Source organism: Mycobacterium sp. (assembly GCF_035640695.1).
In the GTDB taxonomy this organism is placed as follows: domain Bacteria; phylum Actinomycetota; class Actinomycetes; order Mycobacteriales; family Mycobacteriaceae; genus Mycobacterium.
Window position 1 is genome coordinate 1 of the sequence record NZ_DASQVQ010000143.1, and the last position, 55459, is coordinate 55459.

General features: G+C 67.1%; 61 protein-coding genes and 1 pseudogene (1 of these 62 cut by a window edge). 38 read left to right on the forward strand and 24 right to left on the reverse strand.

Features of this window, described 5'->3' with window-relative positions; all coding sequences use genetic code 11:
- The coding region (locus tag VE759_RS16765; protein WP_414687941.1) for an alpha/beta fold hydrolase at positions 1 to 1065 on the forward strand (1065 nt) is incomplete at its 5' end.
- Positions 1062 to 1922, forward strand: coding sequence for a patatin-like phospholipase family protein (locus VE759_RS16770; protein ID WP_324934452.1), 861 nt, complete (start codon positions 1062 to 1064; stop codon positions 1920 to 1922). The genes VE759_RS16765 and VE759_RS16770, both read left to right, overlap by 4 nt.
- A 46-nt stretch (positions 1923 to 1968) precedes the next feature.
- Here the strand turns inward: VE759_RS16770 and VE759_RS16775 are convergent, their stop codons facing one another.
- Positions 1969 to 2982 carry a patatin-like phospholipase family protein gene (locus VE759_RS16775; RefSeq protein ID WP_324934454.1) on the reverse strand — a complete coding sequence of 338 codons (1014 nt, stop codon included), beginning with the start codon at positions 2980 to 2982 and terminating at the stop codon, positions 1969 to 1971.
- A 32-nt stretch (positions 2983 to 3014) separates the two neighbouring features.
- Positions 3015 to 3443 carry a lipoprotein LpqV gene (locus VE759_RS16780; RefSeq protein WP_324934456.1) on the reverse strand — a complete coding sequence of 143 codons (429 nt, stop codon included), beginning with the start codon at positions 3441 to 3443 and terminating at the stop codon, positions 3015 to 3017.
- A 115-nt stretch (positions 3444 to 3558) separates the two neighbouring features.
- Here VE759_RS16780 and VE759_RS16785 point away from each other — a divergent pair, with 115 nt between their 5' ends.
- Both VE759_RS16785 and VE759_RS16790 read left to right on the forward strand, forming a co-directional pair.
- Complete coding sequence (locus tag VE759_RS16785; protein ID WP_324934458.1) at positions 3559 to 4107, forward strand: cysteine dioxygenase family protein; 549 nt, start codon at positions 3559 to 3561, stop codon at positions 4105 to 4107.
- Positions 4104 to 4514 carry a rhodanese-like domain-containing protein gene (locus VE759_RS16790; protein WP_324934460.1) on the forward strand — a complete coding sequence of 137 codons (411 nt, stop codon included), beginning with the start codon at positions 4104 to 4106 and terminating at the stop codon, positions 4512 to 4514. The genes VE759_RS16785 and VE759_RS16790 overlap by 4 nt, the downstream gene beginning before the upstream one ends.
- On the opposite strand, the gene VE759_RS16795 is transcribed toward VE759_RS16790, so the two are convergent.
- Genes VE759_RS16795 through VE759_RS16805 form a run of 3 tightly spaced genes read right to left on the reverse strand, consistent with a single transcriptional unit; the run spans position 4485 to position 8020 of the window.
- Positions 4485 to 6188, reverse strand: a complete 1704-nt coding sequence (locus tag VE759_RS16795) for an alpha/beta hydrolase (RefSeq protein ID WP_324934462.1) — start codon at positions 6186 to 6188, stop codon at positions 4485 to 4487. The two genes, VE759_RS16790 and VE759_RS16795, sit on opposite strands and share 30 nt — an antisense overlap.
- Before the next feature lie 10 nt (positions 6189 to 6198).
- Positions 6199 to 6972 carry an enoyl-CoA hydratase gene (locus VE759_RS16800; protein ID WP_324934464.1) on the reverse strand — a complete coding sequence of 258 codons (774 nt, stop codon included), beginning with the start codon at positions 6970 to 6972 and terminating at the stop codon, positions 6199 to 6201.
- A gap of 10 nt (positions 6973 to 6982) precedes the next feature.
- Positions 6983 to 8020, reverse strand: a complete 1038-nt coding sequence (locus VE759_RS16805) for an enoyl-CoA hydratase/isomerase family protein (protein ID WP_324934466.1) — start codon at positions 8018 to 8020, stop codon at positions 6983 to 6985.
- A gap of 159 nt (positions 8021 to 8179) precedes the next feature.
- On the opposite strand from VE759_RS16805, the gene VE759_RS16810 reads away from it, so the two are divergent.
- The gene (locus tag VE759_RS16810; protein ID WP_324934468.1) at positions 8180 to 9043 is read left to right on the forward strand and encodes a Bax inhibitor-1/YccA family protein; all 864 of its coding nucleotides are present in this window, start codon (positions 8180 to 8182) and stop codon (positions 9041 to 9043) included.
- A gap of 51 nt (positions 9044 to 9094) precedes the next feature.
- Here the strand turns inward: VE759_RS16810 and VE759_RS16815 are convergent, their stop codons facing one another.
- Positions 9095 to 10312, reverse strand: a complete 1218-nt coding sequence (locus VE759_RS16815) for an acetyl-CoA C-acetyltransferase (protein ID WP_324934470.1) — start codon at positions 10310 to 10312, stop codon at positions 9095 to 9097.
- A gap of 42 nt (positions 10313 to 10354) precedes the next feature.
- On the reverse strand, positions 10355 to 11323 hold the full coding sequence (locus VE759_RS16820) for an SGNH/GDSL hydrolase family protein (protein WP_324934472.1): 969 nt from the start codon (positions 11321 to 11323) through the stop codon (positions 10355 to 10357).
- 190 nt (positions 11324 to 11513) lie between these two features.
- Here VE759_RS16820 and VE759_RS16825 point away from each other — a divergent pair, with 190 nt between their 5' ends.
- From VE759_RS16825 to VE759_RS16840, 4 genes and pseudogenes are all read left to right on the forward strand, one after another.
- The gene (locus tag VE759_RS16825; protein WP_324934474.1) at positions 11514 to 12566 is read left to right on the forward strand and encodes an alpha/beta hydrolase; all 1053 of its coding nucleotides are present in this window, start codon (positions 11514 to 11516) and stop codon (positions 12564 to 12566) included.
- 29 nt (positions 12567 to 12595) lie between these two features.
- Entirely contained in the window at positions 12596 to 13987 is a 1392-nt protein-coding gene (locus VE759_RS16830; RefSeq protein ID WP_324934476.1) for a cystathionine beta-synthase, read from the forward strand.
- A gap of 26 nt (positions 13988 to 14013) precedes the next feature.
- Positions 14014 to 14184, forward strand: a pseudogene (locus VE759_RS16835) (RDD family protein); the annotation flags it as partial.
- 137 nt (positions 14185 to 14321) lie between these two features.
- Entirely contained in the window at positions 14322 to 15113 is a 792-nt protein-coding gene (locus VE759_RS16840) for an RDD family protein (protein ID WP_324934478.1), read from the forward strand.
- 6 nt (positions 15114 to 15119) lie between these two features.
- On the opposite strand, the gene VE759_RS16845 is transcribed toward VE759_RS16840, so the two are convergent.
- Complete coding sequence (locus tag VE759_RS16845) at positions 15120 to 16292, reverse strand: acyl-CoA dehydrogenase family protein (RefSeq protein ID WP_324934480.1); 1173 nt, start codon at positions 16290 to 16292, stop codon at positions 15120 to 15122.
- Positions 16293 to 16325: 33 nt separating this feature from the next.
- Between VE759_RS16845 and VE759_RS16850 the strand changes: the two genes are divergently transcribed.
- Positions 16326 to 17480, forward strand: coding sequence for a cystathionine gamma-synthase (locus tag VE759_RS16850; protein ID WP_324934482.1), 1155 nt, complete (start codon positions 16326 to 16328; stop codon positions 17478 to 17480).
- Here VE759_RS16850 and VE759_RS16855 read toward each other — a convergent pair.
- From VE759_RS16855 to VE759_RS16865, 3 genes are all read right to left on the reverse strand, one after another.
- The gene (locus tag VE759_RS16855) at positions 17472 to 18134 is read right to left on the reverse strand and encodes a GOLPH3/VPS74 family protein (RefSeq protein ID WP_324934484.1); all 663 of its coding nucleotides are present in this window, start codon (positions 18132 to 18134) and stop codon (positions 17472 to 17474) included. The genes VE759_RS16850 and VE759_RS16855 overlap by 9 nt on opposite strands.
- Positions 18135 to 18169: 35 nt before the next feature.
- Positions 18170 to 18664 carry a transcription elongation factor GreA gene (gene greA, locus VE759_RS16860; protein WP_324934486.1) on the reverse strand — a complete coding sequence of 165 codons (495 nt, stop codon included), beginning with the start codon at positions 18662 to 18664 and terminating at the stop codon, positions 18170 to 18172.
- A 307-nt stretch (positions 18665 to 18971) separates the two neighbouring features.
- A complete protein-coding gene (locus VE759_RS16865; RefSeq protein WP_324934488.1) occupies positions 18972 to 19391 on the reverse strand; it encodes a DUF4307 domain-containing protein in 420 nt (139 codons plus the stop codon).
- A 74-nt stretch (positions 19392 to 19465) separates the two neighbouring features.
- On the opposite strand from VE759_RS16865, the gene mca reads away from it, so the two are divergent.
- The 4 genes from mca to VE759_RS16885 are packed head-to-tail and all read left to right on the forward strand — an operon-like array spanning position 19466 to position 22992.
- Positions 19466 to 20338, forward strand: coding sequence for a mycothiol conjugate amidase Mca (mca, locus tag VE759_RS16870; RefSeq protein WP_324934491.1), 873 nt, complete (start codon positions 19466 to 19468; stop codon positions 20336 to 20338).
- A complete protein-coding gene (locus VE759_RS16875) occupies positions 20335 to 20631 on the forward strand; it encodes a hypothetical protein (protein WP_324934493.1) in 297 nt (98 codons plus the stop codon). Before mca ends, VE759_RS16875 begins: the two co-directional genes overlap by 4 nt.
- Positions 20615 to 22618 (forward strand): thioredoxin domain-containing protein, encoded by a 2004-nt coding sequence (locus VE759_RS16880; RefSeq protein WP_324934495.1) that lies wholly within the window; start codon positions 20615 to 20617, stop codon positions 22616 to 22618. Before VE759_RS16875 ends, VE759_RS16880 begins: the two co-directional genes overlap by 17 nt.
- An 11-nt stretch (positions 22619 to 22629) precedes the next feature.
- Positions 22630 to 22992 carry a nuclear transport factor 2 family protein gene (locus VE759_RS16885; protein WP_324934497.1) on the forward strand — a complete coding sequence of 121 codons (363 nt, stop codon included), beginning with the start codon at positions 22630 to 22632 and terminating at the stop codon, positions 22990 to 22992.
- Between the two features lie 12 nt (positions 22993 to 23004).
- Here VE759_RS16885 and trhA read toward each other — a convergent pair whose 3' ends face one another.
- A complete protein-coding gene (gene trhA / locus VE759_RS16890) occupies positions 23005 to 23745 on the reverse strand; it encodes a PAQR family membrane homeostasis protein TrhA (protein ID WP_324934499.1) in 741 nt (246 codons plus the stop codon).
- Between the two features lie 58 nt (positions 23746 to 23803).
- On the opposite strand from trhA, the gene VE759_RS16895 reads away from it, so the two are divergent.
- From VE759_RS16895 to VE759_RS16905, 3 genes are all read left to right on the forward strand, one after another.
- Positions 23804 to 24595: a (2Z,6E)-farnesyl diphosphate synthase gene (locus VE759_RS16895; RefSeq protein WP_324934501.1), complete on the forward strand. Its 792-nt coding sequence runs from the start codon at positions 23804 to 23806 to the stop codon at positions 24593 to 24595.
- A gap of 55 nt (positions 24596 to 24650) precedes the next feature.
- On the forward strand, positions 24651 to 26009 hold the full coding sequence (locus tag VE759_RS16900; protein ID WP_324934502.1) for a hypothetical protein: 1359 nt from the start codon (positions 24651 to 24653) through the stop codon (positions 26007 to 26009).
- Positions 26010 to 26145: 136 nt separating this feature from the next.
- Entirely contained in the window at positions 26146 to 26556 is a 411-nt protein-coding gene (locus VE759_RS16905; protein ID WP_324934505.1) for a hypothetical protein, read from the forward strand.
- A gap of 123 nt (positions 26557 to 26679) precedes the next feature.
- Here VE759_RS16905 and coaA read toward each other — a convergent pair whose 3' ends face one another.
- Positions 26680 to 27615 (reverse strand): type I pantothenate kinase, encoded by a 936-nt coding sequence (coaA, locus tag VE759_RS16910; RefSeq protein ID WP_324934506.1) that lies wholly within the window; start codon positions 27613 to 27615, stop codon positions 26680 to 26682.
- A 37-nt stretch (positions 27616 to 27652) separates the two neighbouring features.
- Here coaA and VE759_RS16915 point away from each other — a divergent pair, with 37 nt between their 5' ends.
- From VE759_RS16915 to VE759_RS16935, 5 genes are all read left to right on the forward strand, one after another.
- On the forward strand, positions 27653 to 28870 hold the full coding sequence (locus VE759_RS16915; RefSeq protein ID WP_324934508.1) for a DUF885 domain-containing protein: 1218 nt from the start codon (positions 27653 to 27655) through the stop codon (positions 28868 to 28870).
- A 5-nt stretch (positions 28871 to 28875) separates the two neighbouring features.
- Positions 28876 to 30336, forward strand: a complete 1461-nt coding sequence (locus tag VE759_RS16920; RefSeq protein ID WP_324934510.1) for a glycine hydroxymethyltransferase — start codon at positions 28876 to 28878, stop codon at positions 30334 to 30336.
- Positions 30337 to 30431: 95 nt separating this feature from the next.
- Positions 30432 to 31259 carry an acyl-ACP desaturase gene (locus tag VE759_RS16925; RefSeq protein WP_324934512.1) on the forward strand — a complete coding sequence of 276 codons (828 nt, stop codon included), beginning with the start codon at positions 30432 to 30434 and terminating at the stop codon, positions 31257 to 31259.
- A gap of 218 nt (positions 31260 to 31477) precedes the next feature.
- Complete coding sequence (locus VE759_RS16930; protein ID WP_324934515.1) at positions 31478 to 32791, forward strand: PhoH family protein; 1314 nt, start codon at positions 31478 to 31480, stop codon at positions 32789 to 32791.
- A gap of 35 nt (positions 32792 to 32826) precedes the next feature.
- Entirely contained in the window at positions 32827 to 33708 is an 882-nt protein-coding gene (locus VE759_RS16935) for a polysaccharide deacetylase family protein (protein WP_324934518.1), read from the forward strand.
- 4 nt (positions 33709 to 33712) lie between these two features.
- Here VE759_RS16935 and VE759_RS16940 read toward each other — a convergent pair whose 3' ends face one another.
- Together VE759_RS16940 and glpX are read right to left on the reverse strand one after the other, a co-directional pair.
- Positions 33713 to 35146: a class II fumarate hydratase gene (locus tag VE759_RS16940; RefSeq protein ID WP_324934520.1), complete on the reverse strand. Its 1434-nt coding sequence runs from the start codon at positions 35144 to 35146 to the stop codon at positions 33713 to 33715.
- Positions 35147 to 35170: 24 nt separating this feature from the next.
- Entirely contained in the window at positions 35171 to 36199 is a 1029-nt protein-coding gene (gene glpX / locus VE759_RS16945; RefSeq protein ID WP_324934523.1) for a class II fructose-bisphosphatase, read from the reverse strand.
- A gap of 54 nt (positions 36200 to 36253) precedes the next feature.
- Here glpX and VE759_RS16950 point away from each other — a divergent pair, with 54 nt between their 5' ends.
- From VE759_RS16950 to VE759_RS16965, 4 genes are all read left to right on the forward strand, one after another.
- Positions 36254 to 36940 (forward strand): DUF4245 domain-containing protein, encoded by a 687-nt coding sequence (locus tag VE759_RS16950; protein ID WP_414687942.1) that lies wholly within the window; start codon positions 36254 to 36256, stop codon positions 36938 to 36940.
- 13 nt (positions 36941 to 36953) lie between these two features.
- A complete protein-coding gene (locus VE759_RS16955) occupies positions 36954 to 37757 on the forward strand; it encodes a dienelactone hydrolase family protein (RefSeq protein WP_324934525.1) in 804 nt (267 codons plus the stop codon).
- A 97-nt stretch (positions 37758 to 37854) separates the two neighbouring features.
- Positions 37855 to 38445: a TetR/AcrR family transcriptional regulator gene (locus VE759_RS16960; RefSeq protein WP_324934526.1), complete on the forward strand. Its 591-nt coding sequence runs from the start codon at positions 37855 to 37857 to the stop codon at positions 38443 to 38445.
- A 105-nt stretch (positions 38446 to 38550) separates the two neighbouring features.
- Positions 38551 to 39315 (forward strand): SDR family NAD(P)-dependent oxidoreductase, encoded by a 765-nt coding sequence (locus tag VE759_RS16965; RefSeq protein ID WP_324934528.1) that lies wholly within the window; start codon positions 38551 to 38553, stop codon positions 39313 to 39315.
- Here VE759_RS16965 and VE759_RS16970 read toward each other — a convergent pair.
- The 4 genes from VE759_RS16970 to VE759_RS16985 all read right to left on the reverse strand — a co-directional run bounded on the left by VE759_RS16970 (position 39312) and on the right by VE759_RS16985 (position 42528).
- Complete coding sequence (locus tag VE759_RS16970; protein WP_324934530.1) at positions 39312 to 40397, reverse strand: 3-beta-hydroxysteroid dehydrogenase; 1086 nt, start codon at positions 40395 to 40397, stop codon at positions 39312 to 39314. The two genes, VE759_RS16965 and VE759_RS16970, sit on opposite strands and share 4 nt — an antisense overlap.
- 63 nt (positions 40398 to 40460) lie before the next feature.
- Entirely contained in the window at positions 40461 to 40673 is a 213-nt protein-coding gene (locus VE759_RS16975) for an exodeoxyribonuclease VII small subunit (RefSeq protein ID WP_324934532.1), read from the reverse strand.
- Complete coding sequence (gene xseA, locus VE759_RS16980; RefSeq protein WP_324934534.1) at positions 40670 to 41905, reverse strand: exodeoxyribonuclease VII large subunit; 1236 nt, start codon at positions 41903 to 41905, stop codon at positions 40670 to 40672. The genes VE759_RS16975 and xseA overlap by 4 nt, the downstream gene beginning before the upstream one ends.
- The gene (locus VE759_RS16985) at positions 41902 to 42528 is read right to left on the reverse strand and encodes a lipid droplet-associated protein (protein ID WP_324934536.1); all 627 of its coding nucleotides are present in this window, start codon (positions 42526 to 42528) and stop codon (positions 41902 to 41904) included. Before VE759_RS16985 ends, xseA begins: the two co-directional genes overlap by 4 nt.
- A 98-nt stretch (positions 42529 to 42626) precedes the next feature.
- On the opposite strand from VE759_RS16985, the gene VE759_RS16990 reads away from it, so the two are divergent.
- Positions 42627 to 43628 (forward strand): 4-hydroxy-3-methylbut-2-enyl diphosphate reductase, encoded by a 1002-nt coding sequence (locus tag VE759_RS16990; protein WP_324934538.1) that lies wholly within the window; start codon positions 42627 to 42629, stop codon positions 43626 to 43628.
- A gap of 4 nt (positions 43629 to 43632) precedes the next feature.
- On the opposite strand, the gene VE759_RS16995 is transcribed toward VE759_RS16990, so the two are convergent.
- Positions 43633 to 44787 (reverse strand): DUF6542 domain-containing protein, encoded by a 1155-nt coding sequence (locus VE759_RS16995; protein ID WP_324934540.1) that lies wholly within the window; start codon positions 44785 to 44787, stop codon positions 43633 to 43635.
- A gap of 83 nt (positions 44788 to 44870) precedes the next feature.
- On the opposite strand from VE759_RS16995, the gene ychF reads away from it, so the two are divergent.
- The 4 genes from ychF (at position 44871) to VE759_RS17015 (ending at position 47504) form a co-directional block, all read left to right on the forward strand.
- Positions 44871 to 45950: a redox-regulated ATPase YchF gene (ychF, locus tag VE759_RS17000; RefSeq protein ID WP_324934542.1), complete on the forward strand. Its 1080-nt coding sequence runs from the start codon at positions 44871 to 44873 to the stop codon at positions 45948 to 45950.
- 267 nt (positions 45951 to 46217) lie between these two features.
- Positions 46218 to 46715 carry a hypothetical protein gene (locus tag VE759_RS17005; RefSeq protein ID WP_324934544.1) on the forward strand — a complete coding sequence of 166 codons (498 nt, stop codon included), beginning with the start codon at positions 46218 to 46220 and terminating at the stop codon, positions 46713 to 46715.
- A gap of 135 nt (positions 46716 to 46850) precedes the next feature.
- Complete coding sequence (locus tag VE759_RS17010) at positions 46851 to 47039, forward strand: hypothetical protein (protein WP_324934546.1); 189 nt, start codon at positions 46851 to 46853, stop codon at positions 47037 to 47039.
- 12 nt (positions 47040 to 47051) lie between these two features.
- The gene (locus VE759_RS17015; protein ID WP_324934548.1) at positions 47052 to 47504 is read left to right on the forward strand and encodes a DUF1931 family protein; all 453 of its coding nucleotides are present in this window, start codon (positions 47052 to 47054) and stop codon (positions 47502 to 47504) included.
- Positions 47505 to 47553: 49 nt separating this feature from the next.
- Here VE759_RS17015 and VE759_RS17020 read toward each other — a convergent pair whose 3' ends face one another.
- On the reverse strand, positions 47554 to 48072 hold the full coding sequence (locus VE759_RS17020) for a DUF5313 family protein (protein ID WP_324934550.1): 519 nt from the start codon (positions 48070 to 48072) through the stop codon (positions 47554 to 47556).
- On the opposite strand from VE759_RS17020, the gene VE759_RS17025 reads away from it, so the two are divergent.
- Positions 48062 to 48385 (forward strand): putative quinol monooxygenase, encoded by a 324-nt coding sequence (locus VE759_RS17025; RefSeq protein ID WP_324934552.1) that lies wholly within the window; start codon positions 48062 to 48064, stop codon positions 48383 to 48385. The genes VE759_RS17020 and VE759_RS17025 overlap by 11 nt on opposite strands.
- Positions 48386 to 48390: 5 nt before the next feature.
- Here VE759_RS17025 and VE759_RS17030 read toward each other — a convergent pair whose 3' ends face one another.
- Positions 48391 to 49071, reverse strand: a complete 681-nt coding sequence (locus tag VE759_RS17030; protein WP_414687943.1) for a guanylate cyclase — start codon at positions 49069 to 49071, stop codon at positions 48391 to 48393.
- Positions 49072 to 49109: 38 nt separating this feature from the next.
- On the opposite strand from VE759_RS17030, the gene VE759_RS17035 reads away from it, so the two are divergent.
- Together VE759_RS17035 and VE759_RS17040 are read left to right on the forward strand one after the other, a co-directional pair.
- Positions 49110 to 49301: a hypothetical protein gene (locus VE759_RS17035; protein ID WP_324934555.1), complete on the forward strand. Its 192-nt coding sequence runs from the start codon at positions 49110 to 49112 to the stop codon at positions 49299 to 49301.
- Positions 49298 to 50245 carry a hypothetical protein gene (locus VE759_RS17040; RefSeq protein ID WP_324934557.1) on the forward strand — a complete coding sequence of 316 codons (948 nt, stop codon included), beginning with the start codon at positions 49298 to 49300 and terminating at the stop codon, positions 50243 to 50245. Before VE759_RS17035 ends, VE759_RS17040 begins: the two co-directional genes overlap by 4 nt.
- A 281-nt stretch (positions 50246 to 50526) precedes the next feature.
- Here the strand turns inward: VE759_RS17040 and VE759_RS17045 are convergent, their stop codons facing one another.
- Entirely contained in the window at positions 50527 to 51420 is an 894-nt protein-coding gene (locus VE759_RS17045; RefSeq protein WP_324934559.1) for an alpha/beta hydrolase, read from the reverse strand.
- Positions 51421 to 51507: 87 nt separating this feature from the next.
- Between VE759_RS17045 and VE759_RS17050 the strand changes: the two genes are divergently transcribed.
- Together VE759_RS17050 and VE759_RS17055 are read left to right on the forward strand one after the other, a co-directional pair.
- Positions 51508 to 52113: a TetR/AcrR family transcriptional regulator gene (locus VE759_RS17050; protein WP_324934561.1), complete on the forward strand. Its 606-nt coding sequence runs from the start codon at positions 51508 to 51510 to the stop codon at positions 52111 to 52113.
- A 61-nt stretch (positions 52114 to 52174) separates the two neighbouring features.
- On the forward strand, positions 52175 to 52648 hold the full coding sequence (locus VE759_RS17055) for a VOC family protein (protein WP_324934563.1): 474 nt from the start codon (positions 52175 to 52177) through the stop codon (positions 52646 to 52648).
- A 3-nt stretch (positions 52649 to 52651) separates the two neighbouring features.
- Here the strand turns inward: VE759_RS17055 and VE759_RS17060 are convergent, their stop codons facing one another.
- Positions 52652 to 53155: a helix-turn-helix domain-containing protein gene (locus tag VE759_RS17060; protein ID WP_324934564.1), complete on the reverse strand. Its 504-nt coding sequence runs from the start codon at positions 53153 to 53155 to the stop codon at positions 52652 to 52654.
- A gap of 139 nt (positions 53156 to 53294) precedes the next feature.
- On the opposite strand from VE759_RS17060, the gene VE759_RS17065 reads away from it, so the two are divergent.
- Both VE759_RS17065 and VE759_RS17070 read left to right on the forward strand, forming a co-directional pair.
- Positions 53295 to 54215 (forward strand): alpha/beta hydrolase, encoded by a 921-nt coding sequence (locus VE759_RS17065; protein WP_324934566.1) that lies wholly within the window; start codon positions 53295 to 53297, stop codon positions 54213 to 54215.
- Between the two features lie 5 nt (positions 54216 to 54220).
- Positions 54221 to 55459, forward strand: partial view of a DUF1298 domain-containing protein gene (locus tag VE759_RS17070; RefSeq protein ID WP_324934568.1) — the 5' portion only. Its footprint extends 6 nt past the window's final position; 1239 of the gene's 1245 nt are visible here — the first part of the coding sequence; it begins with the start codon at positions 54221 to 54223; the stop codon falls past the right edge of the window.

The following is a 55459-nucleotide window of genomic DNA, read 5'->3' on the forward strand; positions in this document are numbered from 1 at the left end:
GGCCACGAGGTGGGCGTATCGGTCGGTGGCCGCGGCGTGCCGCTGGTGTTCATGCACGGCCTGGCGCTGAGCCGGCGGGCGTATCTGCGCATGTTGAGCCGGATCGCCGGACTGGGCTTTCTGGTGATCGCGCTCGACGCCGCCGGCCATGGCGACACCCACAATCTTCCTGGTGACGCCGGCGAGCTCGCCGACCGGGTCGACCTGACCCTGCGCACGCTCGACGCTCTTGGCGTCGCGCAGGCGGTGTTCGCGGGGCACTCGATGGGCGGTCGCATGGCGATCCAGCTGGCCGCGGCGGCACCCGGTCGGGTGCTGGCCGCGGTGCTGTTCGACGCCGCGGCCGGCGCATCGTTCGACGAGGCGGTTCCGTCCGCGCTGGGGTCTCCGCGGCGGGCGGCGCGGACATTGCTCGGAATGGTGCTTGACACCCATCGGGATCCGTCCCGCTTGGGCGGCGTCGAACGCAGCCGCTATCTGCGGATGCTGGCCTCGGTGGCCGTCGGAAACGCCCGGCGCCCAGGCGGTTTGACGGGTGCGGCCCGAGCGATCATGCAGTCGGGCGATTACACCCCGCTGCTGCACACGATGCGTGACCACAAGATCCCGACCATGGTGTTGCACGGCGAAAAGGATCTGATCGTGCCGTTCGACAGCGCCCGCGACATCGCCGACGACGCCGACGCGACGCTTTACAAGGTGCCCGGCGCCTACCACTCGTGGATGATCGTGAATCCGCGGCACGGGGCCGACGCGCTGCGCCAACTGCTCGACGGTGAACTCGGCGAGGCGCTGCGAAATGCTGCGCGCACCTTTGGAATCAGGGACTGGCGCGACGCCGCCGAGTGGGATGTCGCGCTCGTCGCGCAGGACGCGTGGATCCGGGAGCTGAACGGCGAGATCATCGAAGAGCTCGGCGTCGAGGAGGCCGACCATGTCGAAATGGAGCTCGTGCGCCGCGCCTCGAGACCGGAACCCGCGCGCCGAATGCCGTGGATGCGACGGACATACCGACGTCGTTTCGCTCGGCGGCCCAAAAGCCGGCCGGATACCAGCGTAGCGTGACGAGCGCGCGGCTGGCTCTCGTCCTCGCGGGTGGCGGGGTGGCGGGAATTGCCTGGGAGACAGGCTTTCTGCTGGGAGTCAGCGACGAATCGCCTGCGGCGGCAAACGTGTTGCTGAACGCGGACGTGATGGTCGGCACCTCGGCGGGCGCGACGGTCACCGCACAGATCAGCAGCGGGGTGGGGCTGGCCGAGCTGTTCGACCACCAACTGGCGGAAGCCACGCACGAGCTGACCCCCCGCGCCGGAATCGACGAACTGATGGGGCTTTTCGAGAACGCCGCCCGTCGACGCGATGCCGACACGGCCGAAAAGTTGCGTCTGATCGGCAAGCACGCGTTGTCGGCGGCGACGGTGCCAGAGCACGTGCGCCGGGCGGTGATCGCCAAGCGGTTGCCGTCCCACGACTGGCCCGATCGACCGTTGCTGATAACCGCGATCGACGTCGACACGGGCGAACTCGTGGTGTTTGAGCGCAACAGCGGCGTCGGATTGGTCGACGCCGTCGCCGCCAGTTGTGCGGTGCCGGGTGTTTGGCCGCCGGTCACGATCGGACAGCGGCGCTACATGGACGGCGGCGTCGGCAGCAGCGCGAACCTGGATGTCGTGGCCGGCGCCGAGACCGTGGTGATGCTGGTGCCGTCCGCATCGCCGGGTTTGGCGCCGTTCGGCCGCACGTTGGCGGACGAGGCGGCCGCGCACCACGGCCGCGTCTGCACGGTCTTTGCTGATGACGAGTCGTTGAAGGCATTCGGCGCGAACCCGTTGGACCCGGCGTGTCGAGCGCCGTCGGCGGAAGCCGGGCGCGAGCAGGGCCGGCGCCGCGCGGTCGAGCTCGCGGCGTTCTTTGGCGTCTGAATTTGCTCATTGCGATCCGCATCCGCTGTTGTCGGCGCAACGACGATCACGCAGGCGATGGGTCCGTGTCCGTCGTCGGATCCGACCTGACGTCACGCTCGTAGTCGTCGAGGGCACGAGCGGCCAGCGCACGACCGACGTCGATGATGTCCGCGGCGCGATGAAAATCCAAGGTGCGGCTGGCCGTTCGGGGCACCTCGATCAGAATGTCCGGCGGATACGTCGCAAGGTGATGACGGGCCAGCGCCGCCTGCATGATGTCGATGGTGCGGTTCATCACCTCGAGGCTGCCGAGCTTGGGCACCATCGCCGACGCGGTGGCTCCGTCGTCTCCCGCCTCGGCAAGTTCCGCGGCCACTTCGGACTGGGGGGTGTCGGCGACCGGGCCGAACATGCCCCGAACCGACCGCGCGGCGTTGGTCTCCAGCAGCGCCGACGTGCCGCGCAGGACGCGGTTCAGCCATTCCGTGCCGGCGCGAGGTTCGGCGGGCAGTCCGTCGCGCGCGTCGTCGTCGCCGCTGAGACTGACCGCCACCGTCAGCTCGGCATTGGCACCGGCCAGCGGCGCCACCGGCAACGGGTCCAAGATGCCGCCGTCGGCCAGCACCCGCCCGTCGAGGTTGTGCGGCAGGATCATGCCCGGTATCGCGATGGACGCTCGGATCGCCGCGTCGAGCGGTCCACGCTGCAGCCAAACCGATTTGCCGGCAAGCAAGTCCGTCGCCACCGCGGTGTACGGGATCGGCAAGGCTTCGATGTCGGCCTCCCCCAGCAGGTCACGCACGACATCGAGAAGCTTCTCCGCGCGGAAAATGCCGGCCCCGGTCCACGCCGGGTCCAGCAGTCGCAGCACTGCACGCTGGCTCAGGGATTTCGCGTAATCGGCGAACTCGTCCAGGGCGCCGGCTGCGTGCAAGCCGCCGATCAGCGCGCCCATCGACGAACCGGCGATACCGACAATCTCATGGCCGCGGTCGCGCAGCTCGTTGATCACCCCGATATGGGCGTAGCCGCGCGCGCCGCCGCTGCCGAGTGCCACGGCGACGCGCTTGGTGTCCACGCCCATATTTTGCGCTCCGTCGGGTCTCGCCCTCACTCGCAGCCGGCGTCCGCGGCGCTGTTGACCGCTACGATGACCGCCGCCTGCCGCTCCTGCGGGAGCTTCGCCCAGGGCGTATTCCAGCTGCCGGGCTCACCCTTCTGCGACTTCTGAATCATTGCCAGATACGGCTCGATCTGGGCGTGCCGGTCGCCGCCTTTGTCCTTCATCCACAGCGTGGCCGCGTGACAGGCCTGGTAGTACTCGTCCTCGGTGGAGCTGGCCGGCGCGGAAAGCGACGTTGTCACGCCGCCAGGTGAGATACCGATCTTCACCGGCGCCGTAGACGGCGCACCCGCGGCCGTCGGCACCGACGATGTCGACGGTGCTCCTTGCTTTTGCGACGAACAGCCGACCAGCATCACAACTGATGTCGCGGTGAGCAGCCACGCCGTCGTCGCGCCGCCTCGGTATCTGCGCACAACGCCAATCTATGCAAAAATGGCGGCCGTGATGGAGCGCATCGGAACTCGGGAGTGTTGTCGGGCCTAATCGCCCCACCCCATCCCGTCCATTTGTGCTGAGAGCTTCATCCAAATGCCTTCTGCAAACCCTGCCGTGCTGCGTCCGTCCGCGATTCCGGTGGTTTCCGGCCCGACCCGGCTGCGCCTGCCCGATCTGCTGCTCATCACCGACCAGGGCGCCGACGATGTGCTGAGCGGCCGCTGCGATCACCTGCTGCCTGCGGGCGGCATCCCCAGCGACGATCGTTGGTTCACCCGGCTGCACAGCGACGACGAGTTGGACGTCTGGCTGATCGGCTGGGTGCCAGACCATGCCACCCAACTTCACGACCACGGCGGATCGCTGGGCGCGCTCACCCTAATCAGCGGCGCGTTGAGCGAATTCCGTTGGGACGGCGGCCAATTACGCCGTCGTCGGCTGACCGCCGGTGATCAGGCGGCGTTTCCGTTGGGCTGGGTACACGATGTCAGCTGGGCGCCCGGCGATCACGCGCGTGCGCCGGCGCTGAGTGTCCATGCTTACTCGCCACCGCTGACGGCGATGTCGTACTACGAGGTCACCGAGCGCAATAGGCTGCGCCGGACACGCTCCGAGCTGACCGACACCCCGGAGGGGCAGTGAGCCGGATCGACGACATGCTCGGCGACGCCCGGGCGCGCCTGCGGCGCCTGGAGGCACACGAGTTGCGCGACGCGGTGCGCCGCGGCGCGGTGCTGGTCGACATCCGCCCGCAGGCCCAGCGTGACATCGAGGGCGGCGTGCCCGGGGCGGTGGTGATCGAGCGCAACGTGCTGGAGTGGCGCTGCGACCCGACCAGCGACGCGCGGTTGCCCCAAGCCGTCGACGACGACGTCGAATGGGTGGTGGTGTGCTCTGAGGGGTACACGTCGAGCCTGGCGGCTGCGTCGCTGCGCGACCTGGGCCTGCACCGGGCGACCGACGTCGTCGGGGGCTACCGCTCGCTACGTGAAACGGGCGCGCTGGCGCAGCTGGGCGACCTACTCCGGGGCCTCGACGAGCCCGCGTAGCCGCTCTGTCTTCTCGGGCGTCCACCCGGGCGGCTGCAGCACGGCCGCCCATCCGTTGACGACGTCCTTGACGTAGCGGTGGCCGTGTCCGTCGGGAACGTCAATCGCGACGGCCATGTCGGCGGACACCTGCAGGAACGTCACGGCCGGGATCCACTCCATGTCCGACGGAACGTCGTAGCCGCGTTTCTCGCGCAGCCAGTCCGGCCGTTGGAACAGCAGATCCGGATTCCACCAGGCGATCGGGTCGGATGCATGCTGCAGATAGAGGATTCGGGGATTGCCCCACGGGTCGTTGGGGCGGCCGAGGTTGTCCGGACGCGCGACGAACCGGATGTTCTGGCCCTGCTGGTAGATCGGCAGCCACTCCGGCGAGCCTACGTCGCGATTGCGGGTGATGTCTTCCCACATCGTGTTGTTGAATGTCGGACCGCTGAACAACGCGCCGTTGGTACGGGCCTCAATGTTGTTGGCGGACAGGAAAGGTGCCTCGCCGCCGAACGAGCCGAGGCTTTCGCCGAACACCACCAGCTTGGGCCGATTTCCTTCGGGCAGCGCGCGGATCCGTTTATCCACCGCCTCGAACAGGAATTGGCCGGCCTGTCGGGCGTTCTCCTTGTCCACCAGGAAGGACAGCCAGCTCGGAAGGAACGAGTACTGCATGCTCGCGATCGCGGTGTCGCCGTTGAACATGTACTCGATGGCATCGGCCTCGGCCTCGTTGATCCACCCCGTCCCGGTGGTGGTGGCGACCGCGACGACCTTGCGGTTCAGCCCGCCGGTTCGTTCCAATTCCGCGGCGGCCAACTCGGCTGCGGCCTTCTTGTCACTCGCTGATTCCAGGCCGGCGTAAACCCGAATGGGCTCCATGGCCGCCGTGCCGTTGAACGCCGAGACCCGCTGGGCGGTCGGGCCGCCTCCGACGAAGATGCGACCCTGGTGCCCGAGCGACGCCCAAGAAACCAGCGACCCCGGACCGCCCGAACGCAGTGGCGAAGTGGGCGCCGGGTTGCTCGGGCTCTGCTCGTTGTTTACCGCATCGAACGTGTTGTTCAGCGATCGCATCGCGAACCGCACCACCACGCCGTTGAGCAGGGCGATGGCCAACCCGATCAGCAGCACCACCACGACGACGGCGGAAACACGCGGCGGCGCAACGCGATTGAGCTGACGAATCAGGAAGCGGATCAGCTTGCCGATCAGCTGGCCGATCTCGACCAGCACGAACAGCACTACGATCGCCAGCACAGCGGCGAGCGGGTAATCATGCCATTTGAGCCGCGGGACGCCCATCAAATCACGCACGTGGTCCTGCCAGACGTGAAACCAGATGATCATCAGGATCTGGCCGATCACGCCGACGACGACGAGCGCGATCCACCCGATCCGCGGGGCCGGCGGGCTGGTGTCCTTCGAGCGCAGGTAGCGGACCAGCCACACCGCGAATACTCCGAGCGCATAACCGATGGCTCCGGCGGCCCCGCTCACCAGCCCCTGAAACAGGGGACCGCGAGGCAGCAGCGACGGCGTCATCGAGAACCAGAGGAAAACCAGGCCGACGGCCGTGCCGGTGAAGGTGTAGCGCCGCTGCCACCAGTCCGGTTTTGGCGCCGACTCGGTCGACTGCTCGTCGGGCTTCTCGTCAGGTTCGGTGGCCGTCGTGGCTTCGCTCACACCGGCATCTTTAACGATGCGTGAAGTTTGGGGGGCGTTTCTCGATAAACGCTGCCATGCCTTCGGTTTGGTCTTCGGTCGCGAACGCTGAGTGGAACAACCGCCGCTCGTGTAGCAGGCCTTCGGCGAGGGTGGTTTCGAAGGCCCGGTTGACGGCTTCCTTGGCCATCCGTGACGCCGAGCGCGACATCTGCGCGATGATCCCGGCGACGCCCTTGGCCTCGGTGAGCAGGTCGCCGGCGGGCACCACGCGGGAGACGAGGCCGGCGCGTTCGGCTTCGGCGGCGTCAATGTTGCGCCCGGTCAGGATCAGGTCCATGGCCTTGGCCTTGCCGATCGCGCGCGTGAGCCGCTGTGAGCCGCCCATGCCGGGCAGCACACCGAGCTTGATCTCGGGCTGACCGAATTTGGCGGTGTCGGCGGCGATGATCAGGTCGCACATCATGGCAAGTTCGCATCCGCCGCCGAGGGCGTAGCCGGCCACCGCGGCGATGGTTGGTGTGCGCACCGCCGCGAACTTCGACCAGGCGCCAAAGAAGTCGGCGTCGTACACGTCGGAGAAGGACAGGGCGGACATTTCCTTGATGTCGGCGCCTGCGGCGAAGGCCTTATCGGAGCCGGTAAGGATAATCGCGCCGATATTCGCATTGGCATCGAGTTCGGCTGCCGCGGTGGTGACTTCGTTCATCACCTGACTGTTGAGCGCGTTGAGCGCCGATGGCCGGTTGAGCGAGATGATGCCGACCCGGTCTTCCTGCTCGACCAGGATCGTTTCGTAGCCCATGGTTGTTCTCCTAGAGGGTGAGTTCGCGGTCGGCGGGAGCGAAGAACGCGTCGACGTCGGCTTGGCTGACCGCTGCCAGCGAGGCTGGTTGCCATTTGGGATTGCGGTCCTTGTCGATGACCTGCGCGCGGATGCCTTCGACCAAATCATGGCTGCGCAGCGTCGCGTACGACACCCGATACTCCTGGCGCAGAGCGTCTTCCAATGTGTCGAGCTTGGCCGCCCGGCGGACCGCCTGCAACGCCACGGCCAGCGCGGTCGGGGAGCGGCTGGCAATCAGGTTGGCCGCGTCGTTGGCGGGTCCGGCGTCGTGCCCGCGCAATGCGGCGACGATGTCGGCGACGGTGTCGCCGGCGTAGCACTCGTCGATCCATTCGCGTTGCGCCACAAGCTCGCTCGGCGGCGGTTCGGTTGCGTGCCGGGCCAGCGCGGCGTCGACGCCGTCGGCGATCACCGCATCGCGGAAATCCTGGAGCTGCTCATGGGCAACGTAGTGGTCGGCGAATCCCATCGCGATCGCGTCGGCGCCGTCGAACGGCGCGCCGGTCAGCGCGGCATGCAAGCCGAGCAGACCCGGCGCCCGCGACAGCAGGTAGGTGCCGCCGACGTCGGGTACCAATCCGATCCCGACTTCGGGCATCGCCATTTTGGTGGTGTCGGTGACGACGCGGGTGCTGGCGTGTGCGCCGACCCCGACGCCGCCGCCCATCGTGATGCCGTCCATCAGCGCGACGTACGGCTTGGGGTAGCGGCCGATGTAGCCGTCCAGCAAGTACTCGTCGTACCAGAATTGGCGGGCCTCCACCCCGTCGGTGCGGGCGCTGTGATAGATCGCGACCACGTCACCGCCCGCGCACAGCCCGCGCTCGCCGGCGCCAGACAACAGCACAGCGCGGACGGCGTCGTCGTCGGCCCACTCGCGGAGCACGGTGAGCATGGTGTTGACCATGCAGTGGGTGAGGGAGTTGATCGCCTTCGGCCGGTTGAGGACCAGCAGGCCCACTCCGCTGGCGACGCTTACTAGGACATCCTCGTTTTCGGGGGCCACGCTTGAGCAATCTAGATCGTTCTTCCGGCCAGCGCGCCGCCGGGTAAGGTTTGGTCCGGAATCGCCTGCATACGGGAACTCGGTGCGGGTGTCCGATCGTTAGACGTGTGTTCTCGGAGCATCAGGCCCGGGCCACACAGCACAGGAGAGGATCCGACGGTGCGGGAGACCAGCAACCCGGTATTTCGTTCCCTGCCCAAGTCGCAGGGCGGATATGCGACATTTGGCACCGGCGCTGCCGGCGCCGGGGCCCAGACGTATCGCCAAACCCAGACCGACCCATACGTCGGGCAGTACCCCGATCAGCGGCAGGCCGGTGTCGCCCGTCCGCTGACCATCGATGACGTCGTCAGCCGGACCGGCATCACGCTGGCCGTGTTGTCGGCGGTCGCCGTCGTTTCGTACTTCCTGGTGGCAGCCAACCACGCGCTGGCGGCGCCGTTCACGCTGATCGGCGGGATCGGCGGACTGGTCCTGGTGCTGGTCGCGACGTTTGGGCGTAGGCAGGACAACGCGGCGATCGTGTTGAGCTACGCGGCGCTGGAGGGCCTGTTCCTCGGCGCGGTGTCCTTCCTGCTCGCCAACTTCGGGGTGTCCAACACCAATGCCGGCGTGCTGATCGCGCAGGCGGTGCTCGGAACGATCGGCGTGTTCGCAGGCATGCTCGTGGTTTACAAGACCGGCGCCATCCGGGTCACACCGAAGTTCACCCGAATGATCGTGGCCGGCCTGTTCGGCGTGCTCGTGCTGATGCTCGGCAACTTCGTGCTGGCGATGTTCAACGTCGGCGGCGGCGCGGGGCTGGGCCTGCGGAGCGGGGGCCCGCTGGCAATCATCTTCTCGCTGATCTGCATTGGACTGGCGGCGTTCAGTTTCCTGATCGACTTCGATGCGGCCGACCAGATGATTCGCGCAGGCGCGCCGGAGAAGGCGGCGTGGGGCATTGCTCTTGGCCTGACCGTCACCTTGGTGTGGCTGTACATCGAAATCCTGCGCCTGCTCAGTTACTTCCAAAGCGACTAGCGCACTGAGGAAGGCCCGGCCGTAGCGGCCGGGCCTTCCGTTTGCGCCGGGCTACGACAGGCGTTCGACGATCATCGCCATGCCCTGGCCGCCGCCGACGCACATCGTTTCGAGGCCGAACGTCTTGTCGTAGGTGGTCAGGTTGTTCAGCAGCGTGGCGGTGATCCGCGCGCCGGTCATCCCGAAAGGGTGACCCAGCGCGATCGCGCCGCCTGACACGTTGAGCTTGTCCTCATCGATGCCGAGCTCGCGCGCAGAGCCGAGCACCTGCACGGCGAAGGCCTCGTTGATCTCGAACAGGTCGATGTCGTTGATCGACATGCCGCAGTTGGCCAGTGCCCGCCGCGTCGCCTCGATCGGGCCGAGGCCCATGATCTCCGGTGAGAGCCCCGTCACACCTGTCGCGACGATGCGGGCCAACGGCGTGAGCCCCAGCTCTTTGGCCTTGGCGTCGCTCATGATCACCACCGCCGCGGCACCGTCGTTCAACGGGCAGGCGTTTCCCGCGGTCACCGTGCCGTTCGGCCGGAACACGGGTTTGAGCTGGCTGACCTTCTCGTAGGTGGTGCCCGGCCGCGGCCCGTCGTCGGTGCTGACCGTCGACCCGTCGGGCAGCGTGACGGGCACGATCTCGCGCTCGAAGAAGCCGTTCTTGATGGCCTCCTCCGCGCGGTTTTGGCTGCGCACGCCCCAGTGGTCCTGCTCCTCGCGGCTGATCCCGGTGAGCAGGGCGACGTTTTCGGCCGTCTGGCCCATTGCGATGTAAACGTCGGGCGGCTTGCGGTCCTCGCGCGGGTCGTGCCATTCGTCGGCGCCCGCGGCGGCCTGGGCCGTGCGCTGTTCCGCTTCGGCGAACAACTCGTTGTGGGTGTCGGGCCAGCCGTCCGACGTCCCCTTGGGGAACCGCGACACCGTCTCGACGCCGGCGGAGACGAACGCGTTGCCCTCACCGGCCCGGATGGCGTGGAACGCCATCCGTGTGGTCTGCAACGACGACGAACAGTACCGATTGACGGTGGTGCCGGGCAGAAAGTCGTAACCCAGCTCGACGGCGACCGCGCGGCCGATGTTGAAGCCCGCCTCGCCGCCGGGCTGGCCACAGCCCATCATCAGGTCGTCGATGTCGTGCGGGTCCAGCGCCGGGACCTTGTCCAGCGCCGCGCGCACCATCTGCGCGGCAAGGTCGTCGGGCCGGATATTGACAAGTGACCCCTTGGCCGCGCGGCCGATCGGCGAGCGGGCGGTGGAGACGATGACGGCTTCAGGCATGACGCCCTCCTCAGACGGGTGTGTACAGCCGAACCTAGCGGGTCAGCGCGCGGGCACCACGACCGGTGCCGGCACTCCTACGGTTCGTCGCCGCAGCCTACGGCTCAGACGACGCAGTTGCGCCCGCAAGGTACGGGCCTCGGCCGCGCTCGACACCCACGGCTGCTCCGGCACCGGGCCGCCGGTCCACTCGCCGAGCGCATTACACAGCGCCGGCAGTAACTGCTTGGCCGCCAACGCGTATCCGGCCGCGGAGGGGTGGTAATTGTCCTCGGAGAACAGCAGCTCCGGCGAGTGCAGAAACTCCGGCGCGAGCAGATCGGCCAGCGGCACCGGAACGCCGCCCGCGGCGCGCACTGCGCCGGCCTGGGCGCGCGCCAGGCGCAACCCGCGGCTGCGGACAACCCACCGCAGCGGCTGCGGAATCGCCGTAATCACACCGAAATCCGGGCAGGTGCCCACGACGACGACGGCGTCACTGGCCCGCAGCCGCCGCACGGCGGCGCCGAGCCGCCGCGCCGAGGGGCCGACACCGTTGAGTGTGGTGATGTCGTTGGCGCCGATCATGATCACCGCCGCATCGGGTGGCGGGCCCGCGACGAACATCGCATCCACTTGACCGGAAAGACCTTTCGATGTTGCGCCAACAATTGCCTTGGTGCTCAAGCGGATCCGCTTTCCGGTCTCCTCGGCCAGCCCGCGGGCGATCAGCACGCCAGGTACCTCGTCCGCGGTACGGCAACCGAATCCGGTCGCCGTCGAGTCGCCGAAGATCATCAGGTGCAGATCGAAAGGAACTCCGCGATACCACCGCTCCACCGGGCCGCCGCCGCGGGTGTAGACGCCGTCAGCGCGCGGCGGCGCGTCGCGAATCTTCGGGATGACACCGCGGGCCTGGTTTGCCTGAATCGACAACAGGTTGCGCGCGCCCACAACGGCGCTGCCGGTCGACGCCAGCGCTCCCAACGCCGCCAACGCTATGGTCAACCGCCGCGGCGCGCGTATGCCCACGCTCGCATTTTACGTGCGCTTTCGGCGAAAACCGTGCAGCGATCACGGTGCCGCATCAAGTACAGATCAACTCGGGCATCAAAACACTGTGTTTGATTGTTGAACTTGATATGGCTGTCAAGCTAAGTTACCGGGAACTGTCCAAATGCGAGGCGGGGTCCCGGCACTACAGCGGCGTAGGAGTGTTGACATGACCGCACCCAGTAAGGTATCCGACTCGCCCCGCACTCGTATAAGACCTGGTAGCGGTTTCAAGACACGTCGTTTTTCGATTAGCGACGGGGCGCCCGTCGAGGTCATTGAGGACGGTCCTGGCATCGCCGGTCGGCTGGTCGCGCTGGGCGCCAGGCTGACGATCCGGCCGACGCTGGCCATCGGCAGCTATCTGCCGTTCGTGCCATGGCCGTGGGGCTTGGTCGACCTCGTTTCCCGCGCGGTGTCCCCGATACCGGGCACGATCCGCGCCACCATCCGGCTGCCGCACTGCACCGCCCAGTTGGTCCGCGCCGACGGCGTTCTGCCGGCTGACGGCACCCGCCGGGTCATTCTCTACATGCACGGCGGGGCGTTCTTGACGTGCGGTCCGCACACGCACGGCCGGTTGGCGACGATGCTGTCGAAGTTCGCTGACGCGCCGGTGCTGGTGGTCAACTACCGGTTGATGCCGAAGCACTCGGTCGGTGAGGCGATCGACGATTGTCAGGACGGTTGGCGCTGGCTGCGCGAGCTGGGTTATGAACCTGATCAAATCGTGCTCGCCGGTGACTCGGCGGGCGGTTATCTGGGTCTGACGCTGGCCGAGCGGCTGCTCGACGAGAACGAGGAGCCTGCGGCGCTGGTGTCGATGTCGCCGCTGATGGAGCTGGCCAAGGAGGCCAAGCAGGCGCACCCGAACATCCACAGCGATGCGATGTTTACCGCCAAGGTGTTTGACGCATTCGTCGAACTCATCGCCAGGGCGGCCGCACGTCGCGTCGTCGACGGCAAGGCCGAAGAGGTCTACGAACCGCTCGAACACCTCGACCCGGGGTTGCCGCGCACGCTGATCCACGTCTCGGGTGCGGAGGTGCTGTTGTACGACGCCCGGTTGGCGGCCCGCAAGCTCGCCGCCTCCGGTGTGCCCGCCGAGCTGCACATCTGGCCCGGCCAAATGCACGTGTTCCAGATCGCCGCCCCGCTGGTGCCGGAAGCCACCCGCTCGCTACGCCAGATCGGCGCCTACATCCGTGAGGCGACCGAATAGAGCTGAACGGCGCCTGAGAACATGTAGGCATGCGGATCGCCCGGCATGTCAGTGAGCTCATCGGCGACACCCCTCTGGTCCGGCTAAATTCGGTGGTGCCGGGGGGCGCAGGCATGGTCGCGGCGAAAATCGAGTACGTCAACCCCGGCGGCAGCGTAAAGGACCGCATCGCCGCCAAAATGATCGATGCCGCCGAGGCCAGCGGGGAACTGCGAAGCGGTGGCACGATCGTCGAGCCGACATCGGGCAATACCGGCGTCGGCCTGGCGATGGTGGCCCAGCAGCGCGGCTACAAATGCGTCTTCGTGTGTCCCGACAAGGTCAGCGAGGACAAGCAGAACGTGTTGCGCGCCTACGGCGCCGAGGTCGTGGTCTGCCCGACAGCGGTACCGCCGGATCATCCGGACAGCTACTACAGCGTGTCCAATCGGCTGGCGACCGAGATCGACGGCGGCTGGAAACCGGATCAGTACTCCAACCCGAATAACCCTGTAAGCCATTACGAATCGACCGGACCGGAGGTCTGGGCGGACACGGACGGCAAGGTGACGCACTTCGTCGCGGGTGTAGGGACAGGTGGCACGATCACCGGCGCGGGCCGCTACCTCAAAGAGGTGTCCGGGGGTGCGGTGCGCATCATCGGCGCCGACCCGGAGGGCTCGGTCTATTCGGGTGGCAGCGGCCGGCCGTATCTGGTGGAAGGCGTCGGCGAGGACTTCTGGCCGTCGACTTATGACCCCGGCTTGCCCGACGAGATCATCGCGGTTTCGGATGCCGATTCGTTCGAGATGACACGACGACTCGCCCGCGAAGAGGCTCTGCTGGTTGGTGGTTCGTGCGGAATGGCGGTGGTGGCCGCGATCAAGGCCGCCGAACAGGCCGGCCCGGACTCACTCGTCGTCGTGCTGCTGCCCGACGGAGGTCGCGGTTACCTGTCCAAGGTTTTCAATGACGCGTGGATGTCGTCGTACGGGTTCTTGCGCAGCCGCCTGGACGGGTCGATCGAGCAGCCCACGATCGGAGATGTGTTGCGCGGCAAGTCCGGTGCGCTTCCAGACCTGGTGCACACCCACCCGTCGGAAACCGTGCGCGACGCGATCGGCATCCTGCGTGAATACGGCGTCTCGCAGATGCCGGTGGTCGGCGCCGAACCTCCGGTGATGGCCGGCGAGGTCGCAGGCAGCGTCTCCGAGCGCGAACTGCTTTCCGCGGTGTTCGAGGGCCGGGCCAAACTCGCCGACGCGGTCGCCCAGCACATGAGTCCGCCGTTGCCGTTGATCGGTGCCGGCGAGCGGGTCGGCACCGCGGCCAAGGCGCTGCGCGATTCCGACGCGTTGATGGTGGTCGAGGAGGGCAAGCCGGTGGGGGTGCTGACCCGCCACGACCTGCTCGGCTTTCTCTCGGACGACCGCCGGCGCTGACGTCGCGGCCGTTCCGCCCGTGCACAGTCAGCGAAAATACCGGACAGCCAATTGGTTTCGGCATGTCGCTGCTGCGCCGGATCGCGCACATCGTGGACGGCGTTGTCTGCTGCATCGGATGCCTGGTCAGGTTGTGGGACGCCAGGAGGCAGACGCTGGCCGACAGAATCATGAGCACGGTCTGCGCATCTATCTGACAACGTCGCGTAAGGGTGCGGCCTCATTTGAGAAGTTCGCGTTATAGCGCCCACGCGAAGCCTCTGTGCGGGTAGGGTAATGCGCGCTCGTCCTCAGCTAACTTACAGCACTTCGTCGTGACCCCTCGGGAGGCGCCATGACCGAACAACCGCCGCAGCCACCCTCGAGCAACCCACCTCCACCGCCACCGGGCGGCGGATATCCACCTCGACCGGGCGGCGGATATCCACCTCGACCGGGCGGCGGATATCCACCTCCACCACCACCCGGCGGGTATCCGCCGCCACCGCAGGGTGGCGGCTATCCGCCGCCTCCGCCGGGCGCGGGTTATCAACAGCCTGGGCAGGGCGGTGGATACCCCTCGGCCGGTGCGGGTTACCCGTCCGGCGGTCAACCGGTCGGGACGCTGCCACAGCAGGCATACACGTCCTGGATTCACCGGGTTGCTGCGGCGCTGATCGACGCCATTCCGTCGGCGGTCATCCTCGCCATCGGATACGGCATTGCGTTCGGCACCGCGGACAACACCTGCGTCAACGACACGTACGGCTACGGCGTGTACTGCTCATCGAGCATGAGCGGCCTAGGCGTCGCCATTCTGGGGCTGGCCTGGCTGGCTTCCATCGCATACTGGATCTGGAACTGGGGCTACCGCCAGGGCACGACGGGATCGAGTATCGGCAAGTCGGTGCTGAAGTTCAAGGTGGTGTCGGAGGCCACTGGTCAGCCGATCGGATTCGGCATGTCGATCGTGCGCCAGCTCGCCCATATCATCGACTCGCTCATCTGCTACATCGGTTACCTGTTCCCGCTGTGGGATTCGAAGCGGCAAACGCTGGCCGACAAGATCATGGGGACGGTGTGTCTGCCGTTGAATGCGCAGGAGCTGAATCCGCAGCCACTTCCACCGAGTCCGCCGCAGCGGTAGGAATGCTCACCGGAAGGCGCTGACACCGGTAAGCGCCTCCCCGATCACCAACTGGTGCACCTCCGTGGTGCCCTCGTAGGTCAGCACCGATTCAAGGTTGTTGGCGTGCCGCATTACCGGGTAATCGAGGGTTATTCCGTTGGCGCCCAGCAGTGTTCGGCATTGGCGTGCGATCGCAAGCGCCTCCCGGACGTTGTTGAGCTTGCCAAGGCTGACCTGGTCGGGCCGGATCGAGCCGGCGTCCTTGAGCCTGCCCAGATGCACGGCAAGCAACTGGGCCTTCCCCAATTCGACTGCCATGTCGGCGATCTTGGCCTGCGTGAGCTGATACCCGGCCAGCGGCTTGTCGAACACCTCCCGGGAGCTGACGTAGTCGAGCGTGGCCTGCAGGCAGTCCCGGGCGGCGCCGACGGCGCCGAACACGATGCCGAACCGGGCCTCCGACAGGCAACTCAGCGGGGCGGAAAGGCCACGTGCCTCAGGCAGTTTCGCGTCGGCGGGCAGCCTGAGGTCGTCGAACGTCAGCTCCGAGGTGATCGACGCGCGCAATGACAGCTTGTGCGTCATGTTGCGGGCGGTGAAACCCGGTGTGCCGGTCGGCACGATGAATCCGGAGATGCCTTCGTCGGTGCGGGCCCAGACGACGGCGACGTCGGCGATCGTGCCGTTGGTTATCCACATCTTCGAGCCGTTGAGGACCCAGTCCGCGCCGTCCCGCCGGGCGGTGGTGCGCATGCCGGCGGGGTTCGACCCGAAGTCGGGCTCGGTCAGGCCGAAACACCCGATCACGTCGCCGGTGGCCATCGACGGCAGCCACTGTTTGCGCTGCTCCTCGCTGCCGTGCCGGTGGATCGCGAACATCGCCAGCGAGCCCTGCACCGAAACCAGGCTGCGCAGTCCGCTGTCGACGGCCTCCAGTTCCTGGCACACCAGCCCGTACGCGGTCGCCGTCGAGCCCCCGCAGCCGTAGCCCTTCAGATGCATGCCGAGCAGGCCGAGCTTGCCGAAGTCGGCGGCCAGTTCGCGGCCCGGGATGTCGGTCGACTCGAACCATTCGGCGATGTGCGGACGCAGCCGCTGCTCGCCGAACCGGCGGACGGTGTCGCGCAGCTCGATGTCCTCGGAGGTCAGCAACGAGTCGACGTCGAGCAGGTCTTCGATGTGGGCGTCGGTGGCCATGCGTTCATGTCTACACCGTTAGGCTGATCGGCGATGAGCGATGCACGCCGTTGGCGGGGCTTGGCCACCAGGGCCATCCACGCAGGTTATCGGCCCGATCCCGGCACCGGCGCCGTCAACGCTCCGATCTACGCCAGCTCAACGTTCGCCCAAGACGGGGTCGGCGGACTGCGTGCCGGCTACGAGTACAGCCGCACCGGGAACCCCACGCGCACCGCGCTGGAGACCGCGCTGGCCGCGATGGAGGAGGCCGGCTTCGGGCGCGCGTTCGCGTCCGGGATGGCGGCCACCGATTGCGTGTTGCGCGCGCTGCTCAATCCCGGTGATCACCTCGTGATACCCGACGACGCCTACGGGGGCACGTTCCGGCTGATCGACAGGGTGCTCGCCCCGTGGGGCATCTCGTACACCGCGGTGCCCATTTCCGATCTCGACGAGGTGCGCGCCGCGATCACCGAGCGGACCAAGCTGATCTGGGTCGAGACGCCGACGAATCCGCTGTTGTCGATCGGCGACATCGCCGCGATCGCCGAGCTGGCCGCGCCCGCGTCGGTAAAAGTTTTGGTGGACAACACGTTCGCCTCGCCGGCGTTGCAGCGGCCGCTGACCCTTGGCGCCGACATCGTGCTGCACTCGTCGACCAAATACATCGGCGGGCACTCGGATGTGGTGGGCGGGGCGCTGCTGACCAACGACGACGAGCTAGACGCCGGGTTCGGATTTCTGCAGAACGGCGCGGGAGCGGTGCCGGGCCCGTTCGATGCATACCTGACGATGCGTGGGCTCAAGACGCTGGTTGTGCGCATGCGTCAGCACAGCGAGAACGCCGCGCGGGTAGCCGAATTCCTGGTCGACCATCCCGCCGTCGCCACCGTGCTCTACCCGGGGCTGTCCAGTCATGACGGACACGATGTGGCGGCGCGCCAGATGAGCGATTTCGGTGGCATGGTGTCGTTGCGGCTTCGTGGCGGACGACAGGCCGCGCTCGACCTATGCTCTCGCACAGAGGTATTCATCCTCGCAGAGTCGCTCGGTGGCGTGGAGTCGCTGATCGAGCATCCGGGTGCGATGACCCACGCGTCGACCGCCGGCTCGCTGCTCGAGGTGCCTGACGACCTGGTCCGGCTTTCGGTCGGCATCGAGGACATCGACGACCTGATCGGCGATCTCGAGCAGGCGCTACGTTAAGGCTGGCCGCACCGCCGAGGCCGTTACCGCGAGATTGATCTCCGGCAGCTGCGCCGTCGACTCGTTTATCCAACTGCCGCTGGCTATCTCGCCGGCACGGTCCCGCACCCAGCGCCAGCCTCGATCGTTGAGACTCAGCAGCGGGCTCAGCCCGTCAACCGCGTCCAGCAGTGAAATGATCGCCGCGGTTGTCGGCGTGGGATCGCGCCGGTCGAACAACGCCGACAGCATCGCCGCGCGGGCGCGATTCACTCGCGTGCGGTCGGTCAGGGGCCACGTCCAGGTGCGGTTGAATCCCCTGGCGCGCAGCCGAACCGGGCGGATCTGCCCGGCGCGCTCAAGTTCGCCGAGCAGCATCGGCTCGATGTCCCGGCGCAGCTTTGCCACCGCGGCGGCCGGTCGCATCGGGCGGCGCCGCAGGATGCGCAGCGCCGGACCCAGGACCGGATCGGCCGAGTCGGGGCCCGCCAGCACGACCAACCGGCCGGGCTCGACGGCATCGTCGGGTGCCGCCGGCCGGATTCGGCAGGCGTGGGCGAGATCGAGCAGCACCGCCGCGCCCAGCACGCGCTCACGGCGCCCCCGATCCAGCTCGGGTCGCGCGGATGCGTTGTCGAGCAGGAGTAAAAGCAGGTCCTCGGCGATCGGCGCCATGACCGGACTCTAATCCGCTGGCGCAGTCGACGCGGTTATGAGTGGTACGGCTCGGCGCTGACGAGCGTGACCTTGACGAGGTTGCCGTTGGGCACGGTATAGGTGCGGGTCTCGCCCACCTTTGCATCGATCAGCGCGCCGCCCAGCGGTGAATTCGGCGAATACACCTCGAGCTTGCCGTCGCTGACGCCCTCCTGCCTGGTGGCGATCAGGAACGTCTCGGTGTCGGACTTGTCGTCGTCGTAGTAGACCTTCACGACCGAGCCGGGCAGCGCCACCCCGGACTGCTTGGGCGCCTCGCCGACCTTGGCGTTGTTCAGCAGCTCCTGTAGTTGGCGGATGCGGGCCTCCTGCTGTCCCTGCTCCTCGCGGGCAGCGTGATAGCCGCCGTTCTCGCGTAGGTCGCCTTCCTCGCGCCGGTCGTTGATCTCGGCTGCGATCACCGGGCGGTTGGCGATCAGCTGGTCGAGCTCGGCCTTGAGCCGGTCGTAGGCCTCCTGGGTCAGCCAGGTCACCTGGGTCTCGGTCATCTCGTCGCGCTCCTCATTCGTCGTTTCGCGCTTTCTCGCAAGTCATGTCTCGTCACTGGCTCGTCAGTGTCTTGTCAATGTCTTGTCAATGTCTCGTCAGTGTCTCGTCAGTGTCTCGTCAGTGTCTCGCTGGAGCAGGCGGTCACCCCGCGTGTATTGCCGTTTTCGCAGGCGCAGAATTCGGCGCGCAAATGCAGCAATACACGGCTCCAGCAGGAACCGTGTATCCAGTGATGATACCACCGCGGCGTCAACCGGTTTTCACACACTGGCCGCCTGGTGTTTGCCTCACCGAGCTGGGCCGTCGCTACGAGGCGACCAGGTAGGCCGGCACGTTGTACCCGCAGCCGTAGACGTCGCCCATCACCGGAGGCCGGCTGGCCTTGACCGTCGTCGTCACCTGCACCGACGCCCGATCCGACGGTAGAACGAGCAGCTCACGCCGGCCCGTCTCGGTGCCGTCCTTGGACCTGGCCCGCACGATGCACACCGCCGGACGCGACGGATCACTGCGGCGCACCGTGATGGTGACCGACACCGTCTCGTCATCGATCAGCCGGTAGGCGGCCATCGTCCCCTCGATGTCGCTGGGGCCCAGCCGCTGGTAGCCGACGATCGCGATCACCACACCCGCGCCCAGCACCAGGGCGGCGATCACGACGACGACGATGCGCCGCAGGCCGCGGGACAGCCGAGCGGGCCGGTAACGGGTGGGCGGTTCGGTCATGGGGTAATGCGAATACAAGTAGAACAGATGGAACTATTGGCAATGGCACGGTAACCGACTGGCTAAGGAACCACGTGAGCGAGCTGCGGCTGATGGCGGTGCACGCGCACCCGGACGACGAGTCCAGCAAGGGCGCCGCGACCATGGCCCGCTATGCCGCCGAGGGCCACCGGGTGCTGGTCGTCACGCTCACCGGCGGCGAGCGCGGCAGCATCCTCAACCCGGCGATGGATCTGCCGGAGGTGCAGGAGCGAATGGCCGAGATCCGCCGCGACGAGATGGCCAAGGCGGCCGAGATCCTCGGCGTCGAGCATCACTGGCTGGGCTTTGTCGATTCCGGGCTGCCGGAGGGTGATCCGCCGCCGCCGCTTCCTGAGGGTTGCTTCGCATTGGTGTCGCTGGAGCAGCCGACGGAACGGTTGGCGCGAGTGATCCGCGAATTCAAGCCGCACGTGATGACCACCTACGACGAGAACGGCGGTTATCCACATCCCGATCACATTCGCTGCCACCAGGTTTCGGTCGCTGCCTACGAGGCGGCCGGGGATCCGACCAAATTCCCCGACGGAGGCGAGCCGTGGCAAGTCAAGAAGCTCTACTACGTGCACGGCTTCATTCGCCGCCGGATGCAGTTGCTGCAGGAGGAATTCGCCAAGCACGGTCAGCAGGGGCCGTTCGAAAAGTGGCTCAAGCATTGGGATCCGGAGCATGACGTGTTCGCGGACCGGATCACGACCAGGGTCGAGTGCGCGGAGTACTTCAGTCAGCGCGACGACGCGCTTCGCGCTCACGCCACCCAGATCGATCCGAAGGGTGATTTCTTCCACGCGCCGATCGAATGGCAGCAGCGGCTCTGGCCCACAGAGGAATTCGAGCTGGCGCGGTCGCGGGTCGAAACCAGCCTGCCCGAGACCGATCTTTTCGCCGGGATCGAGGACGACGAATGACCCCAGCGCTCGACGTGATCGTCGGCCTGCTGGCCGACAACCCGCCGCGCAACACCGGCCCGGACTTCGGCAAGGCCAGCCCGGTCGGACTGCTGATCGTCGTGCTGCTGCTGATCGGCACGATTCTGTTGGTGCGCTCGATGAACCGGCACCTCAGGAAGCTGCCGGCTTCGTTCGACCGCGAAAACCCCGAACCAGATCAGGCCGCCGACGAGGGGACCGTCGACAGCGAACAGGCCCCGCCGGAGCCGCAGGCCAAGCCGCAAGGGGAGCAGAGTGAGCCCGGCGGTTAACACGCTGGGCGAGGCCACCAGCCCGTACCTGCGCCAGCACGCCGGCAACCCGGTGCACTGGCGGCAGTGGACACCTGAGGCGCTGGCCGAGGCGGCCGCGCGCGACGTGCCGATCCTGCTCTCCATCGGCTATGCGGCCTGTCACTGGTGCCACGTGATGGCGCACGAGTCGTTCGAAGACGACCAGGTCGCCGCGGCGATGAACGAGGGTTTCGTCTGTATCAAGGTCGACCGCGAGGAGCGGCCCGACTTGGATGCCGTGTATATGAACGCAACCGTCGCGTTGACCGGTCAGGGTGGCTGGCCGATGACGTGCTTTCTTACGCCCGACGGCAGGCCCTTCTTCTGCGGCACTTACTATCCGAAAGCCACGTTCTTGCAGCTGCTTTCCGCGGTCGGCAGCACATGGCGCACCCGCCGCGGCGACGTCGAACGGGCGGGCGACCACATCGCTTCGGAGCTGCGGTCGCTGACGTCGGGGCTGCCCGACGCCGGCCCGCCGGTCGCTCCGCCGTTGTGCGACGCCGCGGTGACCGCGGTGCTTGCCGAGGAGGACACCGCGCGCGGCGGCTTCGGTGGCGCGCCGAAGTTCCCGCCGTCCGCGCTGCTCGAGGCGCTGCTGCGGAACCACGAACGCACCGGCAACGCCGCACCGCTGGTCGCCGTCGAGCACACCGCGACCGCGATGGCACGCGGGGGCATCTACGACCAGCTGGCCGGCGGCTTCGCCCGCTACAGCGTCGACGCGTCGTGGGTGGTGCCGCACTTCGAGAAGATGCTCTACGACAACGGTCTGCTGCTGCGGGCGTATGCGCATTGGGTCCGACGCACCGGAGCGCCGTTGGCCGGCCGCGTCGCCGAGGAGACCGCGCGGTTCATCCTCGACGACCTGCGCACCGGCGAGATGTTCGCGTCGTCGTTGGACGCCGACGCCGCCGGCCGCGAGGGCGCTACGTACGTGTGGACGCCTGCTCAGCTTCGCGAAGTGCTCGGTGACGACGACGGCCGTTGGGCCGAAAGCCTTTTCGCGGTGACCGAGGCGGGCACGTTCGAGCACGGCAGCTCGGTGCTGCAGCTGCGCGAAGACCCCGACGATGTCGAGAGGTTCGACCGCGCGCGCACCGCGCTGCTGGCGGCCCGGCTCACCCGGGTGCAACCCGATCGCGACGACAAGGTCGTCACCGCATGGAACGGCCTGGCCATCACCGGGCTGGTCGAAGCGGGCGTGTCGCTGCAGCGGCCCGACTTCATCGACGCCGCGCAGCGCTGCGCGGCCGGGCTGCTGGAGCTGCACGTCGTCGACGGTCGGCTGCGGCGCGCCAGCCTCGGCGGGCGGGTCGGCGACAGCCCGGCGATTCTGGAGGACTACGGCGCCCTTGCGACCGCCCTGCTGGCGTTGCACCAGGTCAGCGGCGACCCGAAGTGGCTGAACGCCGCGACGCAGTTGCTCGACGTGGCTCTCGAGTATTTCGCCGACCGCAACCGGCCGGGACGCTGGCATGACACCGCTAAGGACGCCGAGCAACTGATGTTGCGCCCCGGCGACCCACTCGACGGCGCCACCCCCTCGGGTGCCGCGCTGATCACCGAGGCGCTGCTGACGGCGGCACACTCGGCCGGCCCGCCCAACGCCGATCGGTACCTGCGGGCCGCCGAGGAGGCGCTGGCAGCACACTCGGCGCTGCTGGCCCGGGTGCCCAGGTCGGCGGGGCATTGGCTGGCGGTCGCGGAGGCGGCGGTGCGCGGACCGATCCAGATCGCGGTGGCCTGCTCGGATCCGGCCGATTCTGAATTGCTCGCCGAGGCGCGCCGGCTGGCACCCGGCGGGGCGATCGTCGTCGGCGGAGCCGTCGACTCGTCGGAGCTGCTGGCCGGCCGCGACCGAGTGGACCGACGCGACGCGGCCTACGTGTGCCGGGGTCGGGTATGCGATCTGCCGGTGACGACGGCCCAAGAGCTCGAGGCGGCGCTGGCGGCGCCCGGGTAGCGTTCATGGCCATGCCGAGCGCCGAAGACATCACCAAGACCGTGAACCGTTACATCGAACTCATAGGAGGCGGCAGCGCGGACGAGATCGCCGCACTCTACACCGAGGACGCCGTCGTCGAGGACCCCGTGGGCGGCCAGGTCTACAACGGCCGCGACGCGGTCCGCGGCTTCTACGCCGCGATCGAAAACGCCGAGCGCCAGTGCGAACTGGTGACGCTGCGGGTCGCGGGCAATGAGGCGGCGTTCCAGTTCCGGCTCACGGTCGGCGGCGCGATGCTCATCGAGCCGATCGACGTGATGGTGTTTGACGACGAGGGCAAGGTCGCGTCGATGAAGGCCTACTGGGGCCCGGAGAATGTCAGGCTGCTTTAGCCGCTTTAGCCGCTAAAACACCGCGAACCACATCGCGATGTAGTGGCAGATCGCCGCCACCGCGGTGCAGGCGTGGAAAAACTCGTGGTGGCCGAACGTCGACGGCCATGGGTCGGGCCACTTTAGTCCGTAGAGCACACCACCGATGCTGTAAAGCGCCCCGCCGACGGCAAGCAGCACCATCGCGGCCACCCCGGCGCCGTGGACGATGGAGCCGGCGAACCAGACCGCGACCCAGCCCAGCAACAGATACAGTGGCACGCCGACCCAGCGCGGCGCCGATGGCCACCACATTTTCAGCGCAACCCCGGCCAGCGCGCCGGCCCAAACGATCCAGAACAAAAGCATTCCGGTTGCGCGCGGCAACGCAAGCAGCGCGAACGGGGTGTAGCTGCCTGCGATGAACAGGAAGATCATCGAATGGTCGAGCCGCTTCATCCACTTTCGCGCGGTTTCCGACTTCCAATCCAGCCGGTGATAGGTGCCGCTGACCGCGAACATCGCCACGATCGTCGTGGTGTAGAGCAGGGTGGCCAGACCCGCGCGGGTCGACTCCACCGCCCAGGACACCGATACCAGCGCCGCGCCCGCGACGAGCGCCACGGCGGCCGCGTACACGTGGATCCAGCCCCGCGCCCGCGGCTTGTGCAAGACGTGGGCGACACCGTCGACAACCGCTTTGGGGAGGTCCTCCGCGACAGCGGTTCGTGAGTGTGACCAGTTGGGGTCCGTGGTATCGACTTGAGTGGTCATGTCACCTCCATCGCGTGCATGGGGGTTCGTCCACGGAACCACAGTAGTCTGGCTTTCCGTGGATCTCATTCCGCCGCGCCTCAAAGAGCCGCTTTATCGGCTCTACGAGATGCGGCTCCGCCAGGGGTTGGCACAACCGAGATCCGAACTGCCACGGCATATCGCGGTCCTGTGTGACGGTAACCGGCGCTGGGCACGTGAGCTTGGTTACAACGACGTCAGCTACGGCTATCGGATGGGTGCGGCGAAGATCGCCGAGATGCTGCGCTGGTGCCAGGAGGCCGGCATCGAAATGGCGACGGTGTACCTGTTGTCCACCGAAAACCTGCGGCGCGACCCCGACGAGCTCCGGGCGCTCATCGAGATCATCACCGACGTGGTCGAGGAGATCTGCGCGCCCGCCAACAAGTGGAGCGTGCGCACGGTAGGCGACCTGGAACTGCTCGGTGAGGAACCGGCGCGGAGGTTGCGTGGCGCGGTGGAATCCACCAACGGCAACGGCGGGGGCTTCCACGTCAACGTCGCGGTGGCCTACGGCGGACGCCAGGAGATCGTCGACGCGGTGCGGGCGCTGCTCGGCAAGGAACTCGCCAACGGCGCGACCGGTGAACAACTCATCGAGGCCGTCACCGCCGAGGCCATTTCGGAAAACCTCTACACCTCCGGCCAGCCCGATCCCGACCTGGTGATCCGCACGTCGGGGGAGCAGCGGCTGTCGGGTTTTCTGCTGTGGCAGAGCGCGTACTCGGAGATGTGGTTCACCGAGGCTTACTGGCCCGCGTTCCGGCGCGTCGACTTCCTGCGTGCGCTGCGCGATTACAGCGCCCGCCACCGCCGCTACGGCCGGTAGGGGGCCGGCATGTACGGCGCGCAGGTAGGACCGAGCTACGTGCCACACTTACATCATGGCCGCGCTCTCGGCAGTGGTGTTCACGCTGAGCTGGTGGCTGGGGCTGTATCTGCTCGCGCGTGATCCGCGAAAACCCATTTTGGTGTTGGCCGCGGTCGGGCTGACGAGCTTCGCGGCCGTCGTCGCGCTTGACGCGGTTCGGGTGGTCAGCGGTTCGGAATTGCTGAGTCACATCGAGATCTATCTGGTGGCCGTGCCCGGGATGGCGTGGTTCGCGGTTCTCGTCGAGCTGTCGCGACCGTGTGACAGCTGGCGTAGCCGGGTGCGAGAGCTGCTCGCGATCGGTGGAGTTGCCACCCTCAGCCTGGTCGGCGCGGTGATGGCCGGCGGCGTGGACGGCCCACTGCGGCTCGGTCATTGGGTGATGTTCGGGACGGTGTCGTTGTCGACGCTCGGCGCGATGGTGTTCGCGCTGTGGCGGCCGGCGCAACCGGTGCGCATCACCGGCGTCGTGGTCGTCGCCACCCTGTTCTTCGCGCTGGGCAACGCGATCTTGATCATCCCGCTCGGACTGGTGTCCAGCTGGCTGGCGTTGGCGTCGACGGGCGTCGATGTGGCGCTGCTGGGGTTGGCGGTCGCGCTGTGGGATGCGTTCGACGAGGGCCACGCGCTGCGCGCCGACATGCTGCGGTCGTTCGCCGCGACCGTGGTGGTGGCCGCACTGTTCGGCGGTCAGGCGTTGATCGGGCTGGTGATCGTCGGGCCGCAGACGGCACTGACGGTCCTGTTGTTCACCAGCCTGGCCGCCGCCGTGGCGGTGCACGTGTACGCCGACCCGCTGGCCGGCGTGCTGGACCGGCTGGCGTTCTGGAGGTCGCCGACGCTGCGTGCCGACCGCGCCGCGTTGCGTCACACCGAGGCCGCGCTGCCGCTGCGGTCGGCCAGCCCGCTCGACGACGTCGACGACGACACATTCGCCCGCCTCACCCGGCGTGCCCTGGCCCACTACGGCGACCTATCCAAGCTGGTGGCCAGCCCGCTCACCGCGTTGCCCGACATCGACGATCGGCTGGCCGCGCGCGGCGCACCCGATCAGCCGCTGGAGCGGGCCAATGAGCTGAAGGCGCTGCTGGCCGACCGCATCGCCCGGCTCAAGCCGCGCGATGGCGGCGACTTCGGCACCACCGAGGAATGGCGGCACTACAACGCGTTGTATTTCCCGTACGTCGTCGGCGTGCGTGCCTACGCGCAGAACGCCACCGCCTCGGGCCTCGATCCGGTGGCGCGCCAGGCGTGGCAGTGGTTCGTCACCGAGGTGCCGCAGCGGTCGCTGCACAATTGGCAGAATGCCGCCGCCCGGGTGATCGCCGCCGACCTTCGCGGCCGGGTGCCGGCCGGCCAGAACGTCGCGTAGCCGCGACGGGTTAGCCGCACATTTCGTGCCGCTGGCAGTGTTTGGCAGTGGTCGACGTGGATCTGGCAGTCAGTGGTCAGCAGCATCGGTGGTGTCCCAGCGATACGAAACACCCGCTACCCGCCAAGGAGCACCGATGACCGCGATCCAGTCCCGGCCCCTTTCGAGCTCGACCGACGCGTTGCTGCGATTCGCGCTGCGCGCTGACGCCACCCTTACCGGTTTGGCCGGCCTTGCCGGCGCGTTGTTCGCCGATCCGATGTCTCGCTTAACCGGCCTTTCGCCGGCGACCGAGTATCTGATCGGCGCGGCGTTCGTCGCCTACGGGTTGGTGGTGTACGGCCTGGCCGCGCTGCCGGATCTGCGCCGGGTGGGCGTGGGCATTTGCGTCGCCAACGTGGTGTCAACGCTCGCTACGTTGATCATCGTGCTGGCCGACGCGGCGCCCCTGACCCAGGCGGGCATCGGCGCCACGCTGGTGACGTGCGTGTACACCGCCGTGTTCGCCGGCCTGCAATACCTTGGAGTGCGCCGTCTGCGGGCGTGACTCCCTGCCCGCCGGTGCGGGGCGCCGCCGTTCGAGGTTTCGGTGCGCGGCCCCGCATCGGCTCTTTGCCCTGGCGGGGCTCTTTGCCCCGGCGCGCTGGAACGTTTTCCGGCGACATCGTGGTCACAGTTTGCGTAGGCGCAGCCGGTTGATGGAGTGGTCGGCTTCCTTTCGCAGCACCAGTGTCGCACGCGGGCGGGTGGGCAGGATGTTCTCGATCAGGTTGGGCCGGTTGATCGATCGCCAGATCTCACGCGCGGCGACAACGGCCTGCTGGTCGTTGAGCTTCGCGTAGTGGTGAAAGTGCGACGCCGGGTCCGCGAACGCCGTCGACCGCAGGCCGAGAAACCGCGAAATGTACCACTGCTCAATGTCTTCGATGCGGGCATCAACGTACAGCGAGAAGTCGAACAGGTCCGACACCATCAGCGTCGGACCGGTCTGCAAGACGTTGAGCCCCTCCAGGATCAAGATGTCGGGGTGTCGCACGGTCTGCACCTGGTCCGAGACGATGTCGTAGAGCAAGTGTGAATACACCGGCGCACTGACCTCGTCGGCGCCCGACTTGACCGCGGTGACGAACCGCAGCAGCGCCCTTCGGTCGTAGCTCTCCGGAAAGCCTTTGCGGTGCATGATGTTGCGACGCGACAACTCGGCGTTCGGGTACAGGAAACCGTCGGTGGTGACCAGGTCCACGCGCGGGTGGTGCTCCCACCGCGCCAGCAGGGCCTGCAGCACGCGGGCGGTGGTGGACTTGCCGACGGCCACGCTGCCCGCCACGCCGATCACAAACGGCACCGGCCGTTCCGGCTGATGCTGCTCGCCGAGGAATTCGGCGGTCGCCGCGAAAAGCCGTTGCCGCGCCGCGACCTGCAAGTGGATCAACCGCGCGAGCGGCAGGTACACCTCCTCGACCTCATTGAGGTCGATCTGCTCGCCCAGGCCGCGCAGATCGGCCAGTTCTTCTTCGGTGAGCTTCAGCGGCGTCGACATGCGCAACGCCCGCCACTGCGCCCGGTCGAACTCGACGTATGGGCTGGGCTCGCTCAGCCGCGCCATGGTCGTCAAGTCTTACAGGACGGCTAGCGTGTGCCACATGTACCCCGGCGCGCTGATCCGCGAATACCTCTTACTGGGCTTGCGGTTCGACCGCGTGGAACCCGGCTACGTTGACGCCTACACCGGCGACCCGGCGCTGAAACAAACGGTGGCGGCAGAACCGGCGCCCGACCCGGCCGAGCTGGCCCGCCAGGCCGAAGGGCTGATGGCACAGATAGGCAACGCGTTGGAGAAGGACCGCGCCGACTTCATCCGCGCTCACTTGCGCGCGCTGGCCTGCGCGGGGAGAAAGTTCGCCGGCCACAGCGTCGGCTTCGTCGAGGAGGTGGACGCGTACTTCGACGTCCGCATCGGCAAGGGCGACCAGGACCGCTATCGGCAGGCGCACCGGAAACTCGACGACGCCCTCGGCGGCACCGGCTCGCTCGCCGAGCGGATGCAGGCGTACCGCAGCGCCGACGAGATCGCGCCGCAGCGGCTGGCCGAGTGCATCGAGGCGTTCTCCAGCGCGCTGCGTGACCGGGTGCGCGCGGAATACCCGCTGCCCGACGGCGAAACCATCGTCTACGAGGTGGTCACCGACAAGCCGTGGTCCGGATTCAACTACTACCTCGGCGATTACCGGTCGAAGGTGGCCGTCAACGCCGACCTCAGACAGCAGATGTCGAACCTGCCGCGGCTGGTGGCCCACGAGTCCTATCCGGGGCATCACACCGAACATTGCCGCAAGGAAGCCGGGCTTGTGCATTGCAGGGGCCAGGCCGAGCAGACCATCTTCCTGGTCAACACCCCGCAATGCCTGATGGCCGAGGGCCTGGCCGACCTGGCGCTCTACGCCGCGATCGGCGCGCGCTGGGGTTCCTGGGCCGCCGACATCTACGCCGAGCTCGGGCTGCGGTTCGACGGCGAACGCGCCGAGGCGATCGCCGACGCGTCGACCACGCTGGCCGACGTGCGTCAGGACGCCGCGCTGATGCTGCACGACGAGCACCGCGACGCCGACGAGGTCGCCGACTTTCTGCGACGCTGGCTGCTGGTCGACGACCGCAGGGCGGGACAGATGCTGCGGTTCTTGTCTTCGCCGCTGTGGCGGGCCTACACCAGTACCTACGTGGAGGGGTACCGCCTGCTGCGCGGCTGGCTCGACGCCAGGCCAGACGGGGTCAGCCTGGTCGAACGGTTCACCCGGCTGCTCGACGAGCCGCTGATCCCGTCGGCGCTGCGGGATCGAGTGGCAGGGCCGGACGTAGGCTGAAATGTATGACGACTGACTCCACCGTGACCCCAACGGCCCCTGGCGCCGAATACGCCGACACCGCGAGCGCGGCATATCGGGCGGCGCTGCAGGTCATCGAGTCCGTCGAACCACGCATCGCCGCCGCGACGCGCAAAGAGCTTGCGGATCAACGGGGTTCGCTGAAGCTGATCGCCAGCGAGAACTACGCCTCACCGGCGGTGCTGTTGGCGATGGGCAACTGGCTGTCCGACAAGTACGCCGAGGGCACCATCGGGCACCGGTTCTACGCGGGCTGCCAGAACGTCGACACCGTCGAGAGCGTGGCCGCCGAGCACGCCCGGGAGCTGTTCGGTTCGCCGCACGCGTATGTCCAGCCGCACTCCGGCATCGACGCGAACCTCGTTGCGTACTGGGCGATCCTGGCCACCCGGGTGGAGGCGCCCAGCCTCGCCGACGCCGGCGCCAAGCACGTCAACGACTTGTCCGAGACAGATTGGGAAAAGCTGCGCGGCAGGCTCGGTAATCAGCGACTGCTGGGCATGTCGCTGGACGCCGGCGGCCACCTCACCCACGGCTTCCGGCCGAACATCTCGGGCAAGATGTTCCACCAGCGCAGCTATGGCACCGACCCGACGACCGGCCGGCTGGACTACGACGCCCTCGCCGCCGCCGCGCGGGAGTTCAAGCCGCTGATCCTCGTCGGCGGCTACTCGGCGTACCCGCGCCGGATCAATTTCGCAACCATGCGCGAGATCGCCGACGAGGTGGGCGCCACCCTGATGGTCGACATGGCGCACTTCGCCGGGCTGGTGGCCGGCAACGTGTTCACCGGCGACGAGGACCCGCTGCCGCACGCGCACGTCACGACGACGACCACGCACAAGTCGCTGCGCGGGCCCCGCGGCGGGCTGGTGCTGTGCACCCCCGAATACGCCGACGCCGTCGACAAGGGCTGCCCGATGGTGCTGGGCGGTCCGCTGGCTCACGTGATGGCCGCCAAGGCGGTCGCACTGGCCGAGGCACGTCAACCCGCGTTCCAGACGTATGCGCAGCGGGTCGCCGACAACGCCAAAGCCCTGGCCGACGGGTTCCTGCGGCGTGGGGCGCGGCTGGTCACCGGCGGCACCGACAACCACATCGTGCTGCTGGATGTGACGTCGTTCGGGCTCACCGGGCGCCAGGCGGAGTCGGCGCTGCTGGACTCCGGTGTTGTCACGAACCGCAACTCAATTCCGGCCGACCCCAACGGTGCCTGGTACACCAGTGGCATCCGGTTCGGCACCCCGGCCCTGACCACCCGCGGGTTCGGTACGGCCGAGTTCGACCGGGTGGCCGAGTTGGTCGTCGACGTGCTGACGAACACGGCGGCGGAGGGAACGTCGAAGGCCAAATATCGGTTGGCCGACGGGACGGCCGAGCGGGTGCACGCCGCCGCCGCGGAGCTGCTTGCGGCCAATCCGCTGTACCCGGGGCTGACGCTGTAGGCACCTTTCGCACCGCGAGCAGATGGTTCAGCGGTGGGCACGCCGGCATCGGGGCAGAGTTTTACGACCCCCAAGAGTTGGGTTACTGTAACCCTATGGCACAGAAACCTGTCGCTAGTCCGCTCACACTCGAGCTGGAACCGGTGGTGGCGGACCTGTACAAGCGCCACGTCGAGGCGGCGGAGTTCTGGTATGCGCATGACTATGTGCCGTTCGACGTCGGTGAGAACTTCGCATTTCTGGGTGGGCGCGACTGGGACCCCGCCGACGTGACGCTGCCCACGCATATCACCGATGCGCTCGAGATCCTGTTGATCACCAAGGACAACCTCGCCGGTTATCACCGCGAGCTGGTCGAGCACTTCATCCTCGAGCCGGCGTGGGGCGACTGGATCGGCCGGTGGACGGCCGAGGAGAACCTGCATGCGATCGCGCTGCGTGAGTATCTGGTCGTCACCCGCGAGGTCGATCCGGTTGCCAACGAGCACGTACGCGTCGAGCATGTGATGAAGGGCTATCGCGCCGACCACCACACCGAGGTCGAGACCCTGGTGTTCATGGCGTTGTCGGAACGGGCGCATGCGGTGCTCTGCCGGCGACTGGCTGCCCAGGTCGAGGATCCGGTGCTGCGCGGGCTGGTTGAGTGCATCGCGAGCGATGAGGAGAGCCACGAGGAGTTCTTCGCCGAGCTGGTACGCGCCTGCCTGCGGATCGTGCCCGACGAGACGATCGCGGCGATCGTCGCCCGCGCCGCCGAGCTGCAGGTGGTCGGCGCCGACATCGACGCATACCGGGACAAGGTCAAAAACGTGGCAGCGGCGGGCATCTTCGGTGAAGACCAGCTGCGCGAGGTGATTTCGGATCGCATCTCGGAATGGAACCTGGCCGAACTCCCGGAACTGAGCGGCTTCGTCCTCGGCTGAGTCTCGGCTGAGTCTCGGCTGAGTCCGCGGGCGTCAGCGGCGCGCCAGACGGCACCGGCGCGCGGAGGCGGGTAGCGTCTTTTATCGATGGCTAGCGACATGCTCTGCTGTCCGGGCGGTGCCGATCGTCAGCACTACGACAGGACCGGCCCCGGTCCTGGTACCGCAGCACCCGTCGAGACGCCTCCGCGGGGCCGCGCGGGCTCGAGGAGCACCACGTGACTGATTCGCCCGTTCGGACCTATGTGATCGACACCTCCGTGTTGCTGTCCGATCCGTGGGCGGCGCTGCGGTTCGCCGAGCACGAGGTGGTTGTGCCGTTGGTCGTGATCAGTGAACTCGAGGGCAAGCGCCACCATCATGAGCTGGGCTGGTTCGCCCGCCAGGCGCTGCGCATGTTCGACGACCTGCGGCTCGAGCACGGTCGACTGGATCAGCCCATTCCCGTTGGTACCCAAGGCGGTACGGTGCATGTTGAGCTCAACCACAGCGACCCGGCGGTACTGCCCGTCGGCTTCCGCACCGACAGCAACGACTCCCGGATCCTGACCTGTGCGATGAACATAGCCGCGGAAGGCAAACGAGTCACGTTAGTGAGCAAAGACATTCCGCTACGCGTCAAGGCGGGCGCGGTCGGGCTGGCCGCCGACGAGTACCACGCCCAGGACGTGATCACCTCGGGCTGGACGGGCATGGACGAGATCGAGACGACGCCCGATGACATCGACGCGTTGTTCGCCGCGGGTGAGGTCGATCTGGGGGCTGCGCGGAACCTGCCCTGCCACACCGGAATTCGGCTGTTTGGCGGCAATTCGCACGCGCTGGGCCGGGTGAATCCCGACAAGCGGGTGCAGCTGGTGCGCGGCGACCGGGAGGTGTTCGGGCTGCGTGGGCGCTCCGCCGAGCAACGAGTCGCGCTGGACCTGCTGCTCGACGAGTCGGTCGGCATCGTGTCGCTGGGCGGCAAGGCCGGCACCGGCAAATCGGCGTTGGCGTTGTGCGCGGGGCTGGAGGCGGTGCTCGAGCGGCGTACGCAGCGCAAGGTCGTGGTGTTTCGGCCGCTGTACGCGGTCGGCGGCCAGGACCTCGGCTACCTGCCCGGTACCGAGAGCGAAAAGATGGGCCCGTGGGCGCAGGCCGTGTTCGACACGCTGGAGGGTTTGGCCAGTCCCGCCGTGCTCGAGGAGGTGCTGTCGCGCGGCATGCTCGAGGTGCTGCCGCTGACCCACATTCGCGGCCGCTCGTTGCACGACTCGTTCGTGATCGTCGACGAGGCGCAGTCGCTGGAGCGCAACGTGTTGCTGACTGTGCTGTCGCGGCTGGGCGCGGGATCGCGGGTGGTGCTGACCCACGATGTCGCGCAACGCGACAACCTTCGGGTGGGCCGGCACGACGGCGTGGCCGCGGTGATCGAGAAGCTGAAGGGCCACCCACTGTTTGCCCACATCACGCTGGTGCGCAGCGAGCGGTCGCCGATCGCGGCCCTGGTCACCGAGATGCTCGAGGAGATCAGCCCGGCCGCGCTGCCATAAGCGGCGTGGAAAGGGCTGGCCGGTAGGCTGCCTGCGTGCCCAAACGATCTGACAGCCGGGCGTGGCCGTACTGGCGCACGGTGTTCGGTGTCGCCGCGGCCGCGGTGGTGCTGATCATCGGTGCCCTCACCGGTCATGTGCACCGGGCCGGCGCCGACCAGGTCGACTGCTCCAGAGTCAAGTGCGTGGCGCTGACGTTCGACGACGGGCCGAGCCCCTACACCGACCGGTTGCTGCAGATTCTCAAGGACAACGGCGCCAAGGCGACGTTCTTCCTGATCGGCAACAAGGTGGCGGCCAACCCGGCCGGCGCGAAGCGCATCGTCGACGCCGGCATGGAGGTGGGCAACCACACGTGGGAACACCCCAATATGACCACCGTCCCGCCGGAGGCCATCGGCAGCCAGATATCCAAGGCAAACGACGCCATCAAGGCCGCGACCGGTCAGACCCCGAAGCTGCTCCGCACGGCGGGCGGCCTGATCAACGACAACGTGCTGGCGGCGGCCAAACAGCAGGGCATGGCCGACATCAATTGGGATGTCATTCCGTTCGACTGGATCAACGACTCCAACACCGCGGCGACGACCTACATGCTCAAGTCGCAGATCAAGCCCGGCGCGGTGGTGTTGTTCCACGACACCTACTCGAGCACCGTCGACGTGGTCTACCAGTTCATGCCGGTGCTGAAGGCCAATGGCTACAACGTGGTTACGGTCAGCCAGCTGCTCGGGCCACGGGAGCCCGGCAGCAGCTACGGCAAGCGCGAAAACGGGCCACCGGTCAACGACATCACCGACATCCCGGCCGCGGAGATCCCGACGCTGCCCAACACGCCCTCACCCAAGCCGATGCCGAACTTCTCGATCACCGACATCCCGAACCAGAACTCGGGCGGGCCCAACAACGGTATGTAGGGCGTTACGACTGGGTCGGCTCCGGCTTCGCCATCGCCAGCACGTCGAGGCGGTTGTCAAGCTCCTCCTCCGACAGCTTCTCGCCGATGAGGCCGCGGTCTATCACCGCCTGGCGAATCGTCTTTCGTTCCTTGAGCGCTTCCTTGGCAACCGCCGCGGCCTCCTCGTAGCCGATCAGCGAATTCAGCGGCGTCACGATCGACGGCGACGACTCGGCGAGCTCGCGCAGATGCTCGACGTTGGCCGTCAACCCGTCAATGCACCGCTGCGCGAACAACTTTGACACGTTGGCCAGCAACTTGAAGGACTCCAGGATGTTGCGGGCCATCATCGGGATGTAGACGTTCAGTTCGAACGCCCCGTTGGCGCCGCCCCACGCGATCGCCGCGTCGTTGCCGATTACCTGCGCGGCAACCTGCGTCACCGCCTCCGGGATCACCGGGTTTACTTTGCCCGGCATGATCGAGCTGCCAGGCTGCAGGTCGGGAAGGGTGATCTCGGCCAGGCCGGTCAGCGGGCCCGAGCCCATCCAGCGGATGTCATTGGCGATCTTGGTCAGCGAGACCGCGATCGTGCGCAGCGCGCCGGACGCCTCGACCAGCCCGTCGCGGGCCGCCTGCGCCTCGAAATGGTTGACTGCCTCCCGCAATTCGGCCAGCCTGGTCTGCTCCTTGAGCACCTCTACGACCTTTGCGCCGAACCCGTCCGGCGCGTTGAGCCCGGTGCCGACCGCCGTGCCGCCGATGGCCAGTTCACCGAGCCGCGGCAGCGTGGCCTTCACCCGCTCGATGCCGGCGTCGATCTGGCGGGCGTAGCCGGCGAACTCCTGGCCCAGGGTCACCGGCACCGCATCCATCAAATGCGTGCGACCCGACTTGACCACCGTCCGCCACTGTTGCGCCTTTGATTTCAGCGCGTCGCGCAGCACCTCCAGCGCCGGAATCAGATGGCGCACAGCGGCTTCCGTCGCCGCGATGTGGGTGGCGGTCGGGAAGGTGTCGTTCGAGGACTGGGACCGGTTAACGTCGTCGTTGGGGTGCACCGTGACGCCGTTGCGGGCGGCGATGCCGGCGATCACCTCGTTGGTGTTCATGTTGGAGCTGGTGCCCGATCCGGTCTGGAACACGTCGATCGGGAACTGGTCGTCATGCTTGCCGTCGGCGATCTCGGCCGCCGCGGCGATGATCGCGTCGGCCTTCTCCGGTTCGAGCAGCCCGAGGTCCTTGTTCACTTGGGCGCACGCGCCTTTCAGCAGCCCGAGCGCGCGTATCTGGGTACGCTCCAGTCCGCGGCCCGAAATCGGGAAGTTCTCCACCGCCCGCTGGGTCTGTGCGCGCCACAGCGCGTCCTTCGGTACCCGGACTTCCCCCATGGTGTCGTGCTCGATGCGGTATTCGGTGTCGGCAGTTGCTTTCTCGATTGCACTGTCGGCGCTCATGGGTCTCCCTCGTGTCGTCGATGGTTACGGGAGCGGCTGGATGGCGTTGCTGTCGCCGGTGAAATCTATCGCGGAGTATTCGTTGAGTTTGGACAGCCGGTGATAGGCCTCGATCATCCGCACGGTGCCCGACTTGGACCGCATCACGATCGACTGTGTGGTGCAGCCGCCGCTGAAATAGTGCACGCCCTTAAGCAGGTCGCCGTCGGTGACCCCGGTCGCGCAGAAGAAGACATTGTCCCCGGACACCAGGTCTTCGGTGGACAGGACCTGGTCGAGGTCGTAGCCGGCGTCGATGGCCTTCTGCCGCTCTTCGTCGTCCTTTGGCGTGAGCTGGCCCTGGATAGCACCACCCATGCAGCGGATGGCGGCCGCGGCGATGATGCCCTCCGGCGTGCCGCCGATCCCCACCAGCAAGTCGGTGCTCGTATTCGGCCGGCACGCCGAGATCGCGCCGGCCACGTCGCCGTCGGAAATCAGGCGGCAGCGGGCGCCGGCGGCGCGCACGTCGGCGATCAGCTTCTCGTGCCGCGGCCGGTCCAGGATGCACACAGTCATGTCCGAGGCGGACAGGTGCTTGGCCTTGGCGACTCGGCGGATGTTCTCTCCGATCGGCGCTGTGATGTCGATCGCATCAACGGCGTCGGGCCCGACGGCGATCTTGTTCATGTAGTACACCGCCGACGGGTCGAACATCGTGTCACGTTCCGACACCGCCAGCACCGAGATCGCGTTGGCCAAGCCCTTGCTCATCAGCGTGGTGCCGTCGATGGGGTCGACGGCGAAGTCGCAGTCGGGGCCGTCGCCGTTTCCGACCTCTTCGCCGTTGTAAAGCATTGGCGCGTTGTCTTTCTCGCCCTCGCCAATCACCACGACACCGCGCATCGATACGGAGTTCACCAGCTCGCGCATCGCGTCGACCGCCGCGCCGTCACCGGCCTCCTTATCGCCGCGACCTACCCAGCGTCCTGCCGCCATCGCCCCGGCCTCGGTGACCCGCACGAGTTCCAGAGCAAGGTTGCGGTCCGGTGCTTCTCGACGAGACTCAGGCATGGCCCGATTGTCCCATTAACGACTCGGCCAACCGCCGCTGGGATACTGGCGAGCGTGACGAGGCAGCCGCAGTCGGGCCGGGATGTCGCCGGCCGGGCGGATCCGGATGTCGCCGGCCGGGCGGCTCCGGGCCCCAAACCGGCGAAGCCGCGGCTGTTGCAGGACGGCCGCGACATGTTCTGGTCGATGGTGCCCCTGGTCGTCGCGTGCATCGCGCTGGCGGGGGTGCTGGGGATGTGTTCGTTCCAGCTGAGTGGGCCGCGGCCGGGGCCGGCGCCGACGTACGACGCGGCCGGGGCGCTGAAGGCCGATGCCGCCGCGCTGGGTTTCCCGATACGGCTTCCGCTGCTGCCCGCCGGCTGGCATGCCAATTCTGGCCAGCGCGGTGCAATCGAGGCGCGACGCAGCGATCCGGCGACCGGCCAGCGAGTGCGAGCGTTGACGTCGAGGGTTGGTTATCTCGCGCCCAGCGGCAGATATCTGAGCCTGACCCAGAGCGACGCCGACGAAGAGAAGCTCGTCGGCTCACTGGGCGGACTGCTGCAGCCGACCGGGACGCAGAACATCGGCGGTGTCGGCTGGGTGGTCTACGAGGGCGGCGAGGGCACCGAATCGGTGTGGACGACGCGGATGACCGGGCCGAGCGGCGCGACGCAGATCGCGATGACTGGCGCGGGCAGCCCCGAGGAGTTTCGTACGCTGGCGGCGGCCACACAATCGCAGCCGCCGCTCAGCCGATAGGGGACACACATCAATGACCGCACCCGAAGGTGACCTCACTGGATGGACCGGTGCACCGTTCACCGGCGCCGGTATCACGCACGATGTTTACCAAAAGGGCGAAGGCCCCGGCGTGATACTCATCCCGGAATTACCCGGAATCCATCCGTACGTGCTCGGTCTGGCAAATTACCTGGTAGACAACGGCTTTACCGTCGCGATGCCGTCGTTGTTCGGTGACCCGGGCAGGGCGATCACACCCGCTTATTGGGCCGCCGGCATCGCGCGCGGCTGCGTCACACGCGAATTCATGGCGCTGGCCACCAATGCCAACCGCCCAGTCGCCCAGTACCTTCGCGCACTGGCCCGTGACGTCAACGATCGCACCCCGGGACCCGGCGTCGGAGTCATCGGCATGTGCTTCACGGGTGGATTCGCACTCGCGGCCGCCGTCGACAACAGCGTGCTCGCCCCGGTGCTCAGCCAGCCGTCGGTGCCGTTCCCGTTCACGCCCAAGCAGCGACGCGACCCGGGACTCTCGGAGGCCGAACTGAATGTCGTCGTCGACCGCGCCAACAACGAGGGGCTGTGCGCGATCGGGCTGCGGTTCAGTAAGGACCCGCTTTCGCCGGCCGAACGCTTCACCACGCTGCGGGAGCGGCTCGGCGACTCATTCGAGGTGATCGAGATCGATTCGTCGGCCGGCAACAAGCACGGATTCGGGCGGATGGCCCACTCGGTGCTGACCGATCAGGTCCGCGAAATCGAAGGCCACCCGGCGTTTGAGGCGCGCAACCGCGTCGTGCAATTCCTCAAGGAGCGGCTCACTGCTCATTAGTCGGCACTGTCTCGATAGCCGGCTCAATGCCGGCATTGTCCGATAGCCGGCGCTTAGTTACGGACCGATCGGTTAAGAACCGCGTAGGCTTGGTGCCATGCCGCGACCCCGCACCTTCGAGGAAGACGACGTCGTCGCCGCGGCCCGTGATGCGTTCTGGTCAGGGGGCTACGCGGGGACCTCGCTCGACGACCTGACCGCTGCCACCGGATTGGGCAAGGGCAGCCTGTATGGCGCGTTCGGCGACAAGCACGCGCTATTCATGCGCACGCTCGGCGGGTACTGCGAGGTCGCGCTGGACGCAACACGCCGTCACCTGCGCGGGCCGGTCGACGGCGCCTACCAGCGACTGGCCGACTATGTCCGGGCGCTGGCCGCGCTGAACACCGCCGATACCGAACTTCGCGGCTGCCTGATGGCCAAGAGCGCGGCCGAACTGGCCGGCAGCGACACCGACGTGAGAGAAAAGGTCAGCTCCACGCTGACAGCGATCCACACCGAGCTGGCCCGCACCGTCGCAGACGCGCAACGAGAGGGCACCGTCGCCCCGGATGCGGACGCCGACAAGCTGGCCAGCCTGGTGCTCGCGGTGCTGCGGGGGATGGAGTCGCTGCACAAGAGCTTTGTCGGTGACCGGATCGTCGTCGACGCGGCCGAGCAAATTCTTCAACTATTGCCCCGCCGGTAACCATTGCCCCGCCGGAACGTCGATCTGCCGGACCGGGAATCAGTGCGCCAACCGCCATTGTTGTCTGATTGGTACAGAACCCTACGACACCCGAATGAGGGCGATATGGCGCAATTACTGACCGGCAAGACAGCGGTGATCACCGGAGGCAGCACCGGAATAGGACTGGCGACCGCGCAGCGGTTCGTCGAAGAAGGCGCGACGGTGTTCATCACCGGTCGCCGGCGGGCCGAACTCGATGTGGCCGTCGAGAAGCTGGGCCACGCAGCGACCGGGATCCAAGGTGACGTCGCCAACCCGGCCGACCTGGATCGGCTCTATGCCGCGGTGGCGGGCGGGCCGGGCCGCATCGACGTCGTGTTCGCCAACGCCGCAATCGCGGAGGCCCAGCCGTTGGGCCAGATCACCGAGGACGCGCTGGATCGCCAGCTCGACGTCGATCTCAAAGGCGTGGTGTTCACCGTGCAGAAGGCGCTGCCGCTGCTCAACGACGGCGCGTCGATCATCCTCAACAGCTCCAACGTCGCGAGCAAGGGCCCCGCCGGGCTCACGGTCTACGCCGCAATCAAGGCCGCGTTGCGGTCGTTCGCCCGGACCTGGGCCGGTGAGCTGCGCGGGCGCGGCATCCGCGTGAACGTCGTGAGCCCTGGCGCCACCGCAACGCCGGGCCTGGAAGGACTGGCTCATCAGCTGATCGGTACGCCCGATTCGGTCGCGCAATTCAACGACGCGCAGAACGCCGCGATCCCGCTCGGCCGGCTGGCTACGGTGGACGAGATCGCCGACGCGGTAACGTTTTTGGCCTCTAGCCAAAGCAGCTACGTCACCGGCGCGGAATTGCTCGTCGACGGCGGGGTGAACTCGGTCTAGACGTTGGCGGGATTCTTGCCGGCGGCCTTGGTTTTCTGGAACAGGTCGACGTAGTAGGGCAGGCAGTGCCGCATCGCCTTGTCGGTGGTGTAAAGCGGCTGGTAGCCGAGATCGCGTCGGGCCTTCTCGACCGAGAAATAGTTGTCCAGGTAAAGCCGCTCGACCGCTAGCGGCTCCAGCGGCGGCTGCGGCAACCCGAACCGGAAATGTAGCCGCTGCCAGATGCTCATCACCGCGTGCACGAAGCGGCCCGACAGGCGGAGCCGCGGCCAGCGCTCGCCGCACGCTTCGAGCACCGGCCGGGCGAACTCGAACATGTTGACCGGGTCGTCGTCGTTGATGAAGTAGGCCTGGCCGGGCGCCGTGCCGTCCGGCACGAGATGCTCTGCGGCCAGGATGAATCCATGCACCAGGTTATCGATGTAGGAGTTGTCCAGCTTGGCGTGGCGGCTGCCGATCAGCGCCTTGACCTCGCCGGCGTGTACCCGCTCGAAGATCTTGCGGAACATGGTCTGGTCGCCGCATCCCCAGATGCCGCTGGGCCGGATCGCACACGTCAGCAGGCCGCCGACGCCGTTCTGGGACAATACGAACTTCTCCGCCGCGACCTTGGTCTCTGTGTAGAGATCAGCGAATCGCGTTGTGTAGGGCAATGTTTCGTCTCCGCCGGAGATTCTCGTGCCGCCAAGAACCACACTGTTGCTCGATGTGTAGACGAACCGTTTGACGCCGGCCTGCTGCGCCGCGTGGACGAGATTCCTGGTGCCGTCAACGTTGACAGCCCAGCTTCGCCGGCGATACTCCTCGGTGACGGAGCGACCGCCCATCAGCTCGATGAGCGCGGCGGTGTGGAATACGGTGTCGATGCCGTCGACGGCCCTGTCCACCGATTCGGTGTCGGTGATGTCGCCCTGCAGGACCTCCAGCCGGGGATGCTGCCCAAGTGGCGACGGCACGCGGTCGAAGGACCGGACGCAATGCCCCCGCTCGAGCAACTCGGTGATGAGGTTGCAGCCCACGAAGCCGGAGCCGCCGGTGACCATGACTCGGCCGAGGTCGGTCGTCTTTGATACGTCAGCCATGCACGCGAGAATAACTGAAACCTGTTTCAATTTTGAAGAGATGCTTGACGGCGAAACTTCCGGTCAGCCGTCCTTCTGCGCGCCGTCGGCCAGCGCGTCGGCAACGCGCTTGCGCGCTCCAGCTAAGTGCTCTTCACAGCGTTTCGCCAGTGCTTCGCCTCTTTCCCACAATTTCAGCGACGCGTCGAGGTCTAGGCCGCCCTGCTCGAGTAGCCGCACCACCTCGATCAGTTCGTCGCGGGCGTCCTCGTACCCCAGCTCACTAATGGGCTTCATTCGGCACCCCTACTAACCGCCCCGAACGCCCCGTCGGACACTCGCACCCGCAGCCGGGTGCCGTCGGGAGCGTCGGCCACCGACCGCACGACTTCTGGCTCACCGGAGTCGGGAACCGTCTGCACCACCGCGTAACCGCGTGCCAGCGTCGCCGCCGGACCCAGCGTGGCCAGGCGGGCGCTCAGATGGCCGATCCGGTCGCTTTCCGCCATCACCAGGCGGGCGATGTCGCGCCGGGCGGCGGTGCGGGCCCGGTGGATCTCCTCGCCGCGGGCGGTCAGCGCCTGCAGCGGCGCGGCCAGCACCGGCCGGCTGCGCAACTGGTCGACGATGTGCTGCTCGCGGCTCACCCAGTTGCGCAATGCCTGAGCGCCGCGGCGACACAATTCATCGAGCAGGGCCTGCTCCGCAGCGGTGTCGGGCACGATGCGCTTCGCCGCGTCGGTCGGCGTGGCGGCGCGCAGGTCGGCGACCAGATCGCACAGCGGGTTGTCCGGCTCGTGGCCGACCGCGCTGACCACCGGCGTAGTGCACGCCGCGATCTCGCGGCACAGCGTCTCATCGGAGAACGGAAGCAGATCCTCGACGCTGCCGCCGCCGCGGGCGATCACGATGACGTCGACATTCGAGTCGGCGTCCAAGTCCCGCAGAGCCGCAACGATTTGGGTGACCGCATTGGGCCCCTGTACGACGGTGTTACGGATCGCGAACCGCACGGCCGGCCAGCGCGCGGCGGCCACCGTCGTGACGTCGCGTTCGGCGGCGCTGGCCCGGCCGGTGATCAAGCCGACGGTGCCGGGCAGGAACGGGATTGGCCGCTTCAGTCGCGGGTCGAACAGACCTTCGGCATCGAGCAGCCGGCGCAGCCGCTCGATGCGGGCCAGCAGCTCCCCGATGCCGACTGCGCGAATCTCGCTGAGACGCAACGAAAATGAGCCCCGCCCGGTGTAAAACGTCGGCTTTCCGCACACCACCACCTGGGTGCCCTCGGTGAGCGGGACCGGCGAATTTCGCACCAGGTCGCGCGGGCACGTCACGGTCAGCGACATGTCGGCGGCGGGGTCGCGCAGCACCATGAACACCGTTTTGGAGTCCGGTCGCACATTCAGTTCAGTGAGCTGGCCCTCCACCCACACGGTGCCGAGGCGGTCAATCCACTTCGCGACCCTGGTGGCGACAGCCCGTACAGGCCAAGGGTTTTCGGCGGAATTGGGTGGTGCAGGACTGGTCACTTTGCGGTCGCGCGGGTGATCCTGTTGGTAAGCAGCGTCTGGAATGGCGCTCGCGCCTTGGTGGCGACCTCGTAGGACAGCAGCGAGTCGAGCTCCGTGACGGAGAGCGAAGGCAGCCGCGCGCGCAGCTGCGCGAGCGTCAACGCGTCGTAGTCCAGCTCGATCGCGACGTCGGGCGGATCGACGGCGGCCGGGCCGGCCTGCTCGGCGGCGGGCTTGTCCGCCTTCGTGGTGGGCTTGGTAGTGGGCTTGGTCTCGGGCTTGACGGCGTCTGCGGTGTCCTCCAGGTCGCGCGCCGACGAGTACAGCGCGAACCGTCCCTCGGTCAGGCGCTTGCGGTCGGCCTCGCTCGTCGGGCCCGTCGGCAGCTCGTCCTCGAGGTCCTCGTCGAAGGTGGCCCATTCCGGCTGCTCGTCCTTGGGAGGAAACAATGCGTCGAGCGTCTCGTCGCCCTTGATGACCAGGTCGGCGACGTTCTGCTGAAGCCGCATCACGATGTGGGCGGCCTGGCTGGCCAGCGTCATCGGGTACATCAGGATGGTCTGCGGCAACTTGCGCGTCTCCTCCACGATGGTGACCGCCGCGCCAACCAGCAGCCGAATCCCATACGGTGCAGTAACCATGGCCCCAGCCTGCCCTAACGGGCCAGCATGTCAAAGCCGACCGGTGGCCGGTTTGCCGGTCGGTGCGCTCGGAGCGGGCGAGAAAGTACCCTTGGCACATGCCACCGGTCACGAACATGGGGATGCCGGGTGCCACGAGCTCGGTCGCGGACCGCGCCGTCGGCAAGCGGGTGCTGCTCGCCGAGCCGCGGGGCTATTGCGCCGGTGTCGATCGCGCCGTCGAGACCGTTGAGCGCGCGCTGGAGAAGCACGGGGCACCGGTCTACGTGCGCCATGAGATTGTGCACAACCGCCACGTGGTCGACACCCTGGCCAAGGCCGGCGCGGTGTTCGTCAAGGAGACCGACGAGGTCCCCGAGGGCGCGATCGTGGTGTTCTCCGCGCACGGCGTGGCGCCGACGGTGCACGCGGCGGCGGCCGAGCGTGACCTGCAGGTCATCGACGCCACCTGCCCGTTGGTCACCAAGGTGCACAACGAGGCCAAGCGGTTCGCCCGCGACGACTACGACATCCTGCTGATCGGTCACGAGGGTCACGAGGAAGTGGTCGGCACCGCCGGCGAGGCGCCCGAGCATGTGCAGCTGGTGGACGGGCCCGATGCGGTCGAGCATGTGAAGGTCCGCGACGAGAACAAGATCGTCTGGCTGTCGCAGACGACGCTGTCGGTCGACGAAACCATGGAAACCGTGCAGCGGCTGCGCGAACGGTTCCCGAACCTGCAGGATCCCCCGAGCGACGACATCTGTTACGCCACTCAGAACCGCCAGGTCGCGGTGAAGGCGATGGCGCCGGCGTGTGACCTGGTCATCGTGGTCGGCTCAGGCAACTCCTCGAACTCGGTCCGGCTGGTCGAGGTCGCGACGGGTGCCGGGGCTGGGGCCGCCCATCTGGTCGACTGTGCCGACGACATCGACCCGGCATGGCTGGACGGTGTCACGACGGTCGGCGTGACGTCGGGTGCCTCGGTGCCCGAGGTGCTCGTGCGCGGGGTGCTGGAGCGGCTGGCCAAGCACGCCTTTGACGCGGTGCAGCCCGTCACGACGGCCAACGAGACGCTGGTGTTCGCGCTGCCGCGCGAAATCCGCCCGTCGCGTTCTTAACTGCTTAAATGTCGTACTCCCAGGTCTCGGCCTGCCAGGACCGGGGCCTACGGCGGCCGCCTTGCTCTTCACCGGGTTCGTCGATTGAGGCTTGTCGCCCGACGGGCTCATCGGCGCCCTCGACCGAGCCTCGGTAGCGCACCCGGGAGATCGGGTGATGGGTGCTGCTGGTGTATGTCCCGTTGGTACCTGCCCGACGGCGGCGCGACGGCGCGTCGTAGGGCTCCAACGGGTCGTAGCCGCCGCCGCGGCCGCGGCGGTCATGCGGCTCGCCGCGCTCGTAGGGGTCCCGGCGGTCGTATGGGTCGCGTGGGGTGCGCGGGGTTTCACCCGGGCTGGTCCCGCGGCGACGGCGCGGTTCGGCAGGCGGCTCGCCTCGGCGGGTGGTAGCCCGCTGGCGGCGGGGCCGCTCGACGACCGGTTCGATCACCTCGGTCAGCGGCGGGCGGGCGTGCCGCGAGCGCGTGGTTTCGGTGCGCTTGGCGGCCTTGGTGGCCTTGGTGGCCTTGGTGGCCTTGGTGGCCCGTGTGCGTTCGGCGGTCGCGGCGGCGGTGCTCGGGCGGTCGATGGCGTGCCGGCGCCGCGGTACGTCCTGTTCGTCCGCTTCGTCGTCGGACGAAGCGGTGAATAGTCCGGACATCTTAGTGGTGATCGTGTCGCCGATGCTGGAGAAGCGGCTGGTAGCCGTGGCCTTGTCGGTCGCGGGGGTGTTGAGTGCCGCGCGTTTCGGCGCGCCGAAGAACCATCGGGCCACGCCGATGAGCAGCACGATCGCCGACGTGAACAGCATCAGCAGGAATCGCTCGATCAGCGGATAGCCGCAGTTGATGAGGACGTCTTTAAGGCCGCCGACCTTTGCGCCGTGGAAGAGCCAGTACGCTCCCGGCACGCTGACGAACAGGATGAGCGGCGGCTGCACGACCGCGCTGAAGATCCCGTCCTGGCGCACCGCCAGCACCGCGGTAACGCAACCGATCAGATAGAGAGCGGCGAAGACATTGGAGAGTTCCTTGTCGCCTGAGCCGGCGTCGTAGGCGAACCCGATGGCCGTCGCGGTGACCGCGATCAGCACCGCACCCCACCACGGCACACCGGGGACATTGGGGTGCGCGGAGCGATGATCGGCGGCTACCACCGATCGAGCTCGCTGTCCAGACACATGTAGACCGTACCGGTTAGGACGCAATGTCTGCTGCCAGCGCGGGTCGGCGTGGCTGGTAGCTTACGTAGACTCGTGCTGCTGTGAGCCTGAACCTGGGAATCGTTGGCTTGCCGAACGTCGGCAAGTCGACGTTGTTCAACGCGCTGACGCGCAACAACGTGCTGGCCGCGAATTACCCGTTCGCCACGATCGAGCCGAACGAGGGCGTGGTTGCGCTGCCCGACCCGCGGCTGGACAGGCTGGCCGAGATGTTTCACTCTCAGCGTGTCGTCCCCGCGCCGGTGACGTTCGTCGACATAGCGGGATTGGTGCAGGGCGCCTCCGAAGGCGCCGGTTTAGGCAACAAGTTTCTGGCCAATATCCGCGAATCCGATGCAATCTGCCAAGTGGTTCGGGTGTTTTCCGACGATGACGTCGCGCACGTCGGCGGTGAGGTGAATCCCAAATCGGACATAGAGGTCGTCGAGACGGAGCTCATCCTGGCCGACCTGCAGACGCTGGGGCGCGCGGTGCCGCGGCTGGAGAAGGAAGCCCGCAACAACCGGGAGCGCAAGCCGGTGCTGGAGGCGGCGCAGGCCGCCGAGCGCGAGCTCAATGAGGGCACGACGCTGTTCGCGGCCGGCTCGCGGGTGGATTCTGCGGTGCTGCGTGAGCTGAACCTGTTGACGACAAAGCCCTTCTTGTACGTGTTCAACGCCGACGAGGCGGTGCTGACCGATTCCGCACGAGTCGTGTCGCTGAGAGAACTGGTGGCGCCCGCCGATGCGGTGTTCCTGGACGCGAAGATCGAATCGGAGCTACTGGAACTCGACGACGAGTCGGCCGCCGAGCTGCTGGAGTCGATCGGTCAAACCGAACGCGGACTGGATGGCTTGGCGCGGGCTGGTTTTCACACGCTTCGGTTACAGACGTTCCTCACCGCAGGTCCAAAAGAGGCACGGGCGTGGACGATTCACCAGGGCGATACCGCGCCCAAGGCCGCGGGTGTCATTCACTCCGACTTTGAAAAGGGCTTCATCAAGGCGGAAATCGTTTCGTACGACGACCTGATCGCCGCAGGATCTATGACCGCCGCGCGGGCGGCAGGTAAGGTCCGGATAGAGGGCCGAGACTACGTGATGGCGGACGGTGACGTCGTCGAGTTCAAATTCAACGTTTAGCTTCGACCAGCACAACACGTCAGCGAGTAGCGACGTTGTTGGTATTCAAAGCTTTTCGTACTGCGGCAACAAGATGCTATGTCGATGTACGCCGCTCGTACGTCGCACGACTTTGATGAGAAACTAGTTCTCATTCGGCATTTGGCCCTGAGCAGGGTCTTGAACTCCACCAATTCACTTTTGTAATCCAGGCCATTGTTCTCACGAAACGTGAGGAGCAACACACATTTTGGTCATCCAGCGCTCCTTTGTTAATGTCCCGGCGCAATGTTTGATCTCGTATCACTGATGACACTCATCCATCAGGTCTCCGGGACACCGTATGTCTCGGGCGGGGATTCTCCTGCCGGAACGGACTGTTCGGGGCTGGCTTCGTGGGTGTCGAATGCAGCTAGTGGAAGGCCCGTTTTCGGGGATAGGTTCAACACCGGGAACCAGGAAGCAGCTCTGTTGGCACGGGGTTTCCAGTACGGCACTGCCCCTGGGGCTTTGATAGTCGGCTGGAACGGCGGCCATACCGCCGTCACCCTGCCGGACGGGACTGCCGTAGCTAGTGGTGAAGGCGGCGGCGTGAGGATTGGTGGTGGGGGCGCGTATCAGCGCCAGTTCACCCATCACATGTTTCTGCCGATGGCGCCCGAGAAGCCGGTAGACGATTCGGCCTCGGCGAATGTGCCGGTGCTTGTCGATGCGGTAAACACGGAAGTGCCGCCGCCTGCGCCCGAACCAGCACCGCCTGGGGATGGCGAGAACGCGCAGGTCTAGCCGTCAAGCTTGTCTCCAAGGGCCGATTCGGCGGCCATTTCCTCGCACTCTGAGGCTCAGGTCTGGCGCCGCAGCGTCGGGCAAGCTGCTCAACGGGGTGGCGGGCCCATATGACCGACGTGCGAGGAGACCGATATGACGACTCAGGCCGGCCTGGAGAAGAAGGAGCGCGACTTTCTCGCGAAGTGCGTGGGTTATGCGTATCAGATGCTGGAGCTCATTCCTGGTGTGGACCCGAACGGTCCAGCGCTGGTGTGGCTGGCCGACCAGTTCGTAACGCTGCGCCGCGGTGATTGCCCGCCCGCGCACGCGATGACGCCGTAGGTCGGCCGCGGCATGACTCATCCAGTCGGCATTGCGCTGTTCGAACGGTTCTTCCGTTCGGTGGCGAGCATCAAGATCGATAAGAACGATGTGCGGCGGTTCCGCGAGTTCATCGACGAGGAGATCGACGCGATCGCGATCGCCGCCCGCGACTCGGCCAAGTGGAACGGCAGGGACATCATCGTGCCCCAGGATCTGCCGATCACCCGCGGCGTTCAGGAACGCATGCGGGAGTTCGCCAAGCTCGACGAGGCCGATGAGATCCGCGAGCTGTTACGCAGGGAGGTGCGGCGCCCGCCGGCGGATGCGACCTTCGACGAGGACACCGAGCAGCTGCTGCCCGAGCTGTTCGGGGGATTGAGCATCGCGCTGGCCCGGTCATTCCGGGTGATCGACCCGAAGCTGACAAATCCATCGACCGAGCATTGGGAGCGGGCCTTCGCCATCTTCCGGCTGGTGTTGTGAGCCTCGCCGATGCGCTGCCGAATGCAAATGACCGGTTTGGCTGGTTTGGCTATGGCGAGTCGTTGCGATAGGCCGCGTTGTAACGGCGGATCCGCTCGGCCTCCGTCGCGGGATCGCGCGTGCCACGAACCGCTGCGGCCGTTCCCGGAGGATAGCCGTGCGCGACCAGCCGGCGCTCTGCCGACTGATCGATGTATGCCGCCGAGTAGATCAGGGCCATCAACAATCCACCGAGCAGGGCCGCCCACGTAATCCAGCTGCTGCCGAGCAGAAGGATCAGCACCAATGTGATCGGGACGAGCGGCACGATGGCACGCGCGACCTGCCGGGCCCACCGGGTCGGACCGGTTAGATCGTGCAGGACCCAGTCACGGTAGCGTGGACCGAGCCGCCCTCCGAACGCGTACCAGACCCATCGCGCCGGATCCGGGCGGCGTTTCTTCTTCTCTTGCACCACGACTATTTCAACGCGCCCCAACGCAAATTGATAGCCGACGTGCTGAGCGGGTAAGCGTGAGAGCATCGGATGCGTCGGGCGGATGACTCTAGGAGCGGCAATGATCTTCATCGTCGTCAAGTTCGAAACCAGGCCGGAGTGGACGGACCGCTGGCCCCAACTCGTCGCGTCCTTCACCGAAGCCACGCGGGCCGAGGAGGGAAACCTCTGGTTCGACTGGTCCCAAAGTCTCGACGACCCGGCCGAGTACGTTCTTGTCGAGGCGTTCCGGGACGGCGACGCCGGTGCGGCGCACGTCAACAGCGATCACTTCAAGGCCGCGGTGCGTGACCTGCCGCAGGCACTGGCGTCCACTCCCCGCATCATCAGCCAAACCATCGACGCAGCGGGCTGGTCGGAGATGGCCGAGATGAAGGTGGGCTAAGCCGATCAGCCGGCGTCGACGGCGATCTCGCCGCCAAGCGCATAACCCGGCGCAAGCGGCAACGTATCGCCGCTCCAAAACCTGCCCGGATCAAACCAGTTCGTTTGCTTCTGCGTCGCGATGAGACCCATTTCCTGGTATGTCACAGCGACCGTCTCGGCGCAGTACGCCGTCTCCAGGCCGATGGCCTGCTTTTGGGCCTTTCTGCGCTGCGCCGACTCGCGGACCATCCTGTCCAGGAAGGGGATTGTTCCGGTGAGGTCGTTCGCGGTCGGGATCTGGCCGCGCAACCAACGGCCGGTCAGGCGAGCGGTCGACGGAAACGGCGTCCCGTCCATCCTGGCGATAACGCGCAGCAGCCGGTTTTCCTGCTCGCGGGTGGCGAACGGGGTCAGCTGACGCAGCCAGCAACGCTGCCCATAGCGGTGCACCCATCGCACGATGGACTCCCGGGCATCGTTGAGCTGCACACCGCGGTGGTTGGTGCCGGTCCACACGTCGATCAGCTTGTCGCCGAGTTCCGCGTGCCACATCAACGGCGGCAGATCGTCGATCGCGACCGTCATGCCGACGTGATTGACCGGGGCGTTGGTCATCGTCTGGATGGCGCGGTCCGGTCCTGAGCGGCCCCGAAACAACCAGATGTCGCCCGTGCGCGTCTCCTCGAGGGCCTTCTCCAGCGTTATCGTGCTCGCATTCACCACCGAAGCGTAAGACTCTTCGCATGCGAAACCTCTGGAAGTGGATCGGGCTGGCCGGACTCGTCGGTGTCGCGGCGGGGGGAGTACTCGTCGCACGCGATCAGCGGCGGCGCAACTCCTACTCGGCCGACGAGATACGAGCGAGGCTGCACCGAAGGTTGGCGGAAGTCGCAGGGCAGCAGCGCAGCGACCCGGGCATCAGGACGCGCGAGTGACCGCCAAGGCGCCGTACTACGAGAGCCGGTTCATCCGGGCCAACAATCCCCAGCGGCGGCAGGCGTTCTGGTTGCGAGAGACGCTGCTGCTGCCACGCTCGGGCAAGGCCAGCGCCGACGTCTGGGTGATGGTGTTCGATCCCGAGGGTTCGGGTAACCGGGCCCTGAAAGTCGCGCACCCTATCGACGACGCCGACTTCCGCTCCGAGCCGTGGACCGCCCGCATCGCGGCGACAATGCTCGACGATCGGTCGGCTAGTGGCAAGATCGCCAACGAATCCGGCGGCGCGACTTGGCAACTCGCCATCCGGCCGGGCAACGAGACCCCGGTCAGGCTGCTGACTGAGCGCGGTTACCGGGCGCCATTCCCGGCTGCCAAGACCCTCGTGCGTCACCCGTTGGCACGGTTCGACGGACGCATCGAAGTCACCGATCGCGCCGTCGTCATCGACGGATGGACGGGCAGCGTCAATCACAACTGGGGCAGGCGGCACACGCCGGCCTACGCGTTCGGTCAGGTCTGCGGATTCGACGGTGCACCGGAATCGAGTCTTGAGATCGTCACCGCCCGCGCCGGCGTCGGCCCGGTATTGCTGCCGCCGATCACGCTGCTCGTAATGCGGCACGCCGGAACGGAATTCGCGGTCCGGTCGCCGGTCGGCGCCCGCCACACTCGAGGCACGTATCGGCCTTTCACATGGTCGTTCGGTGCGCGTCGGGACGGCGTGACGCTGGAGGGGGAGATCCGCGCCGAGCCGACGGACGTGATTGGGCTGACGTATACCGACACGAACGGCAAACACAAGTTCTGCTACAACTCCGCGATCGCGACGTGCCGGGTCAACCTGTCCGGCGGCGAAACAGCGGAACTCACCGCGGAGCGGCGGGCGATGTTCGAGATCCTCACCGATGAACGCAGCGACGAGGTTTCGCTGCTGACCTAGTCGCGACGCGCAACCTCGCGTTCGGCTTGTTCGCGCAGCGCGGCGGCTCGCCGACGGCATTCGGTCGCCACGCGGCGCGCATCATGAGCGCGCGCCTTAGCCTGCCACGCATGCCTCAGCGCTACCCAGATCACGTACCCGGGCACGAGCTGGTACCTGCGCACGGGAACGTCAAATGTGGTGAGCGCTTCGCAGTCTCGGGGTGCGAGGCCATCAACGTCCATGGCGCCTACCTACCCGAATTTGACCGACTTATGCAAGACGAGGCAAAGCCGCGAGAATTAGCGCTCGACGAAGTGGACGACGGCCTCGGTGAACGCGTCGTTGTCGTCGCCGGCGGCGGTATGGCCGGCATGCGGCAGTTCGACGAATTCGGCGTCCGGCACCTTCTCGAGGAAGTCCTTGACGCCCTCGATGCTGACCACGTCGGATAGCCCGCCCCGGATCAGCAGGATCGGGATCGTCAGGCTGATCGCGGCCTGCTCGAGCTGCTCGACGCGAAGGAACGGATCGTCTGTGGCGGCCATGCTGAGGAAGGCCGGGTCCCAGTGCCAGTACCAGCGGCCGTTGCGGTTGCGCAGGTTCTTCTTCAACCCCTGGGGGTTCCGGGGCCTCTTCCGGTGGGGCAGGTATGCGGCAACCGCGTCGGCGGCCTGCTCGAGCGTTTCAAAACCGTGCACATGGCTGAACATGAACTCGCGGATACGCGCTCCGCCACTCTGCTCGAACCGCGGCACCACGTCGACGAGCACCAGCTTCGTGACCCTTTCCGGCCCGGCCTGCTCGGCGACCAGGATCGCGGTCAGGCCGCCCATGCTCGCGCCCACCAACACCACGGGACGACCGATCGAATCGAGCACCGTGACCACGTCCTCGCAGAGGACTTCGACCGAATACCGGGCACCGGGCGCGCGGTCGCTGTCACCGTGGCCGCGGCTGTCGAGCGCCACGACGTGGAAGCCGTCGTCGGCCAGGCGCTGCCCGGTGTTCTTCCAGGAGTGCCGGTTCTGCCCGCCACCGTGCAGCATCAGGATCGACGGCCGCTCGGATGCCGACGGCGCATCGCGATTCCACTCATCGGCAACCAACGCCAGATCGTTGGTTCCACGGAACGTGACCGTCTCCGGTGCGCTGCTCAACGTCACGACGATCCTTCCGGCCGGGCTGCGGGACATGCTGAATCTTAGAACAGCATTCTAATAGCTTGGCAGCTGCGTCGATCAGGGCATTAACCGTTACCCGCAGTCCTAGAATCGGCCCCCGTGTCACCCCGCACACAGGTCCGTGCGGATGAGCGCGCGAACATCATCCGGGCCGCTTACTCGTGCATGTCGTCGCCGCAGCCAGGACCGGTTTCGGTGGCGGCGATTCTCGATACGGCGGGCATGTCGACCCGGGCGTTTTATCGACACTTTGAATCAAAGGACGAGCTTTTTCTGGCAATGCTGAAGCGAGACTGCGATGTGGTGGCGCGGAAACTTCGGCGGCTGGCCGACGAAACGCCCGGCGGCCCGGTCGCGCAGCTGCGGGCCTGGGTCGACTGCCTCATCGGGCTGGCGTTCGAGCCCAGGCCGCGAGCCCACGCGATGGTCCTCGACTCGGACGAGGTGCAGGTGGCCAGGGGGTACCGGGAAGCTAGCGCACAACTGCGAGCCGAGCGCGAACAGATTCTCGCCGACCTGCTCCGGCGTGGCCGTGACGACGGGTCGTTCCCGCTGGCTCAGCCCGAGCACGACGCGGTCGCCATTCACGCGCTGGTGGATCGCGCGTTCACGCCGCCGATGAGAAACATATCCGGGGAGCGGGCTCGCCTCGTGGACTACGTCGTCGACTTTTCGCTGCGTGCCTTCGGCGCCTGGATGCGATGAGTTTCGCCGGCCTGCCCGGTCCGATCTGTTAGAGCCGAAACACATCAGACAGGAGGCCCAGATGCCGTCGATAACACCGTCGCTGTGGTTCAACGACAATCTCGAGGAAGCCGCCGCGTTCTACACGTCGGTCTTCCCGAACTCGTCGATCGAGAACATCAATCGCGCCTCCGAGGCCGGACCGCGCCAACCCGGCGACGTCGTGTCCGGCACCTTCGTGCTCGATGGCAACCGGTTCATGGGCATCAACGGCGGCCCGGAGTTCTCGTTCAGCGAGGCGGTGTCGTTCCTGATCGGCTGCAAGGACCAGGATGAGGTGGACTACTACTGGGGTCGGTTGGTCGACGGCGGCGAGGAGTCCCAGTGCGGCTGGCTCAAGGACCGGTTCGGGTTGAGCTGGCAGGTGGTGCCGGATCGGCTGTTCGAGCTGCTCAACGATCCGCACCCGGCGCGGGCCGCCGCGGCCATGAAGGCGATGCTCGGGATGCGCAAGATAGTCATTGCCGAGCTTGAATCGGCGGCCGACGGCGTGTGACCGTCAGCCGATCAGGCGGTCGATGGATTCGATGGTCGCATCGATGATCGGCTCCACCTCCGCGGCGTTATCGCACATCGCAACCATGAGGGCCGACTCCGCCATGATCGCGAGGAGGATGCGGGTCATCAGCTGCCCGCGCGGCGAGGTGTCCAGCTCGAGCATCGATATCCAGCGGCGCAGGTTGATCCGCATCGTGGTGCGGCGAATGCGGTCGAAGCCCGCGGGCACATCGCCGGCGGCCAGAACCTTCGCCGCCCGCCGGTTCGCCCAGATCGCACGCAAATAGGCGCGGGCGTTGACGGCGAACGCCCGATGCTTGTCGGTTTCGGACACCGCCGCCGCGGCCGCGACGCGGCGGTCAACATCGGCGGACATCCGCTCGAAGATCGCCTGGAACAGCTCTTTCTTGCCGCCGAAATGGTGGTAGATGCTGCCGATGCTGGCGCCTGACGCAGCGACGATGTCTGCGATGGTCGCCGCCGTGAACCCGCGGGCGCCGAACACTTCGGTGGCGGCGTCGAGGATGCGCTGTTGTGTTGCGTCGGTCCTGGCCCAGCGTCGGGCCGGCGTTGCGGTTTCGGTGCGGGTGGGGCGCGACATTGCTTAAAAGGCTAGACGCGCGGTCGCTAGGATCGCGGACACTATGGCCGTAAGGGAGCCCGGTTGGGCCGAGGTCGAGGCGCCGACGGTGACGCTGCGGGCATTGCGATGGCAGCCTGCGCAGGATGGCAAAATTGCACCAATCGCGTTGTGTTTGCATGGTTTTCCGGATACCCCGCACGGCTGGCGATTTGTCGCGCCGAAACTTGTTGCGGCCGGATGGCGGGTGGTCGCCCCGTTCATGCGCGGCTATGCGCCGTCGACGATCCCGTCCGACGGCAGCTACCACATCGGCGCGGTGATGGACGACGCGCTGCGGGTGCTCAACGCCGCGGGGCCCACCGGTCGCGACGTGGTGATCGGCCACGACTGGGGTGCGATGGCAGCATGGGGTCTGGCCACCGATGCCGACGGCCCGTTCACAAAGGCAGTGGCGATGTCTCTACCGCCGGGGCCGACGTTCCGTCCCTGCCGCGGTAACGGGGTGCGGCGGTCGCTGCCCGCGTTGCTGCCCGGTCTGCTGTTGCGGATGTGGCATGTCGAGTACTTTCAAATACCCTGGCTGCCTGACCGATCCGCTTCGTGGTTGGTGCCCCGGCTGTGGCGGCAATGGTCGCCCGGGTTTGATGCGACCGAGGACCTTCGGCACGTCGACGCCGCGATCGGCTCGCCGGAGAGCTGGCGCGCGGCCATCGGCTTCTACCGCGCCAACGTACGGGCGGCACGACCGCCGAAGCCCTATGTATCGCTTCAACAGTCGTGGCAAGCCGAGGCAAGGATTCCGGTGTTGTACATGCACGGCGCCGACGACCGCTGCATGACCTCGAAGATCACCGACCGGGTCGGCCGGGTGCTTCCGCGGGGCGGCGCCGTGCGCGTCATCGAGCACGCCGGACATTTCCTGCAACTTGAACAGCCCGACACGGTGGTCGGTCACATCCTCGATTTCATCGGCCCCGCGTGACGCCGATGGCGCCCGCGGACGCCCAGGTGTACTGGATGGCGGCCAAGATTCCGAACGATCAATTCCTGTTGTACGCGTTCGCTGGGCAGCCCGGCGACATTGCCCGTGCGGTGGCGGAACTGGTGCAGCGGGCGCGGACCTGTCCGGCGTTGCGGACCGCTGTGGAGGACAGCGGTTCTGGCCTGCGCTACCCCGCTTGGGTCGACCGCGGCGTCGACGACGGCCAGATCGTCGTGCATGTCGGCGACGAACTCGGTTGGCGCGCCTGCCTTGACGCCGTCATCCGGCTGGCCGACGACCAACTGGATCTGCGGCGGATGGGGTGGCGGCTGCACGTGTACGGTCCGGTGCGCGAGGTGCCCGGCGCCGGCGGGCCGGTGATCGTGACCGTCGTGCAGATTGCCCACGCGCTCGGCGACGGCATGCGGTCGGCGACATTGGCGGGTGTGTTGTTCGGCCGCGCCGCAACGGTTTACCCGATCGCGCGGCCCAAACATGCCAGGCTGATCCGGCGCAGCATCGAGGCCGCCAGGGCACGGCGGCGGCTGGACCACGACACCGCCGTCGGCCTAATACCTCCGGCCGGCGAACCGAGGCCGGTGCTGTCCACCAACAATCGGCCCGTGGGCACGCGGACGCTGCGCACCCTCATCCGATCCCGCGCAGAACTGCCCGGCCCCACCGTCACGGTAGGAGTTTTGGCTGCGATCTCGGCCGCGCTGTCGGATTACCTTGCCGCCCGCGGAGAAGATCCGTCGATGCTGGGCGCCGAGGTGCCGATGGCCAAAACAACTGTGCGCCAAGCACATAATCACTTCGGCAACGTCGGTGTCGGCCTGCATCCGACGGTGGTGTCGCGCGACGAGCGGGCGGGGCTGATCGCCGCCGATCTCGAGGGACGCCGGCGACGCGGCCAGCATCCGTCACACGCAGCGTCTGACCGCGCGCTTGCGGCGGTGCCCGCGCCGTTGTTGCGATGGGGAGTAAGGCAATTCGACGTCAACGCGAGGTCGAGCATCGTCACCGGCAACACCGTGGTGTCGAGCGTGAATCGCGGTGCGGCCGATCTCAGCTTCGGCGGATGCCCGGTCATCCTGACGGCGGGATATCCCGCGCTGTCGCCGATGATGGGCCTGACGCACGGCGTGCACGGCATCGGCGACACCGTCGCGATCAGCGTGCACGCAGCCGAATCGGCGATGTCCGACGTCGACGAGTATGTGGAGCGCCTGGACGCCGAGCTG

Coding starts and splice junctions, on each gene's coding strand:
- VE759_RS16785 (WP_324934458.1), top strand. CDS start 3,559: ATGCCTTCTGCAAACCCTGCCGTGCTGCGTCCGTCCGCGATTCCGGTG.
- VE759_RS16800 (WP_324934464.1), bottom strand. CDS start 6,972: ATGGGCTACGAAACGATCCTGGTCGAGCAGGAAGACCGGGTCGGCATC.
- VE759_RS16815 (WP_324934470.1), bottom strand. CDS start 10,312: ATGCCTGAAGCCGTCATCGTCTCCACCGCCCGCTCGCCGATCGGCCGC.
- VE759_RS16825 (WP_324934474.1), top strand. CDS start 11,514: ATGACCGCACCCAGTAAGGTATCCGACTCGCCCCGCACTCGTATAAGA.
- VE759_RS16830 (WP_324934476.1), top strand. CDS start 12,596: ATGCGGATCGCCCGGCATGTCAGTGAGCTCATCGGCGACACCCCTCTG.
- VE759_RS16840 (WP_324934478.1), top strand. CDS start 14,322: ATGACCGAACAACCGCCGCAGCCACCCTCGAGCAACCCACCTCCACCG.
- VE759_RS16845 (WP_324934480.1), bottom strand. CDS start 16,292: ATGGCCACCGACGCCCACATCGAAGACCTGCTCGACGTCGACTCGTTG.
- VE759_RS16850 (WP_324934482.1), top strand. CDS start 16,326: ATGAGCGATGCACGCCGTTGGCGGGGCTTGGCCACCAGGGCCATCCAC.
- VE759_RS16855 (WP_324934484.1), bottom strand. CDS start 18,134: ATGGCGCCGATCGCCGAGGACCTGCTTTTACTCCTGCTCGACAACGCA.
- greA (WP_324934486.1), bottom strand. CDS start 18,664: ATGACCGAGACCCAGGTGACCTGGCTGACCCAGGAGGCCTACGACCGG.
- VE759_RS16865 (WP_324934488.1), bottom strand. CDS start 19,391: ATGACCGAACCGCCCACCCGTTACCGGCCCGCTCGGCTGTCCCGCGGC.
- VE759_RS16875 (WP_324934493.1), top strand. CDS start 20,335: ATGACCCCAGCGCTCGACGTGATCGTCGGCCTGCTGGCCGACAACCCG.
- VE759_RS16885 (WP_324934497.1), top strand. CDS start 22,630: ATGCCGAGCGCCGAAGACATCACCAAGACCGTGAACCGTTACATCGAA.
- trhA (WP_324934499.1), bottom strand. CDS start 23,745: ATGACCACTCAAGTCGATACCACGGACCCCAACTGGTCACACTCACGA.
- VE759_RS16900 (WP_324934502.1), top strand. CDS start 24,651: ATGGCCGCGCTCTCGGCAGTGGTGTTCACGCTGAGCTGGTGGCTGGGG.
- VE759_RS16905 (WP_324934505.1), top strand. CDS start 26,146: ATGACCGCGATCCAGTCCCGGCCCCTTTCGAGCTCGACCGACGCGTTG.
- coaA (WP_324934506.1), bottom strand. CDS start 27,615: ATGGCGCGGCTGAGCGAGCCCAGCCCATACGTCGAGTTCGACCGGGCG.
- VE759_RS16915 (WP_324934508.1), top strand. CDS start 27,653: ATGTACCCCGGCGCGCTGATCCGCGAATACCTCTTACTGGGCTTGCGG.
- VE759_RS16920 (WP_324934510.1), top strand. CDS start 28,876: ATGACGACTGACTCCACCGTGACCCCAACGGCCCCTGGCGCCGAATAC.
- VE759_RS16925 (WP_324934512.1), top strand. CDS start 30,432: ATGGCACAGAAACCTGTCGCTAGTCCGCTCACACTCGAGCTGGAACCG.
- VE759_RS16940 (WP_324934520.1), bottom strand. CDS start 35,146: ATGAGCGCCGACAGTGCAATCGAGAAAGCAACTGCCGACACCGAATAC.
- glpX (WP_324934523.1), bottom strand. CDS start 36,199: ATGCCTGAGTCTCGTCGAGAAGCACCGGACCGCAACCTTGCTCTGGAA.
- VE759_RS16955 (WP_324934525.1), top strand. CDS start 36,954: ATGACCGCACCCGAAGGTGACCTCACTGGATGGACCGGTGCACCGTTC.
- VE759_RS16960 (WP_324934526.1), top strand. CDS start 37,855: ATGCCGCGACCCCGCACCTTCGAGGAAGACGACGTCGTCGCCGCGGCC.
- VE759_RS16965 (WP_324934528.1), top strand. CDS start 38,551: ATGGCGCAATTACTGACCGGCAAGACAGCGGTGATCACCGGAGGCAGC.
- VE759_RS16970 (WP_324934530.1), bottom strand. CDS start 40,397: ATGGCTGACGTATCAAAGACGACCGACCTCGGCCGAGTCATGGTCACC.
- VE759_RS16975 (WP_324934532.1), bottom strand. CDS start 40,673: ATGAAGCCCATTAGTGAGCTGGGGTACGAGGACGCCCGCGACGAACTG.
- VE759_RS16985 (WP_324934536.1), bottom strand. CDS start 42,528: ATGGTTACTGCACCGTATGGGATTCGGCTGCTGGTTGGCGCGGCGGTC.
- VE759_RS16990 (WP_324934538.1), top strand. CDS start 42,627: ATGCCACCGGTCACGAACATGGGGATGCCGGGTGCCACGAGCTCGGTC.
- VE759_RS17005 (WP_324934544.1), top strand. CDS start 46,218: ATGTTTGATCTCGTATCACTGATGACACTCATCCATCAGGTCTCCGGG.
- VE759_RS17010 (WP_324934546.1), top strand. CDS start 46,851: ATGACGACTCAGGCCGGCCTGGAGAAGAAGGAGCGCGACTTTCTCGCG.
- VE759_RS17015 (WP_324934548.1), top strand. CDS start 47,052: ATGACTCATCCAGTCGGCATTGCGCTGTTCGAACGGTTCTTCCGTTCG.
- VE759_RS17025 (WP_324934552.1), top strand. CDS start 48,062: ATGATCTTCATCGTCGTCAAGTTCGAAACCAGGCCGGAGTGGACGGAC.
- VE759_RS17020 (WP_324934550.1), bottom strand. CDS start 48,072: ATGAAGATCATTGCCGCTCCTAGAGTCATCCGCCCGACGCATCCGATG.
- VE759_RS17035 (WP_324934555.1), top strand. CDS start 49,110: ATGCGAAACCTCTGGAAGTGGATCGGGCTGGCCGGACTCGTCGGTGTC.
- VE759_RS17045 (WP_324934559.1), bottom strand. CDS start 51,420: ATGTCCCGCAGCCCGGCCGGAAGGATCGTCGTGACGTTGAGCAGCGCA.
- VE759_RS17055 (WP_324934563.1), top strand. CDS start 52,175: ATGCCGTCGATAACACCGTCGCTGTGGTTCAACGACAATCTCGAGGAA.
- VE759_RS17065 (WP_324934566.1), top strand. CDS start 53,295: ATGGCCGTAAGGGAGCCCGGTTGGGCCGAGGTCGAGGCGCCGACGGTG.